This window comes from Bacillus badius NBRC 15713, assembly GCF_001591605.1.
Taxonomy (GTDB): domain Bacteria; phylum Bacillota; class Bacilli; order Bacillales; family Domibacillaceae; genus Pseudobacillus; species Pseudobacillus badius.
This window is the reverse complement of sequence record NZ_BCVF01000028.1, coordinates 1-55,537: the sequence shown is the minus strand read 5'-3', so window position 1 is coordinate 55,537 and position 55,537 is coordinate 1. Positions and strand designations below refer to the sequence as shown.

Here is a 55,537-nt window from a genome sequence, read left to right as displayed (position 1 = left end):
TCTGACAGCCTCGACTTCCAGGCTGTTTTTTATGGCAGCAAAGGGGTTCGAAAGGATCTTATTCCAACTCCCTTTAAGATGGAGACAGGCGGCATTTTACTATGAAAACCGCATTCTATAAGCCAGCATAAAAGAAAAATCAACCGCTGGCTTCATAACTCCTGGTGATTGAAATGGAAGGCTCGCCGCCCGCCCCGCGAAAGCGAAGGGCCTGGAATGGAAAGCAATAAGACCTTTTACATAAAAAAAAGAAAAGACCTTGTATCATTACAAGGCCTTTCCTCACGAACAAAGGGGATGGGAGAAATTTTTCACGGTCAAACAAAGGGGTATATGTTTGTATGTGATCAACTTCACGATTTTTATATTATCATGCCCCCTCCCTTAAAAACAAGTGATTGTGCCTGATTTCACATATTTGTCATAACAATGGAATAGAAAGCGTAAACTAACATATAATGGTACCTGCTGCAGGAGGTTACTTTATGAAATGGATTTTTCTCTGGTCTTACTTTTCACTCGCAGGCATTGCCCTACTGTTTAATTTACTCGGTCTTCTGAACTTATATCCATTGTATGTCACAGCACCCACTTTATTTTTTGTCTTATTCATTCCCGTTTATCTGATCAACCGGCAAAAACGTTGGAAATGAAAAAGAGCGCCCGCATGCTTCCAGGCGCTCTTTTTCTTATTTACGACAGCAATTGCTCCATTTCATTTAATTTCTGCTCGAATACCTTGCAAGCTTCCTCGATCGGCTGGGCAGTCGTCATATCAACTCCAGCCTTTTTCAACACTTCGATCGGGTAATCGGAACTTCCCGCTTTCAGGAATTCTTTGATATAGCGGTCGACGGCCGGCTGCCCTTCTTCCAGAATCTGCTTGCTTAGCGCTGTAGCTGCGCTAAAGCCGGTCGCATATTGATATACATAGTAGTTGTAATAGAAATGCGGAATGCGTGCCCATTCAAGCCCAATTTCTTCATCAATCACCATGCCGCTGCCAAAATATTTTTTGTTCAGCTCATAATATTCCTTCGTCAGCGCATCAGCAGTCAGCGCTTCCCCATTTTGCGCCTTCACATGAATCAGATGTTCAAATTCAGCAAACATCGTCTGCCGGAAAACAGTGCCGCGGAAGCCTTCTAAATAATGGTTTAGAATATACAAGCGTTTCTTTTCATCGTCTACATTTTTAAGCAAGTAATCATTCAGCAAGGCTTCGTTGCACGTGGATGCCACCTCTGCAACGAAAATCGAATAATTGCCGTACACATAAGGCTGAGATGCCCGCGTGAAATAGCTGTGCATGCTGTGTCCAAACTCATGAGCCAGTGTAAATAAGTTATTGACATTATCCTGCCAATTCATCAAGATATACGGATTTGTCCCATAAGTGCCAGAAGAATAAGCACCGCTGCGTTTTCCTTTATTTTCAACCACATCGACCCAGCGGTTATCCAAGCCTGTCTTTAACACCTCGATGTATTCCTCTCCCATCGGAGCCAGCCCTTTAATCATATACTCTTTCGCTTCATCATAAGTTACTTTCATTTTTACATCTTTGACAAGCGGTGTATATAAATCGTACATATGAAGCTCGTCAACACCGAGCACTTTCTTTCTTAACTCCACGTATCGGTGAAGCAAAGGCAAGTGGTTATTGACGGTTTTCACCAGGTTATCATATACCGCTTCCGGAATATTGTTGCCTGCAAGAGCCGCTTCTCTGGCATTATTGTAATGGCGGACACGGGCATAGAAATTATCCTTTTTCACTTGGCTGCTAAGCGTGCTCGCAAACGTATTTTTAAAGTTGCCGTACGTTTTGTACACTGCTTTAAACGCTTCCTCCCGTACCCGGCGGTCGTCCGACTCTAAAAACTGAATATAACGCCCATGCGTAATTTGGACCTCATTTCCTTCTTCATCTTTAATGGCCGGGAATTCCAAATCTGCATTGTTCAGCATGCTGAAGGTGTTGCTGGAGGCAGATGTCACTTCGGACGCCTGGGCGAGCAAATTCTCCTCTGACGCTGATAACACATGCGGACGCTGCAAATTAATTTCTTCGATGGCATGGCGGTATACGTCCAGCCCTTCATGGGTTGCCACGAACTTCTTTAGCTGCTCTTCATCAATCGCTAGAATTTCAGGCACTGCATAAGAAAGCGCACTCGCAATTTGCGTATAGAGGTTTTTCGCACGATCATCCATTCCTTGATAATGAGAGTTTGTCGTGTCTTGATCGTAGCGCATATGAGAGTATGTATACAGTTTGCCCATACGCTCAAGCAGCTCGTCCTGATAAGTGAAAAAATTATAAAGGCTTTCAGCGCTTTCGCCGAGCTTTCCCTGATAGCTTTTCGCTTGTTCTGACAGCTTTTTCACTTGTTCAAATTCCTCATTCCAGCGCTCGTCCGTTTCAAAAATATCCTCCAGGCGCCACGTCAATTGTTCTGGCACGCTCTCCCTTGCCGGAAGCTGCTTGACTGCTTGTTCATTTGTCATCCCAAATCCCTCCTGTTTCCATATTTTCTCTTCCTCTTAATCATATTATTGTATGCGGAAAAACTCAAAAAATAAGCCGGGAAATGATGAACTCTTCAAAATTTCGAATAAACGCTGTTTTTCTTTCCATTTGTTCGCATACTGTCCGGCACGGCTCTTTATTTACCGCTCCAGCCGCTCGCCAAATCACTAAATATTCTTCCATCACCTCGGGGAGCTCCGGTGATAAGCACAGCGGTAGCTGGTTAAGCTGCACGTCCCCTTTTTCGATCCTCTTCTTAATAACTGCTGCTGCCTCCTCTGCCGTTGCGTTCTCCTGGTAGGCCAGCAAATCGTGCCATAAATAAAACTGCCATTCTATCGGGTGGCTTTTAATGAGAGTCATAAAGCGAACCGGCAAACCAATACAAAGAGGCAACAAGGAAGGATGATTCTTCGACTGGTAAACAGTATGGAAAAACGGGCCGGATAGCCCTTTGGTGAAATATATTTGCTGCTGCAGCCATCGTTCTCTCCTAAGAAACCAGTCGGACAAAGAAAAAGGCTGGAAAGGGGAAGCTGCATCAAAGGCTGGGGGATAAGCTAAAGAACAGAGAGGGATGTTTTGCACAGCAGCTGCGTAAAGAGAGGGATATACCGGAGTAAGCTGTGAGTAGAGTGTAAAGCATTCCTGATCAGGGCAATAGGCTAAGAGCCAAAACCCGAAGGACGGGGAGTAATGAAAAAAGAGGCGGTGAAACAGAGAAAAGCCATAGAATGGTCCTTGTTTTTTAATTGGCGGCCCGCCATAAATCCAAAAGGGAAAAACGTGCTGCTGCCTGTAGCCTTCTGTTCTTTTCAAAAATAGGGCCGCTGGCAAAGCGGAGCATTGGTATTCAATAGCTGTTTTTTCTTCAACAAGTAAATCTGGACGCTGGGCAATCTCCGGCAAATAAGCTTCCAGCTTCACTTCATGAGTGGAGCGAATCCATCGGTATAAATCGGACTTGCCTTTTAAATGGCGAGCGGACTCTCCTTCTGAAAATGACTTGCATGCGTGTGATTGTTTGTGGGCAAAATGAGGTATTTTGACAGCTCCTGCCTTTAAAATGACCGGCTCGCGGCATGCAGGACAAAAATAAATGGAAGCACGAATTTTTCCAAGCATTTGTTCATCGGGCTGTTGGGCTAAACTAATGACCTCGCCAGATTGATCGATAGCAATAAGCATCTGCAACCACTCCTTTCATACTTACATCTATTCGCTCCTTCTTCGCTCTTTCCTGCTGGCTCGCTCTCCATTCACTAAGAAAATAAAGCTTAATCAGCAAGCTGTTTTTTTCTGAATTAAAAACACCCCTTTCCCTGCATAGGGAAAGGGGTGCCTCAAATTCAGCCATCTTATTATTCATATCGAAGGGCATCGATTGGCTTCATTTTCGCTGCTTTCATGGATGGAATTAAACCGAAAATAATACCGACTGCCATGGAGAAAACAACAGATCCGATAATGGCAGGGACCGGCGCAGCAAATGGCAGGTGTGCAAAGTAGGAGATGGCCTTGGCGCCCCCTAACCCCACCAGTACACCGATAATGCCGCCGATGCTGGTAAGCACGGCTGACTCTGTTAAAAACTGCCAAAGAATAACAGACCGCTTCGCTCCAAGGGCTTTTTTAATGCCAATTTCCCGCGTTCTTTCCGTCACAGATACGAGCATAATATTCATTACACCAATGCCTCCGACAAGCAAGGAGATACTTGCAATCCCCCCCAATAACAGTGTAAAGGCTTGGTTAAACTCATTAATGTCTTCCATGATTTGCTGCAAATCCGGAATGCTGTACTGCCAAGTGGACGTCGCAGGCAGCTGGCTGTTCAAGGAATCGGCAACCACTTGTCCAGCTTCCTCCAGCTGGTCCGAATGATAAGCCTGAACGAGCACTTGAGGGATATCATTGAAGCTTCCTAAATGAGGCCATGCTGACTTCGGCAAATAGATTTTCCCCATTCCTGCATCCATCATAAACATATTATCTTCTTCACTTTTTTCATCTGCGTATACGCCTACGACGCGAAAAGGCACTTTATTCAGTTCAATGACCTGATTAATCGCGCTTCCTTCAGGAAACAAAGCGTCCCTGGTCGCTTCATTAATCATGGCGACTTGACTGCCATTCTTGTGCTCAACCGGCGCGATTTTTCTTCCTTCCAACATCTTAATTGGAAAGATTGAAAAATACTTGTCATCGACCGCATAAAGTTCGGAGTCCGACAAATTATTTAAATGATAGGCCTGTGTATAATTCTGATAGAAGACAGCAATCGATTTGACTAAGTCCGGCACTTTCGCTTCCTCAAGCTGTTCATCAGTAATTGTTGGGATGACGTCAGGCGGATCTTCCTCACCGCCGCCCATCATGACCATATCGCTGCCGCCCATTGCGGCTGCTTCAGGTGATTGAAACATAATAGCGATCGAATTGTTTCCTGTTCCGACAAGGCTTGATTTCAAGCTTTCTTTCTGGCCTTCAATCATCGCTACAATCGCAATAATGGAAGCGATCCCGATAATGACCCCCAACATTGTTAAAACGGAACGCATTTTATGGGCAAAAATAGATTGAAAGGATAGTTTTAAATTATCTAGCATGCAACTCTCTCCTTTCATCCTTGATGATGGCCCCATCACGCAGAAAGATGCTTCGTTTGGCGTATTGTGCAATTTCCTCTTCATGGGTAATTAAAACAATGGTTACGCCTTCTTTATTCAACTCTGTAAACAAATTCATCACTTGCTCGCTTGAAGCAGTATCGAGCGCCCCTGTCGGCTCATCCGCTAAAATAAATTTCGGTTTATTGATAAGTGCCCGGGCAATAGCTACCCGCTGCTTTTGCCCGCCCGATAATTGCGTTGGCTTAAAGTTAACGCGATCTTTCAGCCCTACCTTGGTCAGTGCATCTATTGCCAGTTCTTTTCGCTCTTTTTTATTGACCTTGGCATACACTAGCGGCAACTGCACATTATCTAATGCCGTTAACCTCGGCAATAAGTTGAAGTTTTGGAAAACAAAGCCGATATATTCATTTCGAATTTTGGACAACTCGTTCTCTTTGCGCGAGAGCACGCTGTTTCCATCTAATATATATTCTCCTGATGTAGGTGTATCCAGGCAGCCCAAGATATTCATAATCGTCGATTTCCCTGATCCGGAAGGTCCCATAATCGATACGTATTCGCCTTCTTCAATAGACAAATTAATGTTATGAAGGATTGGAACTTCTTCTTTTCCAATCCAATATGATTTATTGATGTTCTTCAAGTGAATCATCAATAGTTACCTTCTTTCCTTCTTTTACTGTGTCATCAGGGAATATAACGTAATCATCTTTAGTTAGGCCGCTCTTAATGACCGTCATCATCATATCCGGCATTTCCTTGCCCAACTCGACTTCTTGTTTCTTCACTTTCTCATCTGCAACCGTCCATACAAATGGCTTTTCTCCGTCCATCACAATCATATCCGTTGGAAGCATCACTTCCTGGGAAGCTTCTTCCCCTTTTAGTTCAATGAATACATGATAGCCAAATTCTAGCCCTTCATGCTCTGTGAGTTGGACTTGGAAAGGATAGTTGGATGCTTGCGGATTCATTGCCATCTCGTCCATTCCCATACCGCCCATCTCATCAGTGCCTTCATCTACCGGCAGCTTGCCGATTTCAATAATTTTTCCCGGCCATTTTTGTTCCGGGTTTTTTCGGCTGACTACATTTACTTCTTGTCCCACTTGGAGTTCATCTTTAATCAGCTCATTGACATTTCCTTTTACAAAATAGGCATCCGTATTATAAATTTGCATAAAGGGGCCTGACGGCTGCTGCTCCCCTTGATTCTCTCCGCCCGTTGATTGCTTTTGTTCTTCATCAACTTTTTGCACAATGCCATTTACTTTCGCTCTAACAATATTATTGTTTACTTTCTTTTTCATTTCCTGGTACTCTAAATTTGCTTTTTCCACTTCAAATTTAGCTAGTTTTAAATCTGTTTCTGCTTGTGCCACTTGTTCTCTTAACGCAGATTTTTCTTCAGCAGCCGCATTTTTGATTTGCTTTTCCAGCGACCAAATTTCTGATTTCTTCTGCTTAACGCTGCTATTGGCAATGTCAAGGTCGATCGCCTTTTGTTTCAGCTCCATCTCCCCTTCGGCATTCTCATAAGAAAACAATTGGTCATTCGCTTTAACCACGTCTCCCTCTTTCACAAATACCTCTTTCACAGTGCCGCGTTCTGAAGATAAAAAGATCTTCTCTGTTTCCTTCGGCTCAACTACCCCGGCAAATAAACCGCCGGCGCTAGCTTCCATTCCGCCCATCATATCGCTTACCTTTGTCGGGAAAATCTCTCCTGCGCCTTCTTCGCTATTAAACTTGGACTTTGTGAATATATAACCGCCAATCCCCAAGCCTAGTATGATAATAGTTGAAATTGCAATAATCCATTTTTTCTTTTTACTCACTTCGTTATCTCCCCTTTTCAATTTCCCGGTCTATTCCTCTTTCTATCTATATTAAAAAAATTGCTATCACCATCTTTTTCCATAAAAAAACCTACTTCGACATGATTTTAACAAACACTTCTATTTATTACAAATAATTTAAGAATATGTCATTTTTGTTAACCCTTTCATTACTGGGCCGTCCGCTTTTACAGCTGGTTCTCTTTCAATTTGTTTAAGAAAGGAGAGCCTTCAAGCCTTTTCTGCCTGACATTCAAAATGACCCGAAAGCGCCGCCTCCGGGTCATTTCCTTCGTATGATTCTTTATAATAGCGGTGACAGCAGCCTTGACGTCGACTCAATGAGGCGGTAACCAAGATGGCGGCCGTTAAAGTCCTCCAGATTAATTTCATCAGAAGCGTGGATGTCGTTAATATACTCCCTCACGAGCGACTCAATGCTGTGAGTATGATATAAGAAAGCATTCACCTCAAAATTGAGGTGGAAGCTTCTCATATCCATGTTAGAAGTGCCTATAGAAGCTATTTCCCCATCTACGATGATGAACTTACTGTGCATAAAACCTTCCTTATATTCAAAAATCCGCGCTCCTGCTTCCAGAAGCTCCGGAAAATACGACCGGGAAGCGTGGAAAACAATTCGTTTATCCGGACGCTTCGGAACAAGCAAGCGCACATCTACTCCGCTTAAAGCGGCGATCTTCAAGGCCGAAAAGATGTCCTCATCGGGAATAAAATAAGGGGTAGCAATCCAAACAAATTTCTGGGCCGATGTAATCATTGAAAAGAAAATATTTTTGATCACACTCCACTCATTGTCCGGGCCGCCGGCAATCATTTGAACGCCGCCCGTCCGCCGCACTTCCCTCTCTGGCTCCGGAGTCAAATATCCCGGTGTAATAAAGCTGTCGTTGGTCATATAATACCAATCCTGCAGGAAAATCAGCTGCAGTGACCGAACCGCTTCCCCGCGCACATATAAATGGGTATCACGCCAAAAACCAAATTGGGGGTCTTTCCCCAAATACTCGTCTCCAATATTCAAACCACCGACAAATCCTACTTTTCCGTCAATGACAATAATTTTGCGGTGATTGCGAAAATTAAACTTGCTATTCAAAAGCGGGATTTTCACTGGCCCAAATGCCACCATTTCAATGCCGGCATTACGCAGCTCTTGAATATAGCCCTTCGACAACATCCAAGAACCAACGGCGTCGTATAAAAAACGCACCTTCACCCCGTCCTGTGCTTTAGCAATAAGTATCTCTTTAATTTCATGGCCAATGCCGTCTGCCCGCACAATGTAGTATTCTAAATGAATATGATGCCTCGCTTTTCGCAACTCATCCAAGATGGACTCATAGGTTTCTTCGCCATTAGTCAGCAGCTCTGTTTCTGTATGAAAAGAAATCTCTGTATTCCCAAGCCGTTCAGCCAATGCATAAATCTTATGCTCTCCATACTTTTGAAAGTGCTGCCTTAAATCTTCCGTTGTGTGGGCAAAACTGTATTTTTGATATGTTTCCTGGTCAAGAATATATTTTTTCTTAAACATCCGCTCTTTCCGATAGTTTCTCCCAAACAGCAAATAAAAAATAAATCCAAAAAGCGGAAAAGCTCCTAATACAACAAGCCATGTAACGGTTTGTGTCGGATGCCTGTTTTCAAAGAAGATTAAAAAGCTGATAACGATCACTGAAAGGGTTAACGCCACACTCATATATTTGAGCAGCCCGCCCATATAGTGATCTGCCCATAAAATATAGGCGACAATTATAGCTGCAATAAAGCCAGCCGCTTTTATCGTATTTTTCATCCTTCCTCGCCTGCCTCTTCTGCCCCTGTTACTGCTTTCCTGCTATTATACCCTTTTTTCCGGCAGAGAGACGGATATTCTTTGACTTCTGTATGAAAGCCGGCAAATAAGCCGGCGCCAATGATTCATCGCCTTAATGCCATAAAAAAAAGCGCGGATTTCAACAGAAATCTGCGCAGTCTTTATTAATTGAAATATTTACGGACAGTTTCAAATACATGGCTCTCCATCACACATTTTCCATACTCCTGAAGGCGATGGATAGTAACGCCGGACTCATCTGTATATTCCAGCAGCAAGCTTAATGTATTCTCTACTTTTTCTTCATCCATTGTTTCCTCTGGAAATTCCACAAATAAATAATATTTGCCGTTATAAGCATACAGCTGTGTAGCCAGTTCATCAAGAAATGTACGCTTGCTTAGCTGTATAAGATCTTCAAAGTCGTTAAATGAAAGCATGAATTCCAGCATCGGTTCTTTGGGCTCATCATCGTCTTCATCAGCTTGAAAATGTTCGTCAAGCAGCTCCTCTAAGCGGTCATCAACTGGGAAATCCCGGTACTTATCTCCGGGCAGCGGCAGTTCGATTCGTTGACCGTCTTTCGTTAAGTTCGCCTGAGTCACCAATATTTCCAGCCCTTTATCCAAAGCTTGAACTTGAATCCAGAGCGGACCATCAACGGTAAAGTCTTCTTCATCGTGTATTTCTTCCATCATATCCCAAAAAAGCTCTTCACTCCGCTCACGATTATACCAAATTTCTTCGCGGTCAAAGCCTCTTTCCTCTATATCCAAGTATGAAATGTAAAACTTCACTGTATTATCATTAATGCGTTCAATTTCCATAACTACCTCTCCCTTCCGTCTAAGGGTACCTGAGGACGACTCCCCTTATTATTAGGCATTGCCCCAAATGGCCTGATGGTATACATCTACCTGATTCTATTGTATGCTAAACACACCACAAATGAAAATATAATGATTCCAAAATAAAAAGAGTGTTTCGTTATTCTATCCGAATTTTCCTAAAATTACAACCTGGAAATAAAAATAAAAACCCTCATACTTCTGGTATGAAGGTTCTCTTCTTTAGTTGACGAGCCGTTGCGCTTCCTTCAATTGGAATGTACGCACTTTTCTTGGCAAGAAGCGGCGAATTTCATCTTCGTTATAGCCTACTTGCAACCGTTTCTCGTCCAAAATGATCGGGCGGCGAAGCAACCCTGGATTAGATTGGATCAGTTCAAACAGGTTTTGCAGAGGCAACGCTTCAAGATCTACATTGAGCTTTTGGAAGATCTTTGAGCGTGTGGAAATGATTTCGTCCGTGCCATCTTCTGTCATTCGCAATATTTCTTTAATTTCTTCGATGCTCAAAGGCTCGGAAAAAATATTTCTTTCAACGTATGGAATTTCGTGTTCTTCTAACCATGCTTTTGCTTTACGGCAGGAAGTACAACTTGGTGAAGTATATAAAGTAACCATTCCTCAAACACACTCCTTAAAGATTAGAATATAATACCTGTTTTTCATGAGGAATATCCATTCATGAAGCAGTCGATATCAATAGCTTCAAGTGCTCCGGCTACAATATATATTATACATGATGGAACGGCTCATGAATACAGTTTTCATTACATTGTAATAATAATTACAAACTTTTTTTATTTTTTTAATGGCTTTCGGCCGCCGAATAAGCCAGCCGTAGCTGATAAGCGGTTTCACTACACTTTGTTCTCTGAAATATAGACTTGTTCTATATTCTCTTATTCCTTACTTTTACCCGTTCTCTTTCCCGTCTAAACCACTAATAAATATTTTACTAAAAAAATAAAAGGCGGCCCTCAAATGGCCAGGTTCCATCTGCTCGTTATGGAGCTCTTTTTGTCAATCGAATCTGGCTTTCTAATTTGGGACCGCCTTTCTTTATATTAACTCTTTTAATATATCTTCATCTCTAGTTTTATCTCTGGATAAAACCTCTTGTACCGGATCAAACGGCTCGCCGTATAGTTCTTTGTCTTTATATTTATGAATAAGTGAATAGGTTTTTTTCATGCTTTCATAAATCTTTTCTTCTGTTTCATCGTGAGGAGCCCAATAAAGGATTTCCATATCATTTACTTCATTTGTAGCCAGTGAACGCCTGGAATATCCAATAGTTGACGCATGGCTGAACCCCTCTCTCGCATAAAAACGCAGCCGCTTTTCACTATCTGTATCCTCATAATTTACCGGTTCTACCTCAAGAATAATCGCTTTTTCTTTTGCTTTCAATTTGTTAATCAATTGATGGCCAAGTCCTTGGCCTCGGGCATCTTTGGACACGAACAAGTAATCAACAAATACAAACTCATCAAATTCCACATAAATAAGCACGTGGTGTGGTCCTTCATCTTTATGATAAATATCGCTTCGTTCTTCTAGAAGCAATTCCATATGTTCTTTTGATTTCATTTCTTCAATTGGGAAATACTGATTTAATTTTTCATACCAATGCATTGAATCTTCCTTTCCTTATCATAGTGTGTCATCCACATCAGGCATACACCTAGTGCTAGCTTTCCACAATCTCCTTTTGTTTATGCCGCTTGATTAGAAAGAATGGCTCTGTTAAATAATATGGTGAATGTTTCTAGAGATTTTGCTTCAGGTGCGCTTACATGAGCGGTTAAGAAATCAACAGCATCTAATCACAGCGCCGAAAGAATAAATTCTTGAGGTCTAAGAGGTGAATGGCTGCAGTACGTGTGGCCTTCTGCTTCCTGTTTTTCACCTTAACATACTCTGTCAGTCATTTGTATGGTTCTATGCCGCTATGTCTTTTTCCCTATTCCCTCCTTTTTTCTTTCATTTCCACTCCTTTTTTACCCGCGTCTGCTGCCTTTTACTCCACCTATTCTGTCGATAAATGATGGAACGTTTATCCTTTGACCCATTTTTTAGGGAGAAGCTTCTTTCTAATGTTTTTCTGCCTGCGGCTGATTCTGCGCAAAAAAAGAGCCTTCCCTAGCCGGCCATCATTTGGCCATATGGAAGACTCCCTTTTTTATTGATTAATACGTCGCTTTATGCTGTTGAAATTCTTTTTCAGAGCAATACACCCAGTGACCCGGTGCTACTTCTCTCATCTTTACTTCTTCACCGGCGGCATAGTTGTGAACCGCGGGATCATAAGTTTTCCGTACACGATTCCGTTCATAATCCGGGTCCGGAAGCGGAATGGCTGAAAGCAGCGACTGTGTATATGGATGCAGCGGCTTTTGGTACAGCACACTACTTGGCGCCAGTTCTACAAGCTTGCCAAAATACATAACCCCAATCCGATCGCTAATATACTTTACCATGGATAAATCGTGGGCAATAAATAAATAGGTCAAGCCTTTTTCTTTTTGCAGCTGCTGCATCAGGTTAACCACCTGTGCCTGAATCGATACATCTAGGGCCGAAATCGGCTCATCCGCGATAATGAAATCAGGCTCCACGGCCAAGGCGCGCGCAATGCCGAGCCGCTGGCGCTGGCCGCCGGAAAACTCGTGCGGATAGCGATTCGCATGCTCGCGGTTTAATCCAACTGTTTCCAACAGCTTGTACACTTTTTCCATACGCTCTTTTTTCGATTTGGCCAAGCCATGAATATCGATTCCCTCTGCAATAATATCTGCTACCTTCATGCGCGGATTCAATGAAGCATACGGATCTTGGAAGATCATTTGCATTTTTCGGTTAAATTCTTTTAATGCTTTTTTTGATTTCTTGCCGTGGACATCCTCGCCTTTGAACAGCACTTCTCCGTCTGTGGCGTCATACAGCCGAATAATCGTCCGTCCGGTTGTTGATTTTCCGCAGCCAGACTCGCCGACAAGGCCGAGCGTTTCCCCTTTATAAATATCGAATGACACATCGTCTACGGCCCGGACTTCGTTGGGAGAGCCGATGTTAAAATATTGTTTCAGTCCTTTTACTTCAATCAGCTTTTCTTTCATCGTTAAACCTCCATTACCATAACCGGCTTTTCAAACGTTCCTGCCAGCTTCCTTCTATTTTTAAGGACAGCTTCAGGAGGGTCGATTCTTGGTGCCTCCGGGTGTAAAAGCCATGTTTTGGCAAAGTGTGTTGGAGAAACCTGGAACATCGGCGGCTCCTCTTCATAGTCAATCTGCAGCGCATACGGATTTCTTGGAGCAAATGCATCTCCTTTTGGAGGATTGGTCAAATCAGGCGGCGTTCCTGGAATCGCTTCCAATTGTCCTTCATCCACCGTTTCCAAGCTAGGCATGGAAGCCATGAGTCCCCATGTGTAAGGATGGCGCGGATCGTAGAAGATTTCATCTACTGTGCCAATTTCCACAATTTGTCCGGCATACATAACTGCTACCCGGTCGGCCACATTGGCAACCACCCCTAAATCATGGGTGATGAAAATAATAGAAGATCCTACTTCCTTTTTAATGCTTTTCATGAGTTCTAATATTTGCGCCTGAATAGTTACGTCGAGCGCGGTAGTCGGTTCATCGGCAATCAGCAGCTTCGGATTAGCTGCAAGAGCAATAGCGATCATGACCCTTTGCCTCATCCCGCCTGAAAATTGATGAGGGTATTGTCTCACCCGTTCTTCGGCTCTTGGAATACCAACCAGCTCCAATAATTCAATCGCTTTTTTATTGGCTGTTTCCTTGCTGACATTGTTATGCTTTAAGATTACTTCTGTAATTTGTGCGCCAACTCTCATCGTAGGATTTAAAGAAGTCATTGGATCCTGAAAAATCATGCTAACGTCTTGTCCGAGAATTTTCTCCATTTGTTTAGACGTTTTCGGAACCAAATCTTCTCCATCCAGCAAAATTTGACCGTTTCTAATTTCACCTGGCGGCATTGGGATCAACTTCATGATCGCCTGTGTAGTTACACTTTTTCCCGATCCGGATTCACCAACAATCGCGAGTGTTTCTCCTCGGTTTACATCAAAACTGACGCCTCTGACAGCCTGTACATAACCGCCATACGTCTGAAATCCGACTTCTAAGTTTTTTACTTCCAGTAGCTTTTCCATCGCATGTTTCCTCCTATTTTCTTAACCGCGGATCAAGCGCGTCTCTTAAGCCGTCTCCGATTACGTTAAAAGCAAAGATCGTTAAACAGATAAAGGTTGCCGGGAAAAATAACCGCCATGGAAAATACTCAAGCGCCGGCAATCCATCTGAAGCCATCGTTCCCCAGCTTGCCAGAGGAGGATTTAGCCCTAATCCCAAGAAGCTTAAGAAGGCTTCCGTGAAAATAGCGGTCGGAATAGTTAAAGTAAGAGTAACAAGAATCGGTCCCATTGAATTAGGAATCAAGTGTTTAAAGAGAATTCTTCTGGAATCAGCGCCCAACGTGCGGGAAGCTAATACGAATTCCTGTGTTTTCAGTTGAAGCACTTGTCCGCGCACGATCCGCGCCATGCCAATCCAGCCGGTAATCGTCATTGCTAAAATCATCGTTCCCAGCCCTTGGCCGAGCACGACCATGAGAATAATGATCATAAGAAGGTTCGGAATGCCGTATAAGATATCGGCAATACGCATCATAATCTCATCCACACGGCCGCCTTTATAACCAGCAATGCCTCCCCAGATAATGCCGATCGCCAAATCGATTAAAGCAGCGGCAATCCCGATAAAGAGAGAAATTCTCGCGCCTTCCCATGTACGGGCGAAGACATCACGGCCAAGGTCATCGGTGCCAAACCAGTGCTCCTTAGACGGCGGCTGATTTGAATTCATTAAATCATTTGTGGCGTAATCATATTTCACGATATGAGGACCGATAGCCGCCATAGTAATCAGTACAATCAGAAGAAGTGCGCCAAACATAGCTAATTTATTCTTTTTAAAATGAAGCCAAGCTTCTTTCCAAAATGACAAACTCGGTTTATTAATTTTTTCAGCATGATCTGCCTGTGAACCGACAACTACAAATTTATCCTTTTTATTTGGCAATGCGCTCATTTCAGCTTAGGCTCCCTTCTTGTGTGCTCTTAATTTAATCCGCGGATCAATTAATCCATAGATAATGTCCACGATAAAAATGGATAAAAGTAGCAAAATACTGTAAAACACGGTAACACCCATGATCACTGTATAATCGCGGTTTTGAATGCTGGTGACAAAATGCGATCCTAATCCCGGAATACCGAAGATCTTCTCGATAACAAAGCTTCCGGTAATAATTCCCGCCGATAATGGGCCGAGATAAGAAACAACTGGCATCATCGCATTGCGGACCGCATGCTTAACAGTGATGACCCCGCGGCTCAATCCTTTTGCTTTGGCTGTCTTAATATAGTCATTGGACAAAACCTCAAGCATGGATGAACGAGTTAACCGGGCAATAAACGCCAGCGGAGTAGTCGCTAATGCCAATGCAGGAAGAATGGTATGTGCAAACGAATCCCATCGGGCTACAGGAAGCACTTGGAGTTTAATCGCAAAGATATACTGCAGCAAGGCAGCCATAATAAATGATGGGACTGAAATCCCGACAACGGCGAATATCATTGATGAGTAGTCCTGCCACTTGTTGTGATAAAGGGCGGCAAGAACGCCGAGCAAAACGCCTAATGCTAAAGCAATAAAAATGGCTTCAATTCCTAGCGCTAACGACACTGGAAAACCTTCGCTGATAATATCATTAACCGTTTGCCCTTTATATTTAAACGAAGGGCCGAAATCCCAAGTAGCAATTCTTTTTAAATAATCAAAGTATTGAACATACCATGGCTGATCAAGCCCATAATGAGCATTTAAGTTTGCTTCTATTTCTGGGGGTAATTGTTTTTCAGAGGTAAAAGGGTTTCCTGGAGCAAGCCTCATAAGAAAGAATGTTGCTGTAATGATGACTAATAAGGACAAAAACATGTAGAAAAATCTCTTGCCAAAATATTTGATCATTGTGTGCACCTCCAATATTATGCAGGAAAGTCAAAACTCAAGGGTACGCAGGAAATTCCCCCACATACCCTTGATTAAGAAATTAATTACTCAAAGTGAGCCCATTTCAGCTGTACGTCGCCCAGACCGGACATCACTACATCTTTCAGGTTATCTCTTTGTACCCAAGAGTTCGTATAGAAATAGATTGGAGCTACTGGCATTTCATCGACAAAGATTTTTTCTGCATCCTTCAGCATTTGAGAACGCTTGGCAGGATCCATTTCTTTTTGAGAATCAACTAGCAATTTCTTAAACTCTGGATTTTCCCAGTTTGTATCATTGTTTCCGCCTTTTTTCTCACGGAACAGCTCAAGGAAGTTGATTGGATCATTGAAGTCTCCAAGCCAGCCCATACGTCCAACCATATAGTCACCGGAGTGAAGTTTTTCAATGTAGACAGCCCATTCTTCATTTCCAAGCTTTGTTTTAACGCCTAATTCTTTCTTCCAAGTGTCTTGGATTGCTTGAGCAATCTTTTGGTGAGCTTCATCTGTATTGTAGGAAATCGTAATTTCCGGAAGCTCTGAAGCATCTTTCAAACCAAGCTCTTTCAAGCCTTTTTCTAAATATTCTTTTGCAGTCTTCACATCATGATCTTTGAAGTAGCCTTTTTCGTTTTCTTCAAACATGCTTGGCGGAACTGCAGCCATCGCTGGAATTTGACCGCCTTTTGAAATCTTCTCTACAATAGACTTTCTGTCAATTACATAAGCAAGCGCTTTACGGATGTTCACATTGTTTAACGGTTCCGCTTCAGTATTAAACTTGTACCAATAAACACCGGCAATTGGTTTAATATTTAAAGTTTTATCCGCCTTTAAGCTTTCCATTGCATCAGTTGGCAGCGCGCTGAACGGTGAACCAGCCCAGTCAAGCTCGCCTTTTTTGAACATGGATAGCTCTGTGTTTACATCATTGATCATCAGCATGTCAATCTTATCAAGCTTGACAGTGTCTTTGTCCCAATATTGGTCATTCTTCTTAAGAACGATTTTGTCGCTGTGCTCCCATTGATCCATCACGTAAGGACCGTTGGATACATAATCCTCGCCGGCATTTTTATACCAGTTTGGATTCTTTTGAGCCACTTTGCTGTTAACAGGTAAATAAGTATAGAAAGCAGTTAATTCCAAGAAATAAGGTGTAGGGTTTTCAAGCGTTACTTCAAGTGTTTTCTCATCTTTCGCTTTAACGCCTACATCTTCAATTTTAGCTTTTCCTTCGTTCGCTGCTTGACCATTTTTTAAGTAATAAAGCTGGTAAGCATATTGAGATTGGTTTTTCGGATCAAGCGCCCATTTCCACGCATATTCAAAGTCTTGGGCTGTTACAGGATCGCCGTTTGACCATTTATGATCTCGAATTGTAAACGTATACACTTTTCCGTCTTCGGATACATCCACTTTTTCAGCGGCTGCATTTTCCGGCTTATCGTCTTTGTTGATTCGCGTCAACCCTTCAAACGTATTTCTCAACACAGATCCGGATGTGCTGTCGTTAGCCAAGCCCGGATGCATAGAAAACGGCTCTGTTTTAATGTTGACTTTTAATTCTTTTTTGTTATCCTCTTTCCCATTTCCTCCGGCTTTGTCGCCACCGCCGCCGTTTCCGCCGCCACAGGCTGCCAGGAACGTGCTTAGCGCAAGCAATAAAGCGAGAAAAAGAGCATATTTTCTTTTCTTCATCTGAATCCCCCTTATTCTTTATTTTCTTCCTGATTATTCAGAAGATTTCTTTACTAATTATAAACTTTCTTAGTTTTTTTGCAATAATTATTTGAAATTTTTCAAAAAAATAAATATGTTTTTGTTACACAAATGTTATATCCCCTAAAACACGCTTGTAAACAGGTTTTGAATTTAATTGAATAATAATTCACCGTGATAAAGCGCTTTCATTTACTAATTATTCCGAATAATTTTTCTATTAAAGCTTTTATGGTATAACTTTATTGAAGAATCCCCTTTTTTATTTCAGAGTTTCATTATAACAAAAAGCCATAATCATTTCCTGTTTTTGCTATATTTCTATTATTTAATGGAAATAGGCTAAGTTAAAACATATCTCTTTCCCCTACACCTATACTTGTATCTTTATTCTTTTCGATGTATAAGATGAGGCTGATCACTTATTTTGACAGTTTGTAAAATAGCCGCAAAAGAAAACAGAGGGCAAACACCCGGCTCCTGTCAGTTTTAAAAGCGGCAAGACGCTGTTTTGCTCCTATCCATTACCGGACTGCCTTGAAAGTTAGAGAGGATTTGTTTATAATTTTGTCAACTGAGAAGTGAGGGATTATTTATGAAAACAATATTTTCCGGCATCCAGCCGAGCGGTACAATCACCCTTGGCAACTATATTGGTGCCCTTAAGCAATTTACTGAACTGCAGGATGACTATCACTGCTACTTCTGCATTGTCGATCAGCATGCGATTACAGTGCCGCAAGACCGCCTTAAATTACGCCAAAATATTCGCAGTCTTGCCGCTTTATACATAGCTGTCGGAATTGATCCTCAAAAGGCCACCCTATTTATTCAATCCGAGGTGCCCGCCCATGCTCAGGCCGGCTGGATGCTGCAATGCGTGGCCTATATTGGCGAGTTAGAGCGCATGACACAATTTAAAGACAAATCTGCCGGCAAGGAAGCAGTTTCCGCTGGATTGCTTACCTATCCGCCGCTTATGGCTGCTGATATCTTATTGTACAGCGCCGATTTAGTGCCGGTTGGCGAAGACCAAAAGCAGCACTTGGAGCTGACAAGAGATCTTGCCGAAAGATTCAACCGCAAATATAACGATATATTCACTATTCCGGAAGTCCGTATTCCTAAATCGGGCGCCCGCGTGATGTCACTGCAGGACCCATTGAAAAAAATGAGCAAATCAGATCCAAACACAAAAGCCTTTATTTCCTTGCTCGATGAACCGAAGCAAATCGAAAAGAAAATCAAAAGCGCTGTGACCGATTCAGATGGCATCGTAAAATATGACAAGGAAAACAAACCGGGCATTTCTAATTTGATCTCTATTTATGCTGTGCTCAGCGGATTATCGGTTGAGGAAGTGGAAACGCGTTACGAAGGAAAAGGCTACGGCGACTTTAAAGCTGAATTGGCTGAAGTAGTCATCCGCCATTTAGAACCAATTCAAAAGCGCTACTATGAGCTGCTTGAGTCTGAGGAACTGGACCATATCCTTGATGAAGGAGCGCTAAAGGCGAATCAAACGGCCGGCAAAATGCTAAAGAAAATGGAAAATGCTATGGGCCTTGGCAGAAAAAGAAGATAAGAGCTGCTTATCCGGCTTGCCGCACAAAAAGCTGAACCTGACAAATCAGGTTCAGCTTTTTTCGTTCAATTGATTCATTTTTGAGGTATGCTCCGTTTCCCACAGTTTTTCGAAAAAGGGCTGCCCTTTTATCAAGTTTTCACAAAGACGATTGTGACGGCCTGTCCACCCTTCCATCGTTTCTTCCATGAAGATCCGCTTGATGTCCTCTACGTTCATCGTTTGAATATCAGCGTAACGCTCCGGCATCCACTCCGTATACCAATAGCGAATCTCTGCTGAATTTTTTGAAGCAAACAGTTGATCCAGCGCCATAAATAAAAGCTGTTTCAGCTGTCTTTCCTTTCTCGTCAGCCCTTTCATGCATTCAGGGGAAAGAGATAAAATGTGATACTCTTTTTCTTCCATTTCCCATTCGAGTTCATACGTTGTAACCGGATGAACCTCAAACATTTCAAAAGCGAGCTGTTCCTGTCTCGGCACAAGCCGGCTTTTCCGAACCGGAATCGTATACCCCATCGTATCAACAGCAAGTATGCCTTTTCCATCTGTAACGACAAAGCAGTGCTCAAGCTGTATTCGCTCATGGTTTCTTCTCAAAAAGGCTTTTCTGCGTACGTCCTCAAGCAATTGTTTCGGCAATTCAGCTAAATGATTTTCAATATAATTAAATAATTCCTCGTCTATTAAAAGCAGAGGCACTTGATCCAATAGCTCAACGGCATCCTCCTTGCGCCATTCATGGTAGTGGCACACATTGTATCCGTTCTCCTCTCCTTCAAACCAGTTTACCCAAACATCATGAAGATATAACATAATGAACCTCCTCACTTCTTCATCTATTTGTCTTCAAGTATGGGCAACGCGAAGTAAAATTATTCCTTCAGCGACTAATTTTTCTTTATTGCCTTGTGGGAAAATAAATAGCGACCGTCATCATGAAAATCCCAGCGGCCAGCAAATAACACTCCACCCGTTCAGAAACAAATTGGACGTACTCTCCTATAGAAAACCCGGCTGTCAGCAAATTTAAATACATAATGCAGCTTACCCCGCCGAGGATGGACCAACCAAAGCCGATTAAAAAGGCAACTAGGCGTAAGGCCATTTTCTTCTTCCTTTATCAATTGATTAGGCTGCAGCAGCTTGTCCTATATATGTATGCCGGCAAATAAAGAAAATGCCAAAAAGCACGGATCAACAGCGAATAGCGCAATAAAAAAAGGTGAATCAAAGCCGCTCGGCTTTGATTCACCTTTTGCATATTTCTTATTCAGGCTTGTATTTACGCAGAGCGATGGTCGCATTGTGGCCGCCAAAACCAAGAGAATTGCTGAGGGCCACATGGATTTCTTTTTTCCGCGACACATTCGTCACGTAGTCCAAATCACACTTCGGATCTGGTGTTTCATAATTAATTGTCGGCGGGAGCATATTGTTCTTAATGGCCAATGCCGTAAAGATGGCTTCTACGCCTCCTGCTGCGCCGAGCAAATGGCCTGTCATTGATTTTGTCGAGCTGACTGCCAAGCTATAAGCATGTTCACCAAATACGTGTTTAATGGCTGCTGTTTCAAATTCATCATTATATGGGGTGCTCGTTCCATGGGCATTGATATAATCGACTTCTTCCGGCTGAATTCCGCCGTCTTCAAGCGCTATACTCATGGCTCTTGCCCCGCCTTCCCCATTCGGTGCCGGTGCTGTAATATGGTGGGCATCACCGGTAGCTCCATATCCAACGATTTCTGCATAAATATGCGCTCCACGCTTTTTCGCGTGTTCAAGCTCTTCCAATACAATAATGCCTGCTCCTTCTCCCATAACAAAGCCATCACGCTTAGCATCGAATGGACGGCTTGCTGTTTTCGGATCAGGATTTGTGGATAAAGCGGTATTGGCACAGAAGCCGGCGACAGACATTTGAGTAATTGGCGCCTCACTTCCTCCGGTGATCATTGCATCAGCATCGCCGCGCTGAATCACTTTAAAGGCATCACCAATGGAATTCGTACCGGTTGCACACGCGGTTACGGTACAAGAATTAACCCCTTTGGCCCCTAGAAAAATAGAGACTTGTCCAGCCGCCATATCCGGGATCATCATGGGAACAAAGAAGGGGCTGACCCGCCGATATCCGCGGTCAAGGAAGGTTTTGAATTGATTTTCAAACGTTTCCATGCCCCCGATTCCAGAGCCGACCCAGACACCAATACGGTCAGCATTCGATTCATCGATGGTTAAATCTGCGTTTTTCACAGCCATCTTGGCTGCAGCAACCGCGTATTGCGTAAAGCGGTCCATTTTGCGGGCATCCCGTTTATCCATAAAGTCTTCCGGGTTAAAATCATCAATTTCAGCTGCTACCTTTACCGGATAATCATCCGGATTCACTCGCGTTAACGGCTTAACTCCACTGATACCGCTTAAAATATTAGCCCAGGCTTCTTCTACTGTATTTCCAACAGGCGAAACAATTCCGAGCCCTGTAATGACTACTCTTCGTTTTTCCACTATTTCCACTCCTTCACAGTTATTCCATTACTATATAAATCTAGCGTCCCCATTTCATGGCAATTGCGCCCCATGTAAGTCCGCCGCCAAAGCCTACCATGATCAATACATCATCCTCTTTAATTCTTCCTGATTCCAGCTCTTCTATTAAAGTGAGCGGAATAGAAGCAGAGGAGGTATTTCCATATTTATTAATGGTCACCGACATTTTCTCCTGTGGCAAATCGAGCCGCTGGCGGGCTGCCTCCATAATACGGATATTAGCCTGATGCGGAAGCAAAAAGTCGACATCCTCTTTTTGAAGCCCTGCCTTTTCGAGTACATTTACGCAAGACTCTCCCATCTGGCGAACCGCAAACTTAAATACCTCACGGCCATTCATTTGAATATACTCCTTTTGGTATAGATGCTTTAATCCAGAACCGTCCGCACCCAACTCGAAGGCCAGGATTCCCCGTCCTTCCGACACTTGTCCTACAACAGCGGCACCCGCACCATCGCCGAATAAGACTGCTGTATTGCGGTCTGACCAGTCGACTGCTTTTGTGAGCTTTTCTACGCCTACAACAAGCACATATTTGTAATCGTTCGTTTCTATGAACTGCTTCGCTGTCACAATGCCATACATAAAGCCGGCACAGGCAGCACTAATATCCATAGCTGCAGCGTTTTTCGCTCCAATTTGGTGCTGGATCATGGTGGCTACCGAAGGAAAACGATAATCCGGAGTAACGGTTGCTACAATAATTAAATCAATGTCCTCCGGAGAAATGCCTGCGTTCTTTACAGCTTGCTCAGCTGCTTTAACTCCCATATCGGATGTATCCATATCATCATCGGCAACTCTTCTCGCCTCAATGCCTGTTCTTGTCCGTATCCATTCATCGGATGTATCCATTATTTTTTCCAAGTCAAAGTTTGTTAATTCTTTTTCAGGCACAAATTGGCCCATGCCAATAATTCCTGCGTTCATCAGGACCCCTTCTTTCAAGTGCTTTATTATATAATCAATTATTAAGACTTGGTACTAATTTTACTGAAGAAAGACCGTTTTTGCAATAGGCGAATATTGTCGCTTCCTGCTCGAACGATAGAAAAAGGACCGTCCCTTACGATTTTAGGGCGGTCCTTTTTTCTATTATTGATTCTCTTGCTGAGCATCTTGTTTACCCAGTTCATAGGCCTCATTCATGACATTTAAAAATAGCCCCATAAATGGCTCTATTAAATCTACGGAAAAGTCAATTCCTGCTTCTTTTAATTTTTCCTGTGCTTCCGGCAAATATTTCATCGCAATTTGAACAAATTCCATGTTTTTGTTTTCGTTCATTTTTATTCCTCCATTTGTTTGTTTGGCAATTTGCCTGTCTTGATATACTGGTCAATATACCCGTTGATTTTCTTTTGAAAATCTTTATCTACTTCTTCACTGAAGGGGCTTAATGAAATCACCCCGTCTGCAAAGTCAAAATGAAGATTGCCAGACTTCAATTTTCCTTTAACAAACTGGTCAGCAACAAGCAAATACAGTTTATCGGCATGCTCGACAGTACTTGTCAAAACCGTCTCTTTTCCGAGATCCGATTGGTCTGATACATAACCGATTGCATGCAGGCCTTTTGCCTTCAATTTGTCAATAACAGCTACATTATAGCCATCTCCAGCCGGATAAACAACATCTGCGCCTTCAGCAATTACCTTATCCAGCAGCTGCAGCGCTTTTTCGCTGTCATCCCAGTTTTCTACATATCGAGCGGCTACATGGATGTCTTTCCGTGCAAATTTCGCTCCTTCAACAAACCCTTTGACTTCTGGCTGCCATTTATAAGTAGCTACCACACCCACCGTGCCGGTTTTAGAAAAGTGAGCAGCTGTCATTCCGCCGAAAAACCCCATAGCATGCGCTTCAAACTTTAAGCTTGTTGTATTTTTTTCGTTGGCATTGCCGTTAAAGCTGACAAAATGCATATCCGGATAATCAGGGGCCAGTTTATTGAAATAATCGGCGTATTCGTTGCCGTGGCCAAATACAATATTGATGCCTTTATGTGAAAATTCCTCTACAGCCCGTTCGACCAGTGCTTGAGAATGGATATTTTCCTTATAAAAAATATCGGTTCCATACGCCTTTTGGATTTTTAACATTCCCATGTATCCGTTCGTTCCCCATACTTGGTCATTAATAGTATCAGGAACTAGCAAACCGACTTTCTTCAGTTTCTTTGACTCTTTTTCCTCTGAACAACCGGCAAGAAATACGAGTAAACAAATTCCTAATATAAGCAGTAATCTTTTGTTGTACATATTCTTTCTCCTTTATACACAACCCCTACCTTTTATATCTTAACTGTATTTGCTGAGAAGAAAAAGTTTTTTCGGATAGGATGAATAAAAATGTTAAAAATAATGACAAAAATTCATTTAAATCTGCTTCTTTTATGTGCTATGATTAATGGTGGTTTATATACATATCTTCTTTTGGAGGAGGGATATTCGATGCAATATATCATGACTTTCTTTTGGACTTTTTTATTGACTGAAATGTTAACATATGTTGTCAGCTCAATGAACGGGGCTGAATTCAACTTTATGACAGGCTTGATTCTTTCAATCATTGCAACTATTCTTCTGTTCATTTTCTCTGCGCTTCTCACAGACGATCAGGCTGAACAGCATTAATCGGAAAGTTTTCAGCTTCAATTTAAAGCGGCTGCTTGGGCAGCCGCTTTTTTTGGTTTAATCAGGCTTTATTTAATGACAAGCTCTCCATTTTCCGCATCCACTACCGCTTCACTATGAGGAAGAATATCGCCGGAAATAATGGCGCGTGCCAGCTTCGTTTCAATTTGATGCTGGATAAATCGCTTCAGCGGCCGTGCTCCATACACCGGGTCAAACCCTTCCTGTGCAATAAACTCTTTAGCTTTTTCAGTCAAAACAAGGCTGATTTGCTGATCTTCCAGCCGGCGCTTTAAGTCATTGATCATTCGCTCAGCAATGCCTTTAATATTTTCGAGACTTAACGGCTTAAAGAGGACAATGTCATCCACACGGTTTAAAAATTCCGGCCGGAAATGACTGCGAAGCTGCCGCATCACTTTTTCCTTCGTTGCCTCCTGAATCTCTTCCTCATTCTCTTTGCGGTCCAGCAAATACTCGGAGCCAATATTCGATGTCATGATGACTACTGTATTCTTGCAGTCGACCGTCCGCCCTTGGGAATCAGTAATCCGTCCGTCATCGAGCATCTGAAGCAAAATATTGAATACTTCCGGGTGCGCTTTTTCAATTTCATCAAGCAGCACAACCGAATACGGCTTTCTGCGCAGCGCCTCTGTCAGCTGACCGCCTTCTTCAAAGCCGACATATCCGGGAGGAGCGCCGATTAAGCGGGATACCGCATGCTTTTCCATATACTCGGACATATCAATGCGAATCATTTGTTCCTCGCTATCAAACAGTGTATTCGCAAGTGTTTTGGCGAGCTCCGTTTTCCCCACGCCAGTCGGTCCTAAAAAGATAAAGGAACCGATAGGCCGGTTTGGATCTTTAATTCCTGCCCGGGCGCGGAGGACGGCGTCGCTTACCAGTTGAACTGCTTCATCTTGTCCGACGACCCGCTCATGCATAATGCTCTCTAAGCGCAGCAGCTTTTCCCGCTCTCCTTCAACCAGCTTGGTAACCGGGATGCCGGTCCAGCGGGCAACGATATCAGCAATTTCCTCTTCTGTGACTTCCTCGCGCAGTAAACGGTTCTCACTTTCGTTCGCTTTCTCCATTTCTTCTTCCAAGTGAGCCAGTTCTTTCTCAACAGCCGGGATTTTTCCATGGCGAAGCTCAGCAGCCTTGTTTAAATCATAACGGCCTTCAGCATCCTCCAGTTCCCTTCTCAGCCGTTCAAGAAGCTCTCTTTTTTCCTGAACTTGCCCGATTGCTCCTTTTTCAGCCTCCCAGCGCGCTCTCATTTCAGCAGCTTTCTCTTTTAAATTCGCCAGCTCCTCTTGCAACTGCTCCAGCCTTTCCTTGCTGGATATATCTGTCTCTTTCTGCAAAGCCGCTTCTTCAATTTCCAGCTGCATGACACGCCGGGTCACTTCATCCAGTTCGCTCGGCATAGAATCAATTTCTGTCCGGATGGTGGCACATGCCTCATCCACTAAATCGATCGCTTTATCAGGCAGGAAACGGTCGGTAATGTATCTGTTGGATAACACGGCGGCGGCAACAAGCGCCCGGTCATGGATCTTGACGCCATGGTGAATTTCAAAGCGTTCCTTTAAGCCGCGTAAAATGGAAATGGTATCTTCTGGTGTCGGCTCTTGAACGAGCACCTGCTGGAAGCGGCGCTCTAACGCCGGGTCTTTTTCAATATACTTCCGGTGTTCTTCAAGCGTAGTTGCGCCAATGCAGTGCAGCTCTCCGCGGGCAAGCATTGGCTTTAGCATGTTGCCGGCATCCATGGCCCCTTCTGTCTTTCCGGCTCCAACGATTGTATGAAGTTCATCAATAAACAATAAGATGCGTCCATCGCTTTTTTTGATCTCGTTTAAAACAGCCTTCAGCCTCTCTTCAAATTCTCCGCGGAATTTTGCGCCCGCAATCAGCGCACTCATGTCAAGAGCGAAAATCGTTTTGTCTTTTAGCCCTTCCGGCACATCTTTACGGACAATCCGCTGTGCTAATCCTTCCACAATAGCCGTTTTCCCAACTCCTGGCTCTCCAATTAAGACCGGATTATTTTTTGTCTTTCGGGAAAGAATGCGAATCACATGGCGAATTTCATTATCACGGCCAATCACCGGGTCAATCTTTCCAGAACGAACCTCTTCCACTAAATCCCGTCCGTATTTTTTTAATGCTTCATATCCTGCTTCCGGCTGTTGTGATGTCACCTTTTGATTCCCCCTTATTTCTTTGATTGCTTCATTGATTTTTTCCTGTGTAAGCTGTTCCTTCTGCAAAAAACTGTTGATCGCGTAATCGGTGGTTCCAGGGAGGATCGACGCAATATGCTCGACAGAAAGATAGTCATCCTCCCATTTTTCTTTTAACCGTTCCGCTTCATTCAAGGCTGATTGCAAAGCCGCTGTAAGGTAAGCTCCATACTTTACTCCCGATCCGGCAATGGACGGTTTCTTAGGCAGTTCGCCTCGAAGAAATTCCAGCCAACGAGCCGGCTGACTGCCTGTCCTTTCAATAATTCTTGCCATCAGGCTATCCGGGCGGTCGATCAGCGCGAGCAAAAAATGGGCTAAGTCAATTTCTGTATGCTGATTCTCTTCCGCTATCCTTTGGGCCCCTGCCAACGCTTCCTGCACTGATAACGTCATCCGTTCGATATCCAACTCTCTCCACCTCTTTTGACCTTTTTTGACCTTTTATTAAATTATAGAGGCTGATCACATAAAATGTAAAGCGATAAGGGGGACTAGCAAAGAAATTTGATTGAATGAACCGCTTATGAAAAAGGATATCTTTATACTTTCTTTCCCAATCATGCTAAAGTATAAAAGTGAATGCCTTATTCGTCTTGGACTCCTTTATCTTTATTGTGCCGATCAATCAAGAAGCGGGCTTATGCTGCCCTATCACTCTAGCGAAATGGATTAAACGGAGGATTTTATTGTGGATCATGCTTATTTGCTATTAAAATATTTATTTTTAGGTTTGTTTCAAGGATTTACTGAACCCATTCCGATCTCTTCAAGCGGTCACTTACAGCTGGCTAAGCACTTTTTCGGGATAGAAATGAAGGATCTTTCCTTTGAACTGCTCGTCAACTCTGCTTCTTTGCTTGCCGTGCTCGTTATTTACCGTGCCGATATCATGCGGCTGGCAACAAATGGGCTGAATTATGTAAAAACCCGACAGCCTGAAGACCGGTCCGAGTTCATGTTTATTATCTATTTAATTATTGCCACGATTCCTGCGGGAGTCATCGGCGTCGTATTCGGCGACTTTATCGAGCAGCAATTATCCAGTGTGCGCACGGTAGCCATTACACTGATCATTACCGGAATCGCCTTATGGACGATTCGCAATTTGCGGGGACGCAAGAACGATGGCGACATGCGTATGAGAGACGCCATTATTATCGGCTGCGCCCAGGCGATTGCCCTCATTCCCGGCATCAGCCGTTCCGGAGCCACAATTGTAGCTGCTATGGGACTTGGCATGAAGCAAGAAACCGCTCTTCGCTTTTCCTTTCTGTTGTTTATTCCGGTCAGCGTCGGCGGCATGGTTTTAGGCTTCTCGGACATTCTTGGCAACCCTAATTTGCAAGAACTGGCCATTCCTTATACAGTAGCTTTCATCGGTTCATTCGTCATGTCTTATTTTTCTTTAAAATGGTTCATGAATATCATGGCGCAAGGGAATTTGAAATACTTCGCCATTTATTGCTTTATCGTCGGACCGCTCGCGCTGATCTTTCTTTAATTAGTCAGCTGCCGGTGCTGTCAAATACAAAAAAACTGCCCGCAAGTATCTCTGCGGGCAGTTTTTTCTTATTGAATGCCGAGCGCAATTTTAGCGTAGCGGGACATTTTATCCCGGGACCATGGCGGATTCCAGACGATATCCACTTCTGCATCCTTCACTTCCGGAATATCAGCAAGCGCCGCCTTTACCTGGTCGACAATGACCCCGGCAAGCGGACAGCCCATGGAAGTCAACGTCATCGTTACTTTTGTATGTCCGGATTCATCCATATCAACATCATATACCAGGCCAAGATTGACAATGTCAATACCAAGCTCAGGATCGATTACTTGTTCCAGCGCTCCCAAAATATTTTCTTTTAAATCCTGCTCCATTATTTTCTTCCTCCTTCTGGCTTCGCATTATCCTTATGATAACAAAGCTTGGGACAAATTATCACCTGTAACGCTTATTTTCCAGCCAGCAGGTAAATTTCATGCAAATAACTAGGCTTCATTGGACATAAGTATGGAATTAAGCGTACACTTAAAAAAGAAAACGATGAAAGGGAGTGTCTTCAGGTCAATGGCTGAAAAACATTTAATCGTCGTCGATTTAGACGGCACGTTGCTGACAGATGACAAAAAAATCTCTGTCCGTACAAAAAAGGTGCTGAGAAAAGCAATGGAGCAAGGCCATGAAGTAATGATTGCCACCGGGCGGCCTTATCGTTCCAGCGGGCTTTATTATCAAGAGTTAGGTCTTGTCACGCCAATGGTAAATTTCAATGGCGCCTTTGTTCATCATCCAAGAAATAATAGCTGGGGACTGTACCATGAACCGATGGACCTGAAAACGGCTGCCGAAATCGTAGATGCCTGCCATGACTTCGACTTTCACAATATCATTGCCGAAGTACAGGATGATTTGTATTTTCATTATCATGATGAACGGCTCATCAATCTGTTCAATCTGGGCAATCCCGCCGTTACAACCGGCGATTTGCGTCAAATGCTCATGGATGATCCTACTTGCATGCTGATCCAGGCTACCGAAAAAACAGCTCCGTTGATTCGCGGCCATTTAAGCGAGGTACATGCCGAAGTCATTCACCATAGACGATGGAATGCTCCGTGGCACGTCATTGAGCTTGTAAAATTAGGCTTGAATAAAGCGATCGGCATTCAGCGGGCGGCAGCGGACTTAAATATTCCTAAAGAGCGGATTATCGCGTTTGGCGATGAGGACAATGATTTAGAAATGATTGAGTATGCCGGAACCGGCGTGGCAATGGGCAATGCCATCAATGAGCTCAAAAACATTGCCAATGAAATTACTTTAACTAACGAAGAAGACGGGGTTGCCGCCTTTTTGGAGCATAAATTAAACTTGGCGGCGGATGAAAAGTCTGCCATGTAAGAAACGCCGGTATCGTACGCTTTTTAGGCGTACAAGCCGGCGTTTCTCTCCTCTTTACTCTTTTCTGAAAAAGCCGAAAATTCCTGCCGTTTCTACAATGTTGGTAAAAGCATTCGGATCAACTTCTTTTAAAATTCTTTCCAAGTCATACAGTTCATATCTTGTAATGACAATGATCAGCATTTCGCGTTCCTTGCCTGAAAACGCCCCTTTTGCCGGTACGACTGTAATTCCCCGGACAAGCTTGGCATGAATCGCCGTTTTTACTTCTTCCGATTTATCCGTAATAATCATGGCAGTCAGCTTGGCATGGCGCGTATGAATCGCATCTACTACACGTGTGGAAACATATAATGCCACCAATGTATATAATGCTTTTTCCCAGCCGAAAATCAAGCCGGCGAGTGCAATGATTACTCCGTTCATAATGAGAAAATAATTCCCGATTGGCCGGTCCTTCATTCTTGAAAGGATCATAGCCACAATGTCAAGACCGCCAGTCGAAGCCCCCCATTTTAAGGTGAGGCCAACGCCTGTTGCTCCGATCACACCGCCGAAAACAGCATTTAAAATAATGTCCTCAGATAAAGCTTTGACCGGTATCAGCTCAAGGAAGATCGTCGTGATGACAACAGACAAAAAGCTGAAAATGGTAAAGGACTTTCCAACTTTCATCCAGCCGAGAATTGCTACAGGAATATTTAATAAGACCAGTAAAAAACCTACCGATATGCTAATCGGCGTAAAGGAAGTAAAAATGTTTGACAACAGCTGGGCTACGCCTTGAAATCCGCTGGCATATACATTGGCCGGAATAAGGAAAAAATTCATGGACAGGGCATTTAAAAAAGCGCCAATGACCACCATAATCACTTTCTTAGTTACACTCCAAACAGACTCTTTTACCAACTTCTCTCCTCCTTGCTCCACTGCTTTTGCAGCCGGGGGTAAATTTAATTGTTATTTTTCGATGAAGCCTTTACAATTATTACAGATAAAGGGGGTATTCAACAAATGAAGCTATTTGCTGATTCAGGCTGTGATCTGCCGCTCGATTTTTTTGATAACCATCAGGTCACACTCATTCCGCTTCGTGTTCATTTGTACGGTGAAGACTATGAAGATATAAAAGGCATTAATCCCAAAAAAGTATACGAGGCTATTCGCCAAGGAGAAATGCCGAAAACTTCCCAAGCTTCCCCGCTTCTGCTTGAAAAGCTATTTACAGAACTTGCTGAGAGCGGCGAACCAGGTATTTATCTTGCCTTCTCTTCTGCCCTCTCCGGTACATACCAAACTGCTGTAATGGTTCGTGATCAAGTACAAGAGAAATATTCTGACCTTGACCTGACCATTATTGATACAAAAGCCGCCTCCTTAGGCTACGGTTTGATTGTCAGACAGGCGGCTGAGTGTCTGCAAAAAGGATGGCCGAAGGAGGATATTGTAGCGGACATTCAATTCCATTGTCAACACATGGAGCACATTTTTACTGTTGAAGATCTGGGCCACCTGGCCAAAGGCGGCCGTCTTTCCAATGGAGCCGCTTGGATTGGCGGGCTATTAAATATTAAACCGATTCTTCATGTCGAAGACGGAAAGCTGATCCCGATTGAAAAGATCCGCGGCCGAAAAAAAGCATTTAATCGCATGCTCGATATAATGGAACAGCGCGGCGTACATTTGAGCAGCCAGCGAATCGCTATCAGCCACGGCGACGATCCTGAGGCTGCGGAACTGCTGAAATCCATGATCAATGAACGGTTTCACTGTCAAGAGATCTTTACCCATATTATTGGATCAGCTATCGCCTCTCATGCCGGCCCAGGCACCATTGCTTTATTTTTCTTAAATACAGATCTATCCTCTTAAAGATAACAAATAGAAAGGCGGAAAAGAAATGGCTAAAGAAAATTCATTTGATATTGTTTCAAAAGTTGATTTTTCAGAGGTAACAAATGCAATTACTCAAGCATTAAAAGAAATTCAAACCCGTTACGACTTTAAAGGAAGCAAAAGCAACCTGTCTCTCGATAATGAAGAAATCGTGCTTACTTCCGACGATGAGTTTAAGCTGGAGCAATTGAAAGATGTCCTGCTCAGCAAATTAATTAAACGGGCGGTTCCCGTTAAAAATTTAGATTACGGAAAAATAGAAGGCGCTTCAGGCGGCACTGTCCGCCAGCGCGCTAAATTAGTCCAAGGGATTGATAAAGAAACATCAAAGAAAATCAATGCCCTGATTAAAGACAGCGGACTTAAAGTGAAGTCTCAAATTCAAGGCGATCAGCTGCGTGTCACCGGCAAGAACAAAGATGATTTGCAAAAAGTGATGGCTGCAGTCCGCGAAGCCGATTTGACGGTTGATGTGCAATTTGTAAACTTTCGCTAATCTTGTTATGAGCCGGCCGGAGCCCTTCCTGCCGGTTTTCTCATGGTTAAATACAGACACTCCGGGTAAACATACAGTGGATAACGAATTTACAGAAGGAGTGATTGGATGAGTGAACAAAAGCAAACCTTTCCTAAGCAGCACCAAGACGTACAGCCTGGTAAAACTGAGCTGATGAATCCGCAGCCTGATCATATCGACAACGATTATAAAGGAAGCGGCAAGCTAGAAGGAAAAAAAGCCTTGCTGACAGGTGCTGACAGCGGCATTGGCCGGGCGGCGGCCGTCTATTTTGCCCGGGAAGGAGCCGATGTAGCGATTGTTTACTTAGAAGAACACGAAGATGCGAAGGAAACAAAAAAGCTGATCGAGCAGGAAGGCCGGCAATGCCTGCTCATTTCCGGCGACATTGGTTCTGAAGATTTTTGTAAGGAAGCCATTCAGAAAACACTTGATACATTCGGACAAATTGACGTGCTTGTCAATAATGCGGGCGAACAGCATCCGCAAAACAGCCTGCTGGATATTACAGCCGAGCAGCTGGAAAAAACCTTCCGCACAAACATTTTTGGCTACTTTTATATGACAAAAGCCGCGCTCCCTCACTTGAAAAAAGGGGCGAGCATTATTAATACAGCTTCTATTACCGCCTATCAAGGCAATCCAGCGCTCATTGATTACTCGGCGACCAAAGGAGCAATCGTCTCCTTTACCCGTTCTCTTGCCGGCTCGCTGGCTAAAGACGGCATTCGCGTAAACGGTGTGGCGCCGGGGCCTATTTGGACGCCTCTGATTCCTTCTACTTTCTCAGCTGAAAAAGTAGAAAAGTTTGGTTCCGACACCCCGTTCGGGCGCGCCGGACAGCCTGACGAACTGGCTCCCGCCTATGTTTTTCTCGCCAGCAAAGATTCCAGCTATATCTCAGGACAAATGATTCACGTCAACGGAGGAACGGTTGTTAACGGATAAGAAAGAACACTAAAAAAGACTGCCATGAAGCCGCCGCGAGTAAACGGCGCTTATGGCAGTCTTGCTTCTTTATGAAGATTTGCGGGAGGCTCTTCCCCGCTTCCATACTAAGTAAAGGAAGGTCATAAAAATAATATAGACAGCAGCCAGAGCGGCAATAAACAGTTTATTTGCACCAGCCTTTTCAGTCAATGCATAAATTTCCGCCGTTTCTCTGTCAAGAATGAGTGAAAACTTTCCATTCTCTGGACGGGCCAGTCCGCCTTCTAGCAGTCCGCGCAGTTCCTTGTTGTCGTCAAGCTCTTCAGCGGGAACTGCCACTTTTTGTGTTTTATCTGAATTGTTGACAGCCACGATCAATGTTTCACCTTTATACTGGCGTTTAAAGACCGTCATTCCATCCTTATCGTAAATCGGCTCATACGAACCTCGGGTTAATGCCGGCAGCTTCTGCCGCAGTTCACCGATTTTTTTGATGTAGTCAACCAGCTCCTGGTCTTCTTTGAAGCTGAGCAAGCGGTGGCTTTCCGCTCCTTCTTCTCCATTAAGCGCCACTTCTGAGCCGTAGTAAACAACCGGCACCCCAGGGACAGTATACAGATAAGTTAGCCCCATCATCCAGCGCGTACCCGGGAACATATTTTCCTCTACCGCTTTCTTTGTAAAGCGGGCGGTCTTAATGGAATCTAAATAGTTGGCTGACAAGATGGCTTTTTCTTGTTTTGCCGCTTCGTCAACGAGCTTCGTTCCCTCATCAGAAGGCTGCTTCACATTTTTAAACTGCTCCTGCAGCTGAGCAGCCAGCTCCGCATTCATCACGCTGTCCAGTCCAGAACGTTCGAACTGCTTCACGCTGGACTTCTTCCCGCTCCCGCCAAGCAAAAAGAAGTCTTTCTTTTGCTGCTTCATTTCTTTCGAAAAGCTCTGAAGAAACGCAAGGGGAGCCTCAGCAGAATCACTTAAGTAGTAGCCGTCTACGCCGGCTTTCTTGATCCACCATTGGCCAGCCTTCGTCATTTCCTGCTGAACTGCCTTGTTTTCAAGGTTAAGAATAGCCATTGGGCCAAGCCAGTCTTCTTCCGTTTTGCCGCTTGTTGTTTGAAACCAGTCTGCCTTAGCTGGGTCCTTCACCCATGGGTGGGACGGGCTGACTTGTCTAACCGGAAAATCAACAATGACTTTCATGTCCCGGTCATGTGCCTCTTTCACAAGATGCTTCAGCTCTTTCATGGAACCAAACTGTTTATTGGTTTGGTAAAAATCAGTGACCCAGTAACCATGATATCCGCTCTTGGCGTTTTCAAAAACCGGGCTGATGATAAGAGAAGTAAAGCCCATATCATGCAAATAGTCCAGCTTATCGGCCACGCCGGCGAAATCTCCGCCTTGATAAGCGCGCAGGTCATTATTATTAATCTCTTTATCATTTTTGCTATTACCATTATGAAAACGATCAGTCATTAAATAATACATTGTTTCATCTTGCCACATTCGTTCTTCTTTTTCTACAGCGCTGACAGGAAAGGCGTATAAAAGAAGAAACGGTAATAAGACGAGCGAAAACAGCTTCTTTTTCACTTCCGCTTCCCCCTCCAAAAAATGATCGTACCGCTTCTAAGATTACGCTTTTCCAGGACAGCCGTCAAACTCAAAAAAAGAAAGTTCAACAAATCTACAATAAATGAGAAAATAAAACCAGGCTTTGCCTGGATAATGGATCAAACCATAAAAAAACTGGTGATGAAACAGCCAGTTATGATCAAGCGCGCATGATGTGCCTCTGTGTTTATGTTTAGTCTTCTGGGTTTTCAGCGCTCTTTTATAGCTCTTTTGCTTGCTTTTTCTCAGCTTTTCTTTTTTCCGGTGGAGGCATGGCTTTTTCGACACCCTGTCTGCCCCTCTGCCGCCTCGCAAAGCCGACATAAACTCATTGCTTGATGACTTCAGGAGCTAGTGTTGTTCACCTTCAGCGGAGGCATTCTTCGATTTCCGCTTATGCAAATAGACTAATACTTTAATAGCCACAACCATCACGAGCACAGAACCATTCACTGCAATTTTCAGCTTTTCATCCGTCATACAAAAGCCTGACCACGCAGCGATCATCACTAGGACAAGATAGATAGCCTGTTCATTGGCTGACAAGCGCCTCATTTTACCCCTTCTTTCTCAGCAGCTGCTTAAAGCGATCCGTTTGTTTTCACTTTAACATATTTTAACATAAAAAAAGCTGTCCCTGCCTATAACAGCGGGTACAGCTTTTTTCAGCATTAAGCAAAGAAATTCAAGCCCATCGGCAGTTTAAATCCTAAGTAAAGAGTAACAATCAGCAAAATCACTGCGCCGATCAGCAGCTTGCTCGTCTCTTTTCCTTTTTTCTTTCGAACCAGCACCATCTCCATAAGTCCGATTGTCAAAATGCCGGCAAGCATTTTCATGCCGTAAAGCATATCATTTATGCCATGGTGTTTAATAAATAGCAGCAAGCCTGTAACTAATACAAGAATATAAAACAATCTCAATGCCATATGAGCACCCGTAGAATATCTGCCGACCGCAATAAAGAATAAAATAATCGTGATGACCCAAGTTGTAATATGTAAATGGGTGCTGTTAAAAAATAAGCTTTCCATTTAAATTCCCTCCTTTCTGCTTTTTCTTTTCTATAGTATCATTTTGGCAGAAGAGAAGGAAATGTTGTGCAAGCATTATTGGACTTTGTTTGATAATGTACCAATTTGTTCAATATTGATGTCAATGGTATCTCCTGACTTTAAAAGCCCCGGAGGATTCATTCCTTGCCCGACTCCAGCCGGCGTGCCTGTAGCAATCACATCTCCCGGTTCAAGCGTCATGCCTTTAGACAATGTCGAAATAATTTCATCAATCGGGAAAATAAAATGCTTTGTATTCGACTGCTGGCGAACTTCCCCATTCACCTTCGTTTCAATATCTAAACAGTGCGGATCAGCAATCTCATCTTTCGAAACAATCCATGGCCCCATCGGACAAGTGCCGTCCAAGCTTTTTCCGATAAAAAACTGCTTGTGGCGTTTTTGAAGGTCACGTGCTGTCACATCGTTAATAATGGTATAGCCGAAAATATAATCCAATGCTTCTTCCCTGGAAATCCCTTTGCCTTTCTTGCCAATAATGACTCCAAGCTCTCCCTCATAATCAAGCGCATCCGTCAGTCCCTCATATGCCGGGATCGGCTCATTTGCAGCAATAACTGCTGTTGGCGCCTTTGTAAACACCATCAAGTCCTTTGGTATGCTTTCTTCTCCGCCCATTTCAATGGCATGATCCCGATAGTTTTTGCCGATGCACATCACATTCTTGGCCGGACGAGGAATAGGAGCGAGCCATTCTACTTCTGCCGCGGAGACAGCTGCTGATTGCTTGTCTTTGTCACCAGCTGCTTCTATCCATTGCTTCACCCGTTCTGTTAACTCTATTCCAGAGCCAATTGCCTCAAGCAGTGTATCGGGCAGCGTGCGTGCCCCTGTCACGCTTTCCTCTAACACTTGTAAATTCCAAATCGTTTGTTCTTCCTCGACATATACCCCATAGGTTTCTCTTTGATCGACACGATAACTGACAAATTTCATTACTTCATCCCCCTTTAGTGTTCACTTGCTTTTCTTCTCTTTGCAACCCGTAGGTCACCTTGCGCCACAATGCTTCCATCGGCCCCCGCTTGAATTTAGAGAGCCAGAACTCCGATAAGAGCACTTGAGCGGCAAAAATAGCAACGGCAAGCCAAATGCCCGTCGACAGCTTGATTTGCCCGTATAACCCTAATCCATAATGGTAGAAAATCAGCGTTCCTATTACTGATTGCAGCAAATAGTTCGTCAATGACATTCTCCCTGCCGCTGCAAACGGCTTTAAGAGCGCGCCGGCTCTCTTCATCGAGCTGAGTCCGATAACGAGGGCAGCATAGCTGACAGCAAGCAGCGGCCCGCCAATCGAATCCTGGATATACACATAAGCCAGATTCGGTTCAATCACATAAGGCAGCGCCTTCAGGATGACCCCTGTGGCAAAAAACGTAACAAAAGCAGCAAAAGCAGCAGCAGGACGCTCCTGGCCTTTTTTAAATAAGTTTAATTTCTGAGCGCCTGCCCCAATTAAAAAGTGCGGAAAAATGGCGACCAGCTGTACCCAAAAAACTCTAGGTTCATTGCCTGCAAGCCAATCAGCCGCCCGCTGCTTCGTAATTTCGGCGAATGTGCCGCTGCCATAAGCAGCGATTGAGTTTTCAATGCTTGCAATATCTGTCCAATGTACAGCGCTTGTCGGATCAACCGCCGCCATCATAATGAACAAAATGCCAAAAAATAAGTTTGGCAGCAAAAGCAACGCACTGCCGATGATAATTAATATTTTTCCAGAAAGCCGTAAAAACAGCAACAGCAAAAAACCAAAAATCGCATAATTGATTAAAATATCCCCCGGCCAAATAAGAAACGCATGGAGGATGCCAATAAGCAGTAAAAAGGAAAAACGCCGGATGCCTATAGGCGTAAATGATTGTCCCCTCTTCATTGCATTCTCTCGCTGCATCGCCGTTCCGAAGCCAAACATCATAGCAAACAGCGGGTAAAAGCTTGCCTGGACCAAAATGTCAATCCAGCGGTAATGCCAGAAGTTTTCTGCTTCCTTCCACCATTCAAAAGGGTCATAGTAAAAATACGGGGAATGAAATGAAAGCATATTTACTAAAAAAATGCCTAAAAGCGCAAGACCCCGCAAGCTGTCTAATGCGGTGATCCGCTCTTCTTGTTTCAATGGAGCTAACTGCACACCTGTCTTTCTCCCTTCTTCTTTGCATCATCGTTCTCATCATACCATTACTACAAAAGATCGTCTCGTCAAAAAGCGCTCCTGCAAAGAACACCTGCAGCCATCAGCAGGCCATCGCTTCCTCCATTTTACGACCCAGATGATTCTCTGGTACAAGCTGATCTAGAGTGACCCTGTCTAATTGGTCCCGTTGGCTTAGGCTGCGCTTCAAAAGTCCAAACGCTTTGTACGTCTATCCTAACTTTGTCCACTCTGTTGATTGGAATGGAAGGCGCGAAGACTCCTGCGGAATCAGCGGGACAGGGGAGACCCCGCAGGTGCCTTGGCGCTGAGGAGGCTCACCGCCCGTTCCGCGGAAAGCGAAGCGCCTGGAATGGAAATCAACAGCTTCCATCCACAAGCAAAATAAAAAAGCCTGCAGACAAACCGCCATTTTCATTGAGTTTGTCTGCAGGCTAAGCTGCCCCGCACTGGGGACAGTTTTGGTAGTTATTCAATCGGAAGCAGATAGCCTCCATCAAAAAAGAACAGGAGCTTATAATCTACTTTTCGCTTCCAGATGCGTTCTACAGCCTGGGCATACAATTGAATTTGCACCTCATAACGCTTCTTTAAAAGAGGACGGGCTTGTTCCATGCCTCCAGGAAAGCGGCCTGTAATTTGATCGGTTTTATAATCAAGCAAATATAGCTTTCCATCTTTTTCAAATAAACAATCAATCACACCCTGAACTAAAACTGCTTCTTCAGGACCTTTCCAATCAGGATAAATCTCACCGGCATCTATAGCCATATTAAATGGTGTTTCCCGGTGAATCTCTTCCGCCTGCAGCAGCTCCCGGCCAATATCTGTACGGAAAAAGAAAGCTATCTTTTCCGGATCAACAGACGCGGCTTGCTCTTCTGTCAGCAATTCGCGGGCAACGAGCGTGCGCAACAGCTGCCCGACCTCTGCCGCATCTGGAGCTTCCTGAAGCGGCACATGCTGCATCACCGTGTGAAGAGCTGTTCCGGCCTCAGCCGGTGTCATCGACTTTGTCTGCATAAAGGACGGACGGCGAAAAACCGGACGCTGATAATGGCGGGCAAGGTCATTGTCTGCTCCCTCATTGAAAATCTCATTCATCCGTTTTAAATCGGACACAGACTGCTTCGACCGCAAGTGAGTGGCAGCTTCATATTCATAGGCCCAATTCATCCGCGCTGTTATTTCCTCTTTAAAGGATGAAGAAGCAGGCACGGGCTCAAAAGCTTGCACCCTTTCAAGCAAACCGCCGTTTGCCTCAGTCTGCTCAAGCGATGCCGGCTGCAATGCCTCCGCGTCGACGGTTTGAATGGACCATCTTGACGGATGATCCACAAACACAGAAGGACGGGTTTGCTCCGCTTTTGTATAATCAAGATGGCGGACGAGCGCCGGACCAACCCAATCAAGATAAGATTTAGCCGAAACTCTCGCTGCACTGCCCAAAAGCCAATCCGGATGCCGCGCAGCCCTTTCCCACTTGGCCGCTTCTTTAGCTGCGCTTTTCACTGAACCGAGCAAGAACAGCTTTTCCTTTGCCCTCGTTAACGCCACGTATAAAACACGCATTTCTTCAGCAAGCAGCTCAAATCGTTTTTTACGCTTTAATGCCAGCTGCGGCAATGACGGATAGCTGATTCTCTTTTCCGCATTCACATATTTAGTGCCAATGCCGAGCTCTTTATCAAGCAAATAGCTCTTATTCAAATCCGTCATATTAAACGACCGGTTCAAGCCGGCGACGAAAACAACAGGAAACTCCAGCCCTTTCGAAGCGTGGATCGTCATCAGGCGGACGACATCTTCCTGATCACTTAAAGCGCCGGCCTCCCCAAGGTCTTCTCCGCGTTCCTGCATCCGTTCCACAAAGCGGAGAAAGCGGAATAATCCCCGAAAAGAAGTTTCTTCGTATTGCCGCACCCGGTCATATAAGGCGCGCAAGTTTGCCTGGCGCTGCTTTCCGCCCGGCATGCCGCCCACAAAATCATAAAAATGGGTGTCATGATACAGCTGCCATACGAGAGCAGACAAAGCTTGATAGCGGCTAAGCGAACGCCACTCGGCTAACTGTTCAAGAAACTTGCTCACCTTCTCATGCAGTTCCTCATAACGCGCTTCCGGCCGGGATGCCGCAAACGCCTTCGCTGCTTCATAGTAAGAGCCTGACTTGGAGGCCAGCCGGATAACAGCAAGATCGTTTTCCGTACAGCGCATAATGGGAGAGCGCAGCACGGAAGCGAGCGGAATATCTTGGTACGGATTGTCGATGACCTTCAGCAAAGAAAGCATGACAGCAATCTCCATCGTTTGGAAATAGCCGCCAGCAACTTTTGCGTGAAGCGGAATGCCGGTGCGCTTAAATTCTTCCTTGATTACACCGGCCCACGTCATCGAACGCAGCAAGATGACGATATCGCGATATTCAACCGGCCGCTCACTTTCAGTTTTCGGATCATAGACAGGATGTCTAGACTCGACAAGATCCTTGATTTTCCCGGCTATCCATCTCGCCTCAAGCTCAGACTGGGCCGCGTCTTTCATATCAGGATCCTCGGACTGCCCTGCCGCTTCCTGGTCGATAATCGTCACCTCCACCGGAAACGGCTTCTCTTCCGGATAAGCGGCTCCCTTCACCAATTCAGCTTGACGGTCATATTCAATTTCGCCAATTTTCACATCCATAATCTGCTTGAACAGAAAGTTTGTGCCCGCCAGCACTTCTGCACGGCTGCGGAAGTTTTGCGATAAATCAATGCGCAAGCCGCTAGATTGGCCGTCTGTTGAAAAGCGCCGATACTTGCTCAAAAACAAATTAGGCTCTGCTTGGCGGAAACGGTAAATACTTTGCTTTACATCCCCGACCATAAAGACATTGCCGTTCTCTTCATCTCCTGTTTTTACGAGCTGAATGATCGATTCTTGAACAATATTAAAATCCTGGTATTCATCGAGGAAAATCTCTTTAAATTGCTCCTGATAAGCTTGGGCTGCTTCAGAAGGACCGCCTTCCTCTCCAGTTAAAATAGCTAGCGCTAAATGCTCTAAATCACTAAAATCAACGATTCCTTTTTCGCGTTTCACAGCCTGAAACTTGCCAGCAAATCTTCCGACCAAGCGAGCAAGCGCAGCAATCAGTTCCTTCATCTCTTTCATGCTGCTAATATAGCTTGCCGGTTGATGCGAGAAATATTCTTCTTTCAGCTTTTCAACAATCTTTTTTGCTTCCGTGCGCAGCTGCTTGGATTGCTCCTTCAATTCTTCGTCATATGCTTCTCCCTTGTAGCTTTTCAGCGTCTTAAACTCTACTTTTTGCATTTCTTCATAGAGCTTCTCCCAAGAAGGAAGCGCTTCTTGAAGCCTCAAGATGGTTTGCCGCTCGACAGTAAACATTTCTTCACGGGGAGCTGGGCCGCCAGGCATCTGGGCCATCTGCAGGCACTCCGCGAGCATTTCTTCAGCAGCTTCAAGCTGCAGCTCAATATAAAAATTTAAAGCCTCCATAAACGGCAGCTGATCGATTCCCCCGCTGCCGCTTTCGTCATACATTTGTGAAAGCCCCTCCAGCCACTCATCAGGTCTCGGATGGGACTGCGCAAAGTCATACAGCGTCTGGATCATTTTTTGCAGCTCTTCATCGCTGCGGTCACTTGAGAATGTATCAACAAGCTGGTAAAACCCTTCATTGCCTTCTCTGCCATACTCTTCTTCCATAAAATCATCGAGTACTTCTTCCCGCAGCAAGGCCAGCTCCCCTTCATCAGCAATTCTAAAAGCAGGGTCCACATCAATTAAATAATAATATTTGCGGATGACTTCCAGACAGAAAGAGTGGAGAGTAGAAATAGGCGCCTTATTTAATAAGGTCAACTGCCGGCGCAAATGATTAGATGACGGATCTTTCTCCATTTCTGCTTCTAGTGCTGTGCCGATCCGGTGGCGCATTTCAGCTGCCGCCGCATTGGTAAATGTGACAATTAGCAGCTCGTCGATATTTATCGGTGCTTCTTTATCAATAATTTTGCGAATAATCCGTTCAACAAGAACAGCTGTCTTTCCTGAGCCGGCAGCAGCCGCAACGAGGATATCGCGCCCTTCTGCGGTGATCGCCTTCCACTGGTCATCCGTCCAGGATACATCTTTCGGTTTATCAGGTATGATCAGCTCCTTCATATGTTAGCTGCCCCCTTCCTTTAAATCTTCCAAAATATCTTTTTTCGGCACGATCAGCCGGTAGTTATTCTCTTCAAGGGTCTCATCAAACTGGCAAACCGGGCGGTATGAACAAAAGTTGCATGGCGTACTGTCTTTATATTGGTAAGGATCGATATTCACTTTACCGCTGACAATTTCATCACCTGACTGCTGATATAGCCGCCGCACATGCTGCCTCATCCCGTCAAACACCCTTCTGTCCGCTGTTTTAGAAAATCTTTTATCCAGCTTTCCGCTTTTCGTGTAAGAAACAGGAATGATAGGAGATGCCCCTTCTCCAATATTGGCATCCATCAGCTGAAGCGATTCTTCTTCCCCGAGGATCAGGCCGCTCATCTTAAACTTCTTAAATAATTCCCGCTCAATCTCTTCCAAGGTTAATAGCTTTTTGCTGCTGATAAAAGGATTGTGCACATGAAAGTACAGCACTCCTGCCGGATGAGCCTCTGTTCCGACCAGCTCCGAGGAATAAGTCCAGACGATATCCAAATAGGTCAGCATCTGCAGGGCAATTCCGTAATAAACCTCCGTCAGATCCAAATCGCGCCCGCTCGACTTATAATCAATGACGCGCAAGTAAATGCCATCCTCGCCCTTAGCCTGATCCACCCGGTCAATGCGGCCGGCCAGCGCCATTTTCGTGCCGTTCTTCAATGTAAAAGCCAAAGGCGGCAGCTTTTCCCCGGGACCGAAGCCAAGCTCCAGACCGACAGGCGAAAATCCGCTCGCTTTCGCTTGCCCGCTCAGCGCATAGGAAGCCCGTCCAATGATTTGCTCCAGCTTCCTTGTCAAATAAAGATGACGGTTAGAGCTTAACAAAATTTGATTTTGCAATTGCGGTGCCAGCTGCTTAACCGCCTCGCTTGCTAATTTCTGGCATTGTGCTTTTGACAGCTGTGCCCAATTTAATCCTTGCCGCGTCACTTCATCAGCAATCCACTTCAAAGCGCCATGAAACAAATTGCCGATATCAGGCGCTTGGAGCCGGAAAATATCCCGTTCTCTGAGCTTTAAGCCGTGCTGGGCAAAATGAGAGAATGGGCAACGGTTAAACATCTCCATTCTTGTAACGCTAGCCAGTATTTCTTCCCCATATAACTCCGTGCTGGTGGTTTCATCAAGCTGCTCTGTATCGTTTCTGTAAAACAGGCTGGACAGCACCTGTTTCGCTTTTTCCCTCTGCTTCGGATCATCTATATAGAAGTTGTAAACATCCCACCAAAAATCGTACATCGGATAATGAAGCCGTTTGGATTGCAGTTGGGAGGTTAAATAAGACAGAGTCGGATTGGGATGGCAAACATATTGAAGCTGCTCCCCTTCGTCCAGCTCCGATGGTTCATTGACAAGCAATTTTTCCTTCATTGCCGGAAACAATTCCTTGATTCGTTTAATAAAGAAAGACGGCAGCAGCGTCTTCCCTTCGTCATCGGCAATAGGGTAAGAAAGATACAGCTGTCTCGCTGAAACAGTAAATGCCCGGTAAGCTGTAAATTCTTCATCAAGCATTTTTCTCCGGCTGCTAAGTGCAAGCTTCATTCCGCCTGCCAGCAGCCGCTCGCGGTCTTCATCAGCCAAAATGCCGGCCTCCATTTGCCGGGCAGGCAGCACTCCATCATTGATCCCAATAACAAAAGCCGCTTCGATCTCTCCAAGGCGGGACAGCTCCAAATTCGCTACTGTCACTTGATCAGCAGCCGGCGGCACAATAGCAAATTCCATCGCTTCCAGTCCGGCATCCACAATGACAGAAAAGTCCTTCAGCGTCGTTTTCTCGTCACCCAGCACCTCCACGTACTGATCAATCATTTCCATTACTGCATTCCATGCCTGATTGTGCTCCCTCGCTGTTATCAAGTCCCCTCTGCTTTCCGCTTCCATACTGAAGGTTTCCAGCTTTTCCGGAATCCGGAGTTCCTCCAAATACAAATAAAGAGCTTCACCATATTCCTTGCCGGTCTTTGCCTTCTTCAACCTGCGCGAAAGCCGGGAAATGGGTTCAGACAAGAGTTTCCTCACTTCATTTAACTCAGCCTCCATTGCCTTCTCTTCATCTGTCTGCACCTTGTTCACTTGTTCCAGCCCTCTAAAACGGCGATAGCTCCAATCCTCTTTTTCCGTCCAGCGGTCCCCCTTCACTCCGTAAGCAAGCACATAGTTTTCCAGCCGGTCTGCTTTCTCACGCAGCACCTGCCAGTTAGCATCTACAGGAAACAATAAATCCGTTTTTACTGCGCGAAAGACTGATTCATACCGCCAGTTGCTATTAATCACTTCGAAAGTGGCGCGAATGAGCTCAATAAGCGGATGATTCATCATCGGACGCTTTTGATCAATGAAAAAAGGAATCTCATAATCACGGAAAATCGTTTCCACTAATTGCTGATAATCTTTGCCATTCCGGACAAGTACAGCCATTTGCTTAAAGCGCAGGCCTTGCTCGCGGGCAAGCCTCCGGATTTCCCGGGCTGTCCCCTCAATTTCCGCTCTTCTGCTCGCCGCTCTAATCAGACAAAGATTATTGGATGGTTCAAATGGAACAGGCGGCCGGCGGTCGAAATATGCCTCTAAATGGGCTAGGCTCTCTTCTTTATGCCGTTTTCCAGCCGTCAACATCATATCCTTTTCCACTTGAATACCGTTTTCGATAGCTAAATTGTATACATTGAAGTAGGTATCACCGGTCAGGCGGAATAAATGGGTGTCCTCAGGCGGAGCCAAACGAAACGGAGCATCAGTTGTTAGCGCAATCGTTACTTTCTTAGCCTGTTTCATCAGCTGCAGGAGAACCGTATATTCCTGCGGAGTAAAGCTGTGAAAGCCATCAACGTATACCTCCGCCTTCTTTATATAATCGGACGCAGAAGCCGCTTCCGACAAGAGACTCAAATAATCCTCCGAATCAACATACTTGCCGATGAGCGCTTCTTCAAAATCGCTGTAGATTGCTTGCAAGTCGTGGAGCTTATCTTTCAGCGCTTTGGCTCCTCCGTTGCGCTCCAGCTCCTCCTGCTTTGCCGCCAATTCCTCCGGAGTCACGCAATACCGTTTAAATTCTGTGAGCATACTCTCCACATGGCTGATAAACCCGTTCTTTCCAGCTGCTCCAGCAAATATTTTTAGTTCCTCTTTCTTGTCCTCAATAATTTTTCGGATGAGCATGTTTAAACCGGAAGAGGAAATGTGGCGTCTGCTCATGCCCCCGGTTTCCTGCAGCACCCGCCAGGCAAGCCGCGTAAAGCTATATACTTGAGCTCGGATGATGCCGCCGAGTTTTGGATCTGAGGCTAATGTATATTCCGATAAGAAAGTCATCTGTTCCGGCACAAGATAAATAATAGGATTGCCGGCCGGCTTTTCCATCACTTTTCCTTTGATCGTCTCAAGCATTTGTTTCGTTTTGCCGGTACCTGACCGGCCAATGATAAATTGAACAGACACAACTTTTCCCCTCCAGTAAATTTCAGACAAGTCGTCTGCAGCTGCAAAGTTATTCTTTTATCATAATACAGATCATACGTTCTGTCATCTTCCTTGAATAAAAAGGAAATTAAAAAAAGAGCAGATTAACCAGCTCTTTTATCCCCTTTCCCTTTCTTTTCCTTCTTTTTTATTGAAGTATCTCTCCACCTGCTTGCCGGCTGCCCACAAAATAAAAATGACGCCGCCGAGAATCGCGGTGCGGACCGGCTGCTTGATTAATGCAAAGAGATCGTACCCGATAAAGCTGATCGAAAAAATCATTACAACTTTCCCCGCCATAACTGCAAGCAAATACTGTCTGATGCTAATATTCGATAATCCTGCAACAATATTGACTACAGCTGAAGGAGTAAACGGAAAGCATAAGAGCAAAAAAACAGGCCCAAAGCCGTGCCGGTCTACCCAATCCATTAGCCTCTGTACTTGAGAGTGCTTATGCAGAAAAGATAGCACTTTGCGCTGTCCGTAGTTTCGTACAAATAAAAACACAAGAAAGGCACCGGTAACAGACCCTCCCCACGATAAGAGGAATCCCCACCAAAGCCCGAAAGCACTGGCATTTGCCATCACAAAAACGAACAGAGGCAAAAAAGGAAGGAAGGCTTCGATTAACGGGAGGAAAAAGCCGGGAATCGGCCCGAAGGATTCATATTTATGAATAACATCCATTATATTTTCAATTGTAAACCACTCTCGCAGGCTCGTTATATCCATCATGTTATACCCCTTGTATCGACTGATATTTGCTTTTCTTATTTTACCATAACTGGCGCCTCAGCTTCATTGAAGAGGCTTGGCAGCAAAAGAGAAGCAGCCGCTGAAGTAATTCTCTTAAAAAATAATTTTCTAAATATTTTAAAAGTTTTGGTTGATTACTTTCGGGGTATCACATATAATAAGAAAAAGGTATCTGAGGTGATGAAAATGGAAAACAATAATTATTTTGCCGAAATGATGAAGTCCCCGATGCCGCGTGAACAAGTGAAAAATGCAACTGCTGCTTACATCGACAATTTGCTTAATGACATTTTGTTCAAACAAGAAAAACAAAAGCTGATGAAAGCGATCGATCAGTCCTTGGATGAAGGAAATCGCCAGTCATTTATTGAACTATCAGCGCAATTAAACGAATTAGAGAAACAATTTAAAAATAATTAATCCTTCTTTATGCTCTCCTCTTTCATATTAAATTCCCCTTATGGCGATAAGTTAGGAATCGGAGGCTGACTCAAAGAAAACAAATACATGGCACCCCTTTTAAAGGGGCGCCATGTATTTGTGGGCTAGTTCCTGCTTTTTTGAGCGCTTACTCCTCTGTTCTCTTCCATTTTCTTTCCTTGTTTATCCGGCAGCGGATAAGTTTCAATCGTATAAATACGTTCAGCCATGGCCGGATGACTGTACCGGAATATTTTCACAAGCCATGGCGGCTTTACTTCTGACAGCCCTTCCCGTGCTAATTTTTGGAAAGCGCTGATTGCCGCTTCTTTGTTTTGTGTCATCTCAATGGCATAAGCATCCGCCTGCTTTTCTTCAAAGCGAGAAATAGCGTTGGAAAAAGGGCTGGAAGCAAACATCATCATGGAAAGAACGAGCAGAAGCAGGGGCAGTGACCTTAATTGGGACAACTCCTGGATTTGAAGCTCTTCACCATGCTTTCTGACCAGTTTTTCCATCCACTTGGCCGCGAGCCAAAAGCCAAAAAAGGCAAGAACCAGATAGCTGCCGATACCAATATAAATATGCTTCTTCACATAATGAGCCATTTCATGGGCCATGACGAACAGCACCTCATCGTCATCCAGCTTATTCAATGTGGTGTCCCACAAAACAATTCGGGCATTTTCTCCAATCCCTGTAACATAAGCATTCAAAGAGTTTGTTTCCTGCGATTTATTGACCTCATATACATGATCGGCCGGTATATTTGCCTGATCAGCAAGTGTTAGGATCTTTGCCTCCAGCTTCTTATCCTTTAGCGGATAAAAATCATTATAGAGCGGGTCAATCACCACAGGCTGAACATACATCATGAAAATCGTAAAGGGCACAAATAGAGTCCACGCCGCCAGCCACCATTTTTTCTTAAACCTTTTCATCAGCGCATATAGAACAAAAACAAGCACAGTCATAATGACATAACTAACCCAGAAGTCGATCAATTCATTTTTCATCCACTGCGGAAATGTCTGGGCAGAAATTTTATAAACCCTGGAATAATGATAACTAATATACTGAAGAGGGAATGCAAGCAGAAATGTAAGGAAAGATAGATAAAACAAGTAAATAGCCGTTTGGCCAAACGAAAAGCGCACCGTTCCCTTCGACCATTCTTCAAATTTTCTTGAGAGGCCGAAAACTAAAATAAATAAATAAACGAGCCATTCAAATGGAACACTGATAAAGAATAGGAAATTTTTTATCGTCGAATATTTTTGAGCAAGAGCCTGTTCTGCCCCGCTTAAGAAAACAGAGGGGTCGGCGCTTGTCCCTTTATAAATCTCAGGAAGCCCTCCGGATGCCAGTCCATATAAATAGTAGTAAATGGCCAGCGCAAACAATCCGTATCCCAATAAAGCATAAACGGCCCACCTCTTCACTGTCCGCCTCACTCCTTTCCTTCTCCTTTATTATATGTAATGCATAAGCTGTCCAGTTAGAACCGAAAAACAGAATTGTCCCTGCAAGTTTTCATTATGACAAGCAGCGATTGGCTATGCTAGAAATTTGTCCACATGAGCTTTATCTTATTCATTTTCTGCTTCTCCTGTTCGTGTCTTTCCCAAGAAAAAATGGCTTGAACGCACCTGATCTGCATGCCTTCAAGCCCACATCTCCTATTGTATCTTCATCTTTGCAGCACTTGCTGCTTTAAAGCTCTTCTTAAAATTTTTCCTGTCGTATTTTTAGGGAGCTCTTCTAAAAACTCAACTTGCGCCGGCAATTTATAATCGGCCAGACGGCTGCGGCAATAGTCAAGCAGCTCCTCTTTTGTCAGCTTTTCATCTTTTGGAACGACAAAAGCAAGAACCGCCTCCCCATAATCTGGATCGGGCACGCCGAACACAGCCGCTTCAATCACATACGGATGGCTGTATAATACTTCCTCCACCTCTCGCGGATACACATTGTAGCCTCCAACAATAATTAAATCCTTCTTGCGGTCAACGATGTAAAAATAACCTTCTTCATCCTTCCTGGCGAGATCTCCCGTATATAGCCAGCCGTTCTTCAGGGCGGCTGCCGTATATTCAGGCTGCTTGTAATATCCTTTCATTACATTCGGTCCCCGAACAATTAATTCGCCCACTTCCCCGGCAGGCAGCTCTTCTCCCTGTTCATTAACCACCTTGTTTTCAACATTCATAATAGAGCATCCAATAGAGCCAGCTTTCCGCGGGCGGTCGAGCGGATTAAACGCCGCTACAGGACTAGCCTCAGATAATCCATATCCTTCTGAAATTTTCACATGAAACTTTTCTTCAAAATTTTCCAGAAGAGCGACAGGCATAGAAGAGCCTCCCGAAATACATAAACGCAAAGAAGCCAAATCCTCAGGATGGCCCTCATCTGACTGATAGAGGAAATTGTACATAGTTGGCACGCCGGCAAAAACAGTGGCTTTATGCTGCCGTGCCTGGGCAAATACTGCTCTTGGGCTAAACTTCGGAAAGATAATCATCGTTGCCCCGCTAATCAGCGGAGCATTCAAACAGACACTCAAGCAAAAAACGTGGAACATAGGCAAGGCGGTGATGATTCTGTCTTTGTCGCTAAATTGCAAATATGAACCGATATCACGAGCATTTGAGTATAAGTTTTTATGAGTGAGCATCGCTCCTTTCGGCTTCCCGGTCGTCCCGGATGTGTACAAAATAACAGCTGTATCTTCCTCTGAAACGTCAGGAGGCTGAAAAGATGGAAGCCCCTTGTCGAGAACAGAGGAAAACGTTTTCATTTTCCTGCAAATCGAAAACATCTCTGGGCTGGCTTCTTTCGTTCGCTCATCCTTTGTCTCACAAATAATATAGTGCTCGACAAATGGCAAGGCCTCAGCGATTTTATCGGCAAGCGGCACTAGCACATCCAGCATAATAACTGCCTTGGCATCCCCATTTTGAAGAATGTAGCTCATCTCGCCCGGTGAATAAAGCGGATTGACAGGTATGACTGTAGCGCCCGCCCGCAATGCTCCGTAGAGGCCGATAATAAATTCCGGAGAATTGCCGACAATTAAAGCAATATGATCCCCCTTCTGAATCCCCAATGCCTTCAAACCTGATGCGAACTTGTGAACGGCTTTATTTAGCTCCTCATATGTAGAGGTTTCATTCAGAAAATAATAAGCCGCTTTCTCCCCTTGTTTGGCCGCTGCACGTTCCAATGCTGCTGAAAGATTCATTTCATCCACTCCCCTTTTAAAATGTGAATGAATAGTCATTCATATTTGAATTTTCAATATTCATTATAATTCAATTTTTTCCAGCCTGCAAGAAAAGAAAAAACTGCCGATAGCAAACGGCAGTTTCCAGCATATTAATATAATAAGTCGACAAGCTCATCCTTTGTCACTTTTCCAAAGTAATGAGGCACATCTAATGAAGCAAGCGCCTGTTTAATCGCACTTTTTTCATATTTGACACCTTGCAGCCCATTTTCGATCTCTTCTACATCTCCCACGCCAAAAAAGTCGCCATAAATTTTGCAGCTTTTAATCAATCCGTTTTTCACGTCGAGACGGGCATCAATTAAGCCGACCGGAAAGCGATGGGAACGCTGAATGTTAAACGCCGGGGATTTTCCATAGTTCCAGTCCCAGCTTTTATAACGCTCCTGTGAGATTTGTTCAATGACTTTCCAATCTTTGTCGTCCAGACGGTATTCAGGGATTTCATCCTCTCCCGCAAAAATATTTTTCATCAAGAATTGGCGAAACTCTTCGATTGTCATCGGGGTTTCCAGCAAATCAGCAATGTTCGTGACCCGGCTGCGGATAGACTTAATTCCTTTTGACTCGATTTTGTCCTTTCTCACCTTCAAAGCGGCTACGACATCATCCATATTGGTTTGAAACATTAAAGTGCCGTGGCTGAACATTCTTCCTTTTGTAGAGAATTGAGCATTCCCTGAAATCTTCAGCCCGTTGGCTAGAATGTCATTCCGTCCGCTCATTTCTGCTTGAACACCTAATTTATGGAGAGCCTCAACGACAGGACCGGTAAACTTTTTGAAGTTGTGAAAGCTGTCTCCATCATCTTTGGTAATAAAGCTGAAGTTCAAATTCCCTAAATCATGGTAAACAGCTCCTCCGCCCGATAGCCGGCGGACAACATGAATGCCCTTCTCCTCAACATAATCAACGTTAATTTCTTCAATCGTATTTTGATTTTTTCCGATGATAATAGATGGCTCATTTATATAAAAAAGCAAATAAGATTCATTTATATCTAAATATTTGACGGCGTATTCCTCAATGGCCAAGTTTACCCGCGGGTCAGTGATTCCTTGATTATCAATAAACAGCATAATCGATCCTCCGTTATAGTCCTATTTCTAAATCTTCTTTCGCCAGCAGCACAGTGCCTTCGAACTCGGCTTCCGCTTCTGCCTTCAGCTGTGTAAGCTCTCCGAAATGCGGCAGGTGAGTTAGAATAAGTGTATTGACACCTGCCTGCCGGGCAAGCTTCCCAGCTTCCGAGCTTGTCATATGGCCCGCTGCTTGTCCATCCATGCCGCTATAAAAATTACTCTCGCAAAGAAGCAGACTGCTTCCCTTAATAAAAGGAATGAATGCTTCCTGGTAAGCAGAGTCAGCTGTATACACTACAGACTGGCGGTGATTGGAAATTTTCACAGCATAGCATGGGACGGGATGAACCGTTCGCAGAAACTCCACTGTAAATGGACCGATGATAAGCTTTTCATCTGGATGATAGGCTTTTCCTATCGTTAGATCTTTGTATGTAAGAGCAGCAAAGCCCGCTTCATCCTCCTGGTGGCCATAAATCAGCAATGGAGAAACCTCCTTGCCTAAATGCTTGCTGATCAGGAGAGCATGCTGAAGAACACCGATATCCGCCACATGGTCAGGATGATAGTGTGACAATAAAACAGCGTCCAGCTGCTCGGGCTGAATATGATTTTGCAGATGGGAGAGCACCCCGCTGCCGCAATCAATGAGCAGCTTAAATCCACCTTCTTCAAACAAATAGCCTGAGCTCGCTTCATTCACTTTCGGATAGCCGCCCCAGCAGCCAATCACAGTCATGTTCATGGAAAGACTCCTTTCCGTTTCTTCATTTTTTATGTTCATATGTATTGTATTCCCCAAAGAGCTTCTGTTCAACTTCCGGAATTGTTAGACTTCTTGAAAAATTTAATCAAAAAGGGTTGACGCACAAAAACTGTTATAATACAATTATTAAAAATAAGACATCAGTTATATAACAAAAATGAGGGAGGCTACAACTAATGGTTAAAAACATCGTTGACTTTTTCAAAAACTTGCCGGCTAAACAATGCGCGAAATGCGGTTCCTATATTGAAGAACAACATGAGTGCTACGGCCATGTATGCGATGAATGCACAGACATTCAAGATTTGTAATCTGCTGCTTCTTACTCCGTGCTCCAATTCCATATTGATATAAAAAAGAAGAACCAGCTTCGCCTTGAGCTGGTTCTTCTTGTATTATTCTGCAATGGTTGCTTCCTCTGCTGCTTTTCGGCCATATTGCTTTTTAAACATCCCTCTAAAGAAAATAGCGGTAATGGTCAATGATACAGCCGCAAAGAGAAGAAGAATCATTTGGTTGCTCCACATAAAGTGGAAGTCGCCGCTTGAAATAACAGCTTTAAATGCCCGGACAGAATAGGCCATCGGCAGTACAGCATTAAACGGCTGCAACGCTTGCGGTATTAATTCTAACGGGAAGGTTCCCGCACTTGCTGTTAATTGCAAGATTAAGATTAAGACAGCGATGAAACGCCCCGGGTCTCCCCATATAGTCACAAGCATTTGAATAATAGCCATGAACGTCAAGCTGGTAATGATTACAGAGAAAACAAATAAAGGTACGCTCTCTACTTCCATTTTTAGTCCAAGAAGCAGAATAGCTGAAACAAGCAGTGACTGTGCAATTCCGGCAATAAACATCACTCCTGTCTTGCCAAGGAACCAGCGGAACCCGCTCGCAGGCCGCTCTACCGGTTCTCTCAGCGGAAAGACAATAGTCAGCATAAGAGCGCCGACAAATAAACCGAGCGATAAAAAGTAAGGAGCGATGCCTGTGCCATAGTTCGGTACGTGATGCTTGACTTCTTTATCGACTTTTACTGGCTCTGCCATCATATCGTACGTTTCTTCTGTAGCCTTTACCTCGTTGGCCTTATCAGCAGCCTCTCCAAGTTTGTCATGCAGCTCTTTCGTGCCTTCTTTCAATTCGCTTGAACCGCTTGCCAGTTCTTTTGATCCGTCGGCCAGCTTGCCGGCTCCTTCTGTCAACTTTCCTGAACCGGTCGTTAATTCTTTCAATCCGCTTCTTAACGCTTCAGCCCCGCTGGCTAATTCAGCTGAACCTCTTTGTGCTTCAGTAAGCTTTTCGCCCAGCTTGCTCATCCCGGCTGTCAATTCTTTTTCACCGGCCTGCAGTTTGCCGGTCCCTGCAGCCAGCTGGTCAGAGCCGTTCGCCAATCCGTGAACACCCTCCTGCAATTTTTGCTGCCCGGTCTGTACTTTTCCAAGACCTTCATTTAATGATTGCATATTAGGCGCAACCTGGCCGCTAATCGCCTTGTTAAGCTCTTTCGTGCCTGATGCCAGCTGCTTGCTTCCTTCCTCCAGCTTGCCAACATTGCTGCGGATTTGCTCAGCCATTTGAGCCTGTTGCTGCTCCACTTTTTTCTTAATCAGCGCAATTTCCACAGGAGAAAATTTTTGCTGCAGCAACGGCATATACTTCTCCATCTGCTGATTAATGGATTCATTCATTCCGGAAATGAGCTGCTCTTCAAACTGTCCCAATCCCTTATTTAACTGTTCAGCACCGGCAGCCAGCTGTTCGGTGCTTTTGGCCAACTCCGGAATCTTGCTTTGGAATTGCTGGACGCCTTCCTTGATTTCCGTAGTTCCGGAATTCAGTTCAGTCATTTTTCCATCTACGGTATGAAGACCGCTTTGCAGGCTCGAAAGACCGGATGCCAGCTCATTCGTTCCTTTTTGCAGCTCTTGGCTGCCCGCCGTCAGCTTATTTTGTCCTTCTCCAAGCTGTGACAGACCTGAGCTTAGCTTAGAAGCACCGCCAGCCAATTCTGTTGTTCCCGCTCCAGCCTTTGAAAGGCCTTCAGAAAACTGTACAGAACTGTCAGCAAGAGCAGCTAGATTTTCCTTAAGCTTGATGGCTCCATCGGAAAGCTTGCCCGCCCCCTCGTCAAGGTCTCCGGCTCCGTCACTGGCAGTTGTCAGCCCTTCGCCCATTTTCTTAATTTGCTCGAACATTGTTTCTGCGTAAGTCTCTGTTACACTCTTTTGGACAGATGCCCGGATTTCTTTCATAGCTGTTCCGGCCATTTGTGAGGAAACGAAGTTATAGCTTTCGTTCGGGACATATCTTAACTCCAATTTACGTGGATTGTCATCAAGTAATGTGGTGGCATTTTCGGAGAAATTAGCCGGAATTTCAATCAGCATATAATATTCCTGCTTATCGATGCCTTTCTCCGCTTTTTTCTCATCAACGATGTAAAAATCAAAATCATCGCTTTTTTTCAGTTCCTTCGCCAGTTCATCGCCGATGTCCAGGTTCTCCCCTTCAAAATCGGCACCGGCATCGTTATTGACGACGGCTACCGGCAATTTATCCAAATGGGAATAAGGATCCCAAAAAGCCCATAAAAGCATTCCCGCATACAGCAGCGGAATAAGTACAATCGCTATCATTGAAATCAGCAACATGCGGTTTTTAGCAATATTTTTCAGCTCTGCTATCAGCATAGATTGTTTCATAATTGCCTCCATATTAAAATTAATGACTGTTTTATTCAACTGGTCATTTTCATTCAAAAGAAAAGGATTTTCCTTATGTGGATAAACCCTCAAATAAGTAAAGCTCAAATAAACGGGAAATCTCTTCCTCGCTCAGCGGCGCCCCTCTTTGCTCCCAATCGAAAATCAGCGAAATATAAAGCTTAAACATGACAAACGCTGTCACTTCCGGATTGCACGGTTTAATCTTTCCTGCTTGAACAGCGAGCAGCACTTTTTCTTTAATAAAAGACAAAACAGCCTCTTCCATCATTGCCATGACATCAAGAACAGCAGGCGTTCCCATTTCTTTTCCTTCCTGAAACAGCTTGATGGTCAGTTGATGCCTTCTTCTAAATTGCAAAATTTCAAAAAGGGCTCGATGGACGTTTTCATGAAAGGTAAGAGAAGGATCAATTGCTTTTTCAGCCGCTTCCCTCATCTCAGCAATCAGCGTCTGGATAATTTCATCAAACAGCTCTTCCTTGTTTTTAAAAAATGTATAGATGGTTCCTTTCCCGACATTTGCCAGCTTGGCTACCTGATCCATTGTTGTCGCCTTGTAGCCAAAGAGTGAAAAGGATTTGGTAGCTGCTTCAATAATATCTTGTTTGCGGTCAACTGCCATCTCCTGCCTCCATTTCTGACCAAATGAACGTTTTGGTCATTTCATATAGAGTATATTACTGCAAATGCCCATGAATAGCAACTATAAAAACAGATAATTTTTTTATAACGGAACGCCCTAGCGAAAATCTATACAATAGGATCCAACAAAAACTTGGAACACCTCCACATTTTTACCCCATTGGCAATCCTGCCTCCAAGTGCAAGGCTGCGTATTTAAACAGAAGAAAAGAGGCTCTGGCCATCAAAAAAGATGGTCAAAGCCTTTTTTTCATTACTATTAGAGTCTAATAAATGTCCGGTTAATTAAAATAACGGGATCAATACTTGGGCGTCCTACTTCCGAGTACAACTCTTCCACCGGGTCATAAATAAATAAAAAATCAATCGCTGCCTCCATTTTACGAGCCAGATGATCCCCTGGCACAGGATGGTCTAGAGCGACTCTATCTATTTGATCCCGTTGGATAAGATAATGTTTCAGAAGCACCTTCCTTCCCTCAAGCGTTTTGTGCATCTATCCTAATTTTTATACAACCTGTTGATTGAAATGG

The 55,537-nt window shown here is 44.2% G+C and carries 48 protein-coding genes and 1 pseudogene; 10 read left to right on the top strand and 39 right to left on the bottom strand.

What is annotated here, in order from left to right; translation table 11 throughout:
* Nucleotides 1-485 precede the first annotated feature (485 nt).
* Nucleotides 486-653, top strand: a complete 168-nt coding sequence (locus tag BBA02S_RS21045) for a hypothetical protein (RefSeq protein ID WP_169713113.1) — start codon at nucleotides 486-488, stop codon at nucleotides 651-653.
* 40 nt (nucleotides 654-693) lie between these two features.
* Here BBA02S_RS21045 and pepF read toward each other — a convergent pair whose 3' ends face one another.
* From pepF to BBA02S_RS13915, 14 genes are all read right to left on the bottom strand, one after another.
* Nucleotides 694-2,511, bottom strand: a complete 1,818-nt coding sequence (gene pepF, locus BBA02S_RS13985; RefSeq protein WP_041099242.1) for an oligoendopeptidase F — start codon at nucleotides 2,509-2,511, stop codon at nucleotides 694-696.
* Between the two features lie 64 nt (nucleotides 2,512-2,575).
* On the bottom strand, nucleotides 2,576-3,721 hold the full coding sequence (locus BBA02S_RS13980) for a competence protein CoiA (protein WP_052475234.1): 1,146 nt from the start codon (nucleotides 3,719-3,721) through the stop codon (nucleotides 2,576-2,578).
* 173 nt (nucleotides 3,722-3,894) lie between these two features.
* Nucleotides 3,895-5,142, bottom strand: a complete 1,248-nt coding sequence (locus BBA02S_RS13975) for an ABC transporter permease (protein WP_041099240.1) — start codon at nucleotides 5,140-5,142, stop codon at nucleotides 3,895-3,897.
* The gene (locus BBA02S_RS13970; RefSeq protein WP_041099238.1) at nucleotides 5,132-5,821 is read right to left on the bottom strand and encodes an ABC transporter ATP-binding protein; all 690 of its coding nucleotides are present in this window, start codon (nucleotides 5,819-5,821) and stop codon (nucleotides 5,132-5,134) included. Before BBA02S_RS13970 ends, BBA02S_RS13975 begins: the two co-directional genes overlap by 11 nt.
* Nucleotides 5,796-7,007 (bottom strand): efflux RND transporter periplasmic adaptor subunit, encoded by a 1,212-nt coding sequence (locus BBA02S_RS13965; protein WP_041099236.1) that lies wholly within the window; start codon nucleotides 7,005-7,007, stop codon nucleotides 5,796-5,798. Before BBA02S_RS13965 ends, BBA02S_RS13970 begins: the two co-directional genes overlap by 26 nt.
* A gap of 304 nt (nucleotides 7,008-7,311) precedes the next feature.
* Entirely contained in the window at nucleotides 7,312-8,826 is a 1,515-nt protein-coding gene (gene cls, locus BBA02S_RS13960) for a cardiolipin synthase (RefSeq protein WP_041099234.1), read from the bottom strand.
* 185 nt (nucleotides 8,827-9,011) lie between these two features.
* Nucleotides 9,012-9,674, bottom strand: coding sequence for an adaptor protein MecA (gene mecA, locus BBA02S_RS13955; RefSeq protein ID WP_041099232.1), 663 nt, complete (start codon nucleotides 9,672-9,674; stop codon nucleotides 9,012-9,014).
* A gap of 243 nt (nucleotides 9,675-9,917) precedes the next feature.
* The gene (gene spxA, locus BBA02S_RS13950) at nucleotides 9,918-10,313 is read right to left on the bottom strand and encodes a transcriptional regulator SpxA (protein WP_041099230.1); all 396 of its coding nucleotides are present in this window, start codon (nucleotides 10,311-10,313) and stop codon (nucleotides 9,918-9,920) included.
* A 441-nt stretch (nucleotides 10,314-10,754) separates the two neighbouring features.
* Nucleotides 10,755-11,330 (bottom strand): GNAT family N-acetyltransferase, encoded by a 576-nt coding sequence (locus BBA02S_RS13940; protein WP_041099226.1) that lies wholly within the window; start codon nucleotides 11,328-11,330, stop codon nucleotides 10,755-10,757.
* Between the two features lie 554 nt (nucleotides 11,331-11,884).
* Nucleotides 11,885-12,814, bottom strand: a complete 930-nt coding sequence (locus BBA02S_RS13935; protein ID WP_041099224.1) for an ABC transporter ATP-binding protein — start codon at nucleotides 12,812-12,814, stop codon at nucleotides 11,885-11,887.
* A 2-nt stretch (nucleotides 12,815-12,816) separates the two neighbouring features.
* Nucleotides 12,817-13,881, bottom strand: coding sequence for an ABC transporter ATP-binding protein (locus BBA02S_RS13930; RefSeq protein ID WP_041114072.1), 1,065 nt, complete (start codon nucleotides 13,879-13,881; stop codon nucleotides 12,817-12,819).
* A gap of 13 nt (nucleotides 13,882-13,894) precedes the next feature.
* Complete coding sequence (locus BBA02S_RS13925) at nucleotides 13,895-14,818, bottom strand: ABC transporter permease (protein ID WP_041099220.1); 924 nt, start codon at nucleotides 14,816-14,818, stop codon at nucleotides 13,895-13,897.
* A 6-nt stretch (nucleotides 14,819-14,824) separates the two neighbouring features.
* Nucleotides 14,825-15,760 carry an ABC transporter permease gene (locus BBA02S_RS13920; RefSeq protein WP_041099218.1) on the bottom strand — a complete coding sequence of 312 codons (936 nt, stop codon included), beginning with the start codon at nucleotides 15,758-15,760 and terminating at the stop codon, nucleotides 14,825-14,827.
* Nucleotides 15,761-15,846: 86 nt separating this feature from the next.
* Nucleotides 15,847-17,487: a peptide ABC transporter substrate-binding protein gene (locus BBA02S_RS13915; RefSeq protein WP_041099216.1), complete on the bottom strand. Its 1,641-nt coding sequence runs from the start codon at nucleotides 17,485-17,487 to the stop codon at nucleotides 15,847-15,849.
* Nucleotides 17,488-18,103: 616 nt separating this feature from the next.
* Between BBA02S_RS13915 and trpS the strand changes: the two genes are divergently transcribed.
* Nucleotides 18,104-19,093, top strand: a complete 990-nt coding sequence (gene trpS / locus BBA02S_RS13910; RefSeq protein WP_041114071.1) for a tryptophan--tRNA ligase — start codon at nucleotides 18,104-18,106, stop codon at nucleotides 19,091-19,093.
* A gap of 51 nt (nucleotides 19,094-19,144) precedes the next feature.
* Here the strand turns inward: trpS and BBA02S_RS13905 are convergent, their stop codons facing one another.
* The 6 genes from BBA02S_RS13905 to BBA02S_RS13880 form a co-directional block, all read right to left on the bottom strand.
* A complete protein-coding gene (locus BBA02S_RS13905) occupies nucleotides 19,145-19,909 on the bottom strand; it encodes a YjbA family protein (protein WP_041099212.1) in 765 nt (254 codons plus the stop codon).
* A gap of 85 nt (nucleotides 19,910-19,994) precedes the next feature.
* The gene (locus BBA02S_RS13900) at nucleotides 19,995-20,201 is read right to left on the bottom strand and encodes a YuzI family membrane protein (RefSeq protein WP_041099210.1); all 207 of its coding nucleotides are present in this window, start codon (nucleotides 20,199-20,201) and stop codon (nucleotides 19,995-19,997) included.
* A gap of 161 nt (nucleotides 20,202-20,362) precedes the next feature.
* Nucleotides 20,363-21,607, bottom strand: a complete 1,245-nt coding sequence (gene fabF, locus BBA02S_RS13895; protein WP_041114070.1) for a beta-ketoacyl-ACP synthase II — start codon at nucleotides 21,605-21,607, stop codon at nucleotides 20,363-20,365.
* Nucleotides 21,608-21,647: 40 nt separating this feature from the next.
* On the bottom strand, nucleotides 21,648-22,580 hold the full coding sequence (locus BBA02S_RS13890) for a beta-ketoacyl-ACP synthase III (RefSeq protein WP_041099206.1): 933 nt from the start codon (nucleotides 22,578-22,580) through the stop codon (nucleotides 21,648-21,650).
* Nucleotides 22,581-22,745: 165 nt separating this feature from the next.
* A complete protein-coding gene (locus tag BBA02S_RS13885) occupies nucleotides 22,746-22,937 on the bottom strand; it encodes a ComZ family protein (RefSeq protein ID WP_041099204.1) in 192 nt (63 codons plus the stop codon).
* 2 nt (nucleotides 22,938-22,939) lie between these two features.
* Nucleotides 22,940-23,911: a BMP family ABC transporter substrate-binding protein gene (locus tag BBA02S_RS13880; protein WP_041099202.1), complete on the bottom strand. Its 972-nt coding sequence runs from the start codon at nucleotides 23,909-23,911 to the stop codon at nucleotides 22,940-22,942.
* Nucleotides 23,912-24,103: 192 nt separating this feature from the next.
* Here BBA02S_RS13880 and BBA02S_RS13875 point away from each other — a divergent pair, with 192 nt between their 5' ends.
* Nucleotides 24,104-24,286 carry a YjzD family protein gene (locus BBA02S_RS13875; protein ID WP_041100232.1) on the top strand — a complete coding sequence of 61 codons (183 nt, stop codon included), beginning with the start codon at nucleotides 24,104-24,106 and terminating at the stop codon, nucleotides 24,284-24,286.
* A gap of 68 nt (nucleotides 24,287-24,354) precedes the next feature.
* Here the strand turns inward: BBA02S_RS13875 and clpB are convergent, their stop codons facing one another.
* Complete coding sequence (clpB, locus tag BBA02S_RS13870; RefSeq protein ID WP_041114069.1) at nucleotides 24,355-26,952, bottom strand: ATP-dependent chaperone ClpB; 2,598 nt, start codon at nucleotides 26,950-26,952, stop codon at nucleotides 24,355-24,357.
* A 280-nt stretch (nucleotides 26,953-27,232) separates the two neighbouring features.
* Between clpB and BBA02S_RS13865 the strand changes: the two genes are divergently transcribed.
* Nucleotides 27,233-28,045, top strand: coding sequence for an undecaprenyl-diphosphate phosphatase (locus BBA02S_RS13865; RefSeq protein WP_041099197.1), 813 nt, complete (start codon nucleotides 27,233-27,235; stop codon nucleotides 28,043-28,045).
* 68 nt (nucleotides 28,046-28,113) lie between these two features.
* On the opposite strand, the gene BBA02S_RS13860 is transcribed toward BBA02S_RS13865, so the two are convergent.
* The gene (locus BBA02S_RS13860; RefSeq protein WP_041099195.1) at nucleotides 28,114-28,422 is read right to left on the bottom strand and encodes a metal-sulfur cluster assembly factor; all 309 of its coding nucleotides are present in this window, start codon (nucleotides 28,420-28,422) and stop codon (nucleotides 28,114-28,116) included.
* A 190-nt stretch (nucleotides 28,423-28,612) separates the two neighbouring features.
* Here BBA02S_RS13860 and BBA02S_RS13855 point away from each other — a divergent pair, with 190 nt between their 5' ends.
* Complete coding sequence (locus BBA02S_RS13855) at nucleotides 28,613-29,446, top strand: Cof-type HAD-IIB family hydrolase (RefSeq protein ID WP_041099193.1); 834 nt, start codon at nucleotides 28,613-28,615, stop codon at nucleotides 29,444-29,446.
* Between the two features lie 54 nt (nucleotides 29,447-29,500).
* Here BBA02S_RS13855 and BBA02S_RS13850 read toward each other — a convergent pair whose 3' ends face one another.
* Nucleotides 29,501-30,313 (bottom strand): YitT family protein, encoded by an 813-nt coding sequence (locus tag BBA02S_RS13850; RefSeq protein ID WP_041100230.1) that lies wholly within the window; start codon nucleotides 30,311-30,313, stop codon nucleotides 29,501-29,503.
* Between the two features lie 90 nt (nucleotides 30,314-30,403).
* On the opposite strand from BBA02S_RS13850, the gene BBA02S_RS13845 reads away from it, so the two are divergent.
* The 3 genes from BBA02S_RS13845 (at nucleotide 30,404) to BBA02S_RS13835 (ending at nucleotide 32,807) form a co-directional block, all read left to right on the top strand.
* The gene (locus BBA02S_RS13845; protein ID WP_306305188.1) at nucleotides 30,404-31,318 is read left to right on the top strand and encodes a DegV family protein; all 915 of its coding nucleotides are present in this window, start codon (nucleotides 30,404-30,406) and stop codon (nucleotides 31,316-31,318) included.
* A gap of 28 nt (nucleotides 31,319-31,346) precedes the next feature.
* Nucleotides 31,347-31,838, top strand: coding sequence for a YajQ family cyclic di-GMP-binding protein (locus BBA02S_RS13840; protein WP_041099191.1), 492 nt, complete (start codon nucleotides 31,347-31,349; stop codon nucleotides 31,836-31,838).
* Between the two features lie 108 nt (nucleotides 31,839-31,946).
* Complete coding sequence (locus BBA02S_RS13835) at nucleotides 31,947-32,807, top strand: SDR family oxidoreductase (RefSeq protein WP_041099189.1); 861 nt, start codon at nucleotides 31,947-31,949, stop codon at nucleotides 32,805-32,807.
* A gap of 69 nt (nucleotides 32,808-32,876) precedes the next feature.
* Here BBA02S_RS13835 and BBA02S_RS13830 read toward each other — a convergent pair whose 3' ends face one another.
* From BBA02S_RS13830 to BBA02S_RS13785, 9 genes are all read right to left on the bottom strand, one after another.
* Nucleotides 32,877-34,385 carry an alpha-amylase family glycosyl hydrolase gene (locus tag BBA02S_RS13830; protein ID WP_041099187.1) on the bottom strand — a complete coding sequence of 503 codons (1,509 nt, stop codon included), beginning with the start codon at nucleotides 34,383-34,385 and terminating at the stop codon, nucleotides 32,877-32,879.
* A 372-nt stretch (nucleotides 34,386-34,757) separates the two neighbouring features.
* A complete protein-coding gene (locus BBA02S_RS13820; protein ID WP_041099183.1) occupies nucleotides 34,758-34,961 on the bottom strand; it encodes a hypothetical protein in 204 nt (67 codons plus the stop codon).
* A 116-nt stretch (nucleotides 34,962-35,077) separates the two neighbouring features.
* Nucleotides 35,078-35,440: a YisL family protein gene (locus BBA02S_RS13815; protein WP_041114067.1), complete on the bottom strand. Its 363-nt coding sequence runs from the start codon at nucleotides 35,438-35,440 to the stop codon at nucleotides 35,078-35,080.
* 75 nt (nucleotides 35,441-35,515) lie between these two features.
* Nucleotides 35,516-36,418 carry a fumarylacetoacetate hydrolase family protein gene (locus tag BBA02S_RS13810; protein WP_041114066.1) on the bottom strand — a complete coding sequence of 301 codons (903 nt, stop codon included), beginning with the start codon at nucleotides 36,416-36,418 and terminating at the stop codon, nucleotides 35,516-35,518.
* A gap of 4 nt (nucleotides 36,419-36,422) precedes the next feature.
* Complete coding sequence (locus BBA02S_RS13805; RefSeq protein ID WP_041099178.1) at nucleotides 36,423-37,616, bottom strand: DUF418 domain-containing protein; 1,194 nt, start codon at nucleotides 37,614-37,616, stop codon at nucleotides 36,423-36,425.
* 232 nt (nucleotides 37,617-37,848) lie between these two features.
* A complete protein-coding gene (locus BBA02S_RS20730; RefSeq protein ID WP_041114065.1) occupies nucleotides 37,849-38,055 on the bottom strand; it encodes a hypothetical protein in 207 nt (68 codons plus the stop codon).
* A 50-nt stretch (nucleotides 38,056-38,105) separates the two neighbouring features.
* Nucleotides 38,106-41,810, bottom strand: a complete 3,705-nt coding sequence (gene addA, locus BBA02S_RS13795) for a helicase-exonuclease AddAB subunit AddA (protein WP_041114064.1) — start codon at nucleotides 41,808-41,810, stop codon at nucleotides 38,106-38,108.
* A gap of 3 nt (nucleotides 41,811-41,813) precedes the next feature.
* Nucleotides 41,814-45,293, bottom strand: coding sequence for a helicase-exonuclease AddAB subunit AddB (gene addB, locus BBA02S_RS13790; RefSeq protein ID WP_041114063.1), 3,480 nt, complete (start codon nucleotides 45,291-45,293; stop codon nucleotides 41,814-41,816).
* 138 nt (nucleotides 45,294-45,431) lie between these two features.
* Nucleotides 45,432-46,049, bottom strand: a complete 618-nt coding sequence (locus tag BBA02S_RS13785; protein WP_041099171.1) for a TVP38/TMEM64 family protein — start codon at nucleotides 46,047-46,049, stop codon at nucleotides 45,432-45,434.
* A gap of 210 nt (nucleotides 46,050-46,259) precedes the next feature.
* On the opposite strand from BBA02S_RS13785, the gene BBA02S_RS21040 reads away from it, so the two are divergent.
* On the top strand, nucleotides 46,260-46,493 hold the full coding sequence (locus BBA02S_RS21040) for an IDEAL domain-containing protein (RefSeq protein ID WP_041100226.1): 234 nt from the start codon (nucleotides 46,260-46,262) through the stop codon (nucleotides 46,491-46,493).
* A gap of 125 nt (nucleotides 46,494-46,618) precedes the next feature.
* Here BBA02S_RS21040 and BBA02S_RS13775 read toward each other — a convergent pair whose 3' ends face one another.
* The 4 genes from BBA02S_RS13775 to BBA02S_RS13760 all read right to left on the bottom strand — a co-directional run bounded on the left by BBA02S_RS13775 (nucleotide 46,619) and on the right by BBA02S_RS13760 (nucleotide 51,609).
* A complete protein-coding gene (locus BBA02S_RS13775; protein ID WP_052477349.1) occupies nucleotides 46,619-47,935 on the bottom strand; it encodes a M48 family metallopeptidase in 1,317 nt (438 codons plus the stop codon).
* Nucleotides 47,936-48,183: 248 nt separating this feature from the next.
* Nucleotides 48,184-49,737 (bottom strand): fatty acid--CoA ligase family protein, encoded by a 1,554-nt coding sequence (locus BBA02S_RS13770; protein WP_041114062.1) that lies wholly within the window; start codon nucleotides 49,735-49,737, stop codon nucleotides 48,184-48,186.
* 134 nt (nucleotides 49,738-49,871) lie between these two features.
* Nucleotides 49,872-50,861, bottom strand: coding sequence for a lipoate--protein ligase (locus BBA02S_RS13765; RefSeq protein WP_041114061.1), 990 nt, complete (start codon nucleotides 50,859-50,861; stop codon nucleotides 49,872-49,874).
* A 13-nt stretch (nucleotides 50,862-50,874) separates the two neighbouring features.
* Entirely contained in the window at nucleotides 50,875-51,609 is a 735-nt protein-coding gene (locus tag BBA02S_RS13760) for an MBL fold metallo-hydrolase (RefSeq protein ID WP_041114060.1), read from the bottom strand.
* A 197-nt stretch (nucleotides 51,610-51,806) separates the two neighbouring features.
* Here BBA02S_RS13760 and yhfH point away from each other — a divergent pair, with 197 nt between their 5' ends.
* Nucleotides 51,807-51,941 (top strand): protein YhfH, encoded by a 135-nt coding sequence (gene yhfH / locus BBA02S_RS20350; protein ID WP_065410836.1) that lies wholly within the window; start codon nucleotides 51,807-51,809, stop codon nucleotides 51,939-51,941.
* A gap of 84 nt (nucleotides 51,942-52,025) precedes the next feature.
* Here the strand turns inward: yhfH and BBA02S_RS13755 are convergent, their stop codons facing one another.
* The 3 genes and pseudogenes from BBA02S_RS13755 to BBA02S_RS13745 form a co-directional block, all read right to left on the bottom strand.
* Nucleotides 52,026-54,338, bottom strand: coding sequence for a YhgE/Pip domain-containing protein (locus tag BBA02S_RS13755; protein ID WP_041114097.1), 2,313 nt, complete (start codon nucleotides 54,336-54,338; stop codon nucleotides 52,026-52,028).
* Nucleotides 54,339-54,411: 73 nt separating this feature from the next.
* Entirely contained in the window at nucleotides 54,412-54,984 is a 573-nt protein-coding gene (locus BBA02S_RS13750; RefSeq protein WP_041099163.1) for a TetR/AcrR family transcriptional regulator, read from the bottom strand.
* Nucleotides 54,985-55,269: 285 nt separating this feature from the next.
* A pseudogene (locus BBA02S_RS13745) lies at nucleotides 55,270-55,500 on the bottom strand (transposase); the annotation flags it as partial.
* Between the last annotated feature and the right edge of the window lie 37 nt (nucleotides 55,501-55,537).

Excerpts from the sequence above, each read along its gene's own strand:
- BBA02S_RS21045 (WP_169713113.1), top strand. The coding sequence starts at position 486 with ATGAAATGGATTTTTCTCTGGTCTTACTTTTCACTCGCAGGCATTGCC.
- pepF (WP_041099242.1), bottom strand. The coding sequence starts at position 2,511 with ATGACAAATGAACAAGCAGTCAAGCAGCTTCCGGCAAGGGAGAGCGTG.
- BBA02S_RS13980 (WP_052475234.1), bottom strand. The coding sequence starts at position 3,721 with ATGCTTATTGCTATCGATCAATCTGGCGAGGTCATTAGTTTAGCCCAA.
- BBA02S_RS13975 (WP_041099240.1), bottom strand. The coding sequence starts at position 5,142 with ATGCTAGATAATTTAAAACTATCCTTTCAATCTATTTTTGCCCATAAA.
- BBA02S_RS13970 (WP_041099238.1), bottom strand. The coding sequence starts at position 5,821 with ATGATTCACTTGAAGAACATCAATAAATCATATTGGATTGGAAAAGAA.
- cls (WP_041099234.1), bottom strand. The coding sequence starts at position 8,826 with ATGAAAAATACGATAAAAGCGGCTGGCTTTATTGCAGCTATAATTGTC.
- mecA (WP_041099232.1), bottom strand. The coding sequence starts at position 9,674 with ATGGAAATTGAACGCATTAATGATAATACAGTGAAGTTTTACATTTCA.
- spxA (WP_041099230.1), bottom strand. The coding sequence starts at position 10,313 with ATGGTTACTTTATATACTTCACCAAGTTGTACTTCCTGCCGTAAAGCA.
- BBA02S_RS13940 (WP_041099226.1), bottom strand. The coding sequence starts at position 11,330 with ATGCATTGGTATGAAAAATTAAATCAGTATTTCCCAATTGAAGAAATG.
- BBA02S_RS13935 (WP_041099224.1), bottom strand. The coding sequence starts at position 12,814 with ATGAAAGAAAAGCTGATTGAAGTAAAAGGACTGAAACAATATTTTAAC.
- BBA02S_RS13930 (WP_041114072.1), bottom strand. The coding sequence starts at position 13,881 with ATGGAAAAGCTACTGGAAGTAAAAAACTTAGAAGTCGGATTTCAGACG.
- BBA02S_RS13925 (WP_041099220.1), bottom strand. The coding sequence starts at position 14,818 with ATGAGCGCATTGCCAAATAAAAAGGATAAATTTGTAGTTGTCGGTTCA.
- BBA02S_RS13920 (WP_041099218.1), bottom strand. The coding sequence starts at position 15,760 with ATGATCAAATATTTTGGCAAGAGATTTTTCTACATGTTTTTGTCCTTA.
- BBA02S_RS13915 (WP_041099216.1), bottom strand. The coding sequence starts at position 17,487 with ATGAAGAAAAGAAAATATGCTCTTTTTCTCGCTTTATTGCTTGCGCTA.
- trpS (WP_041114071.1), top strand. The coding sequence starts at position 18,104 with ATGAAAACAATATTTTCCGGCATCCAGCCGAGCGGTACAATCACCCTT.
- BBA02S_RS13905 (WP_041099212.1), bottom strand. The coding sequence starts at position 19,909 with ATGTTATATCTTCATGATGTTTGGGTAAACTGGTTTGAAGGAGAGGAG.
- BBA02S_RS13900 (WP_041099210.1), bottom strand. The coding sequence starts at position 20,201 with ATGGCCTTACGCCTAGTTGCCTTTTTAATCGGCTTTGGTTGGTCCATC.
- BBA02S_RS13890 (WP_041099206.1), bottom strand. The coding sequence starts at position 22,580 with ATGAACGCAGGAATTATTGGCATGGGCCAATTTGTGCCTGAAAAAGAA.
- BBA02S_RS13885 (WP_041099204.1), bottom strand. The coding sequence starts at position 22,937 with ATGAACGAAAACAAAAACATGGAATTTGTTCAAATTGCGATGAAATAT.
- BBA02S_RS13880 (WP_041099202.1), bottom strand. The coding sequence starts at position 23,911 with ATGTACAACAAAAGATTACTGCTTATATTAGGAATTTGTTTACTCGTA.
- BBA02S_RS13875 (WP_041100232.1), top strand. The coding sequence starts at position 24,104 with ATGCAATATATCATGACTTTCTTTTGGACTTTTTTATTGACTGAAATG.
- BBA02S_RS13860 (WP_041099195.1), bottom strand. The coding sequence starts at position 28,422 with ATGGAGCAGGATTTAAAAGAAAATATTTTGGGAGCGCTGGAACAAGTA.
- BBA02S_RS13855 (WP_041099193.1), top strand. The coding sequence starts at position 28,613 with ATGGCTGAAAAACATTTAATCGTCGTCGATTTAGACGGCACGTTGCTG.
- BBA02S_RS13850 (WP_041100230.1), bottom strand. The coding sequence starts at position 30,313 with ATGGTGGTCATTGGCGCTTTTTTAAATGCCCTGTCCATGAATTTTTTC.
- BBA02S_RS13840 (WP_041099191.1), top strand. The coding sequence starts at position 31,347 with ATGGCTAAAGAAAATTCATTTGATATTGTTTCAAAAGTTGATTTTTCA.
- BBA02S_RS13835 (WP_041099189.1), top strand. The coding sequence starts at position 31,947 with ATGAGTGAACAAAAGCAAACCTTTCCTAAGCAGCACCAAGACGTACAG.
- BBA02S_RS13820 (WP_041099183.1), bottom strand. The coding sequence starts at position 34,961 with ATGAGGCGCTTGTCAGCCAATGAACAGGCTATCTATCTTGTCCTAGTG.
- BBA02S_RS13815 (WP_041114067.1), bottom strand. The coding sequence starts at position 35,440 with ATGGAAAGCTTATTTTTTAACAGCACCCATTTACATATTACAACTTGG.
- BBA02S_RS13810 (WP_041114066.1), bottom strand. The coding sequence starts at position 36,418 with ATGAAATTTGTCAGTTATCGTGTCGATCAAAGAGAAACCTATGGGGTA.
- BBA02S_RS20730 (WP_041114065.1), bottom strand. The coding sequence starts at position 38,055 with ATGAAAATGGCGGTTTGTCTGCAGGCTTTTTTATTTTGCTTGTGGATG.
- addA (WP_041114064.1), bottom strand. The coding sequence starts at position 41,810 with ATGAAGGAGCTGATCATACCTGATAAACCGAAAGATGTATCCTGGACG.
- BBA02S_RS13785 (WP_041099171.1), bottom strand. The coding sequence starts at position 46,049 with ATGGATATAACGAGCCTGCGAGAGTGGTTTACAATTGAAAATATAATG.
- BBA02S_RS21040 (WP_041100226.1), top strand. The coding sequence starts at position 46,260 with ATGGAAAACAATAATTATTTTGCCGAAATGATGAAGTCCCCGATGCCG.
- BBA02S_RS13770 (WP_041114062.1), bottom strand. The coding sequence starts at position 49,737 with ATGAATCTTTCAGCAGCATTGGAACGTGCAGCGGCCAAACAAGGGGAG.
- BBA02S_RS13765 (WP_041114061.1), bottom strand. The coding sequence starts at position 50,861 with ATGCTGTTTATTGATAATCAAGGAATCACTGACCCGCGGGTAAACTTG.
- BBA02S_RS13760 (WP_041114060.1), bottom strand. The coding sequence starts at position 51,609 with ATGAACATGACTGTGATTGGCTGCTGGGGCGGCTATCCGAAAGTGAAT.
- yhfH (WP_065410836.1), top strand. The coding sequence starts at position 51,807 with ATGGTTAAAAACATCGTTGACTTTTTCAAAAACTTGCCGGCTAAACAA.
- BBA02S_RS13755 (WP_041114097.1), bottom strand. The coding sequence starts at position 54,338 with ATGAAACAATCTATGCTGATAGCAGAGCTGAAAAATATTGCTAAAAAC.
- BBA02S_RS13750 (WP_041099163.1), bottom strand. The coding sequence starts at position 54,984 with ATGGCAGTTGACCGCAAACAAGATATTATTGAAGCAGCTACCAAATCC.